Origin of the sequence: Mesorhizobium qingshengii, from assembly GCF_900103325.1 — a bacterium.
GTDB lineage: Bacteria > Pseudomonadota > Alphaproteobacteria > Rhizobiales > Rhizobiaceae > Mesorhizobium > Mesorhizobium qingshengii.
Genome location: NZ_FMXM01000003.1, coordinates 336,703 through 389,896 on the forward strand (window position 1 = coordinate 336,703; position 53,194 = coordinate 389,896).

Here is a 53,194-nt window from a genome sequence, read left to right on the forward strand (position 1 = left end):
TGCGGCGCGCCGCCATCGGCGGTGTCCGACAACGCCATCTATTTCGTGCCCTATCTGTTGCCGGGCGATGCAAAGCCGGCTTTGCAATGGTCGCCCACCGGCGGGCTGACCACTTCGGGCAATCTGACCTACATGCCGGAACCCGGCACCGACTGGAAGGATGTCGACCCGTCGAAATACGACAACATCATCGACGCCTTCCACAACGAGGCTGTCTACAAGGAGGCCGAAAAGCTGCTCGGCAAGGACATGCCAGACATGGCGACCAGCCTGCTTGTCGGCGGCGGCACGGAAAAGACCGCGTCGGGCGCCTTCTATGCCAGCGGTTGCGTGCCGCATGATTGCGGCGGCAATGACGGCTTCATGGCGGTCGACCCGGCCCAGCACAAGCTCTACTTCGCCCGCCGCGGCGACAATGGCGAGCCGAACGCCTGGCCGGCGGTGACGACATGGCCGGCCGATGTGAAGGAGGCGCTGGACAAGGCGCTGGGGTCCGCGAACTAGGGTGATGCCGGCCTGCAAACGGCGGCTTCCTGCGCTTCCGGTGCTCACGTATTTTAAGTACGCTCCGCTCTGGGTCTCGGAATCCGCCGTTTTCGACTCGGCCTGACCTGAATCTCAACATACCCTCGACCCCCATCCCTCCATCGTCGGGACAATAGCCAGTCCTGTCTGGCCTATGGTGCGACGGTGCCTTTCCTTTCAAAACGTCCTGAACAATTCTGCGAGGACCCCATGCGCAAGCTCATCTCCACCGGCTCGCCGTTCGAAAAGACCGCCGGCTATTCGCGTGCGGTGGTGCAGGGCGACTGGTGCTTCGTGTCCGGCACGACCGGCTACGACTATGCGACGATGACGATGCCGGAGACGGTCGAGGCGCAGACGCGCAATTGCCTGGCGACGATCGGCAAGGCGTTGCAGGATGGCGGCTTCGCGATGGCCGATGTGGTGCGCGCGCATTACTACATCACCGACCAGGCCTTCGTGGACATCGTCTTTCCGATCCTGGGCGAGACGTTCGGCGACATCAGGCCGGCGGCGACGATGATCGTCTGCCAGCTCAACAAGCCGGAAATGAAGATCGAAATCGAGGTGACGGCGCTGCGGCGGACAGCTTGATCGGATGAAGGTCAAGCGCATCATTGCCAACATCGCCACGCAGGACATCGCGGCGGCAAAGCGTTTCTACCACGACGTGCTCGGCCTCGACCTGCTCATGGATCATGGCTGGATCGCCACCTACGGCTCGGCCGGGACCATGGATATCCAGATCAGCTTCGCCGAACAGGGCGGCTCGGGCACGCCGGTGCCGGATCTGTCGATCGAGGTCGACGATGTCGAGGCCGCGCTTGAAGCCATGAAGACGGCTGGCTTCGCCATCGAATACGGGCCGGCCGAAGAACCCTGGGGCGTGCGGCGGTTCTATGTGCGCGATCCCTATGGCAGGCTGGTCAACATTCTCTCGCATCGGTGAAGAGCTATGCCCTCTTACGAGATGCTGGCGGGACAACATGTGAAGGATCGCGGCTCTCGTCCCCTTGCGCGCCGGGCGCTTGGCGTTTAGCAAGGCGCCGGTTCGAATTCTTTCTGGGACGGTTTCTCCATGGCAACGAAGCATCTTTTCCTGCTCCCCGGCGACGGCATCGGCCCGGAGGCCATGGCCGAGGTCAAGAAGCTGATCGCTGCCATGAACGAAAAGCTCGGCAGCGGCTTCGTCACCGAGGACGGTCTGGTCGGCGGCTGCGCCTACGACGCGCATGGCGCGGCGATTTCGGATGCCGACATGGCAAAGGCAATGGCGGCCGACGCGGTGCTGTTCGGCGCCGTCGGCGGGCCGAAATGGGATGCGGTGCCTTACGAAGTGCGCCCCGAAGCCGGCCTGCTGCGGCTGCGCAAGGACATGGAGCTGTTCGCCAATCTGCGCCCGGCCATCTGCTATCCGGCGCTGGCGGCGTCCTCCTCGCTCAAGCAGGAAGTGGTCGAAGGCCTCGACATCCTCATCGTGCGCGAGTTGACCGGCGGCGTCTATTTCGGCGAGCCCAAGCAGATCATCGATCTCGGCAACGGCCAGAAGCGCGGCATCGACACCCAGGTCTACGACACGTTCGAGATCGAGCGCATTTCGGGCGTCGCCTTCGAACTGGCGCGTACCCGCAAGAACCACGTCACCTCGATGGAAAAGCGCAATGTGATGAAGTCGGGCGTGCTGTGGAACGAGGTCGTCACCCAGACCCACAAGGCGCGCTATTCAGACGTCAAGCTCGACCACATGCTGGCCGATGCCGGCGGCATGCAGCTGGTGCGCTGGCCCAAGCAGTTCGACGTCATCGTCACCGACAATCTGTTCGGCGACATGCTGTCCGACATCGCCGCCATGCTGACCGGCTCGATCGGCATGCTGCCGTCGGCCTCGCTCGGCGCCCCGGATGCCAAGACCAAGAAGCGCAAGGCGCTCTACGAGCCGGTGCACGGTTCGGCGCCGGACATTGCCGGCAAGGGCATCGCCAACCCGATCGCCATGATCGCCTCCTTCGCCATGTGCCTGCGTTATTCCTTCGGCATGGTGGCGGAAGCCGACCGTCTCGAGGGCGCCATCGCCGCGGTGCTCGACGATGGCCTGCGCACCAAGGACATCATGTCCGAAGGCATGACCGAGGTCGGCACGGTGCGGATGGGCGACGCGATCATCGCCAAATTCCTGGGCTGAGCCGATGGCGGTCGACGTCCGCTGGGCGACGACCGAGGATGCGGCCGCACTCGCGGCCATGCTGTGCGAGATGGCGGTGCATTACCGGCAGCCGCCTCTTGCCGCCGACCGGGCCCTTGCCGCTGCGCGGAAATGGCTGGCCGAGGAAAGTCCGGCCTATCCGCATTTCGCGCTCGCCTTCGTCGAGGGAGAGGTCAGCGGCCTGGCATCGGTGGCGATCGCGCATCCCGGCATCGATCTCGAGCGGCTCTTGTTCCTCAAGGACCTGTTCGTGCGCGGCAAGGCTCGCAACGCCGGCATTGGCCGCGCGCTGATCGGCTTTCTCGCCGACCATTGCCGGCGCCACGGCATCGGCCGCATCGACCTGACCACCGAGGACTGGAACGAGGGCGCGCTGCGTTTCTACGCGCGGCTCGGCGCCGAGCGCCATGGCCAGAAGATTGTCCTCAGATTGTCGGGCGAGTCGCTGGCGGTCGCGACTAAACCCTGATCCCTGCCGGCACCGGTCCCCATTGGTTTTCCCTGGCCTGCGTCGGGATCAGGGCGAAGACTAGGATGATCAGGCCGCCGATGGAGGGGATGAGCATCACCAGGCAGAGCCAGCCCGGCAGGCCGATATCGTGCAGGCGGCGCACGATCATGCCGAGGCCGGGCAGGAACGTGCCCAGCAGGAAAACGCCGAAAAGCCCGACCGTCACCGCCGGCATCTCGGCGCTGTCGAGATTGCCCATCTCGACATCGGCAAAAATGCCGATGCCAAGGATCGCCAGCAAAGCGATCGTCCAGAACAGGCAATAGCCCCAATATTCCTTGCGGCGGGCGCGGCCGGCGAAATTGAAGTAGTTGCCTGTCAGGCCGCGCCAGAAATAACCCCACAGGTCGGTGGGCTCGGCTGGCTCGGAGGACCGGCCGAAATGCTGCGCCTGGGATGCGCGCGCTGCCGGCGTATTGCCAGCTTGAGCCGGTGCCGCGTTCGCACTGGCATCGCTGGCCAGGTCTTGGGCGGTGATCGAAAAAACGTCACGCGCCTGGCCGCCGGCCGGCTGGAATTCGACCCTCGTGCCTCGTGCCATGGCGGTTTCGCGGCGCAGGTCCTCGCGCCTGAACGTGTAACGGTTGCCGTCCGCCCCGGTGATGAAGCCGAAGCCCTGGTCCTCGTCATAATGGAGCACTTCGCCGCGCATCACCCACCCCCTTGTCGCCACGTCCCCCGGCCAAGGTGTGGCACAGGGCCGAGCCCGTCGGCAAGGCCGCGCGACATGGCTACCGTCCCCGCGGCAAATGAAGCATAAGACAGGACGTGAAACCGCCCTCGCAAAAACAGACAATGACAGCCGAGCGTTCTGATGCCAGCGTCGTGACCGAGGACGGGGAGGTCATAACGCCGCCCCCGACACTGGCCATCGATGCCACCGGCCTGATGTTGTGGCCGCCCGGCAAGGGTCTGGCTGGCATCCCGCGGGTGGAGAGCTTTCTGATCAACGCGGCGTTGGCGGATCCCGACCCTTGCGTGGACGTGGTCGCGTTCCGGTCCGGGGAAGGCCGGTTTCGACCGCTTGCTCCCTACGAACAGGAACATGTCGCGACCGGCGAGATCTCACCCCGCCGTGTCAAACGATGGCCGGGAAGAAGCATGGCGTTGTCGCAGGCTTTCGCGGCGGTGAGGCAACAGCCATGGGACAAGCGCGAGGCAGACCGTCACCTCGCCAAGACGGTGACCAACGGCCGGAAGGGGGTTGCCTATCGCGCGACGAGGCTGCTGATCCGCGCCTATCGCCTGTATCGGCGGGCGCGGATCCGTCTGGGCCCGAGCCAGGATGCTCCGCACCGGACCGCCGAGGCCGAACGCAGCCTTGTGCTGATCAGCCATCACATCCTGACCCAGGAAGACCGGTCCGCTGTCTCGGGCGCTGCCGGCAAGCTTGCCTTCCTCTGCCACGATATCATCCCGGCACTACGCCCCGATTTGCTTGGCGCGGGCACCGGCGAGCGTCGTTTCGGGTCTTATCTCGAGCAGCTCGTGCGCTCCGGCGCGCCAGCGTTCTGCGCTTCCGACGAGGTCGGCGCCACCCTCACCGATCATATGCGCAAGGCCGGCCTCGAACCGCCCGTGGTATATCGGTTTCCGATGCCTTCCATCCTGCACGAGACGGCATCGCGCATCGGCGCGACCTCTCGCATCGAGGCCGGCGAACCGTTCGTGCTCTATTGCTCGACCATCGAAGTGCGCAAGAACCACATCCTGCTGGCCCGCATCTGGCAACAGGCGCTCGAGGAAGGGGTCAAGCTGCCGAGACTTGTCTGCGCCGGGCGCTGGGGCTGGATGATCGAGCCGCTGCGCGCCTATCTCAAGGCTCACCCCGGTCTGTTGCAGTCGGTCACCTTCACCGGGCTGGTCAGCGACGAGGAGCTGATCCGCTACTATCGCAGCGCGTCCTTCGGCGTCTTTCCCTCGCATATCGAAGGCTGGGGCTACGGCGCCTCGGAATGCCTCGATTTCGGCATTCCGGTCATCGTTTCGACGACGCCGTCGCTGATCGAGGCGACCGGTGGCCTGATGCCGGCGATCGAGTCCAACGACCAGACCGGCTGGTACGCTGCCATCCGCAGGATGGCGGAGGACAATGCCTGGCGTTCCTCGCTGGCGGAGCGCATCGCCCAACAGCATCGGCCGACGCCGGCATCGGCAAGCTGGGCCGCCATCAAGGCGGGACTGCAGGCAAGCGTGGCTGGCAATGTCGCAGCCGCCGCGCCGCTGCAAACCACGCGGCTCCGTTAGGCCGGCCGCTTCTTCGCTTTCTTGTGCTTCGGCGCGCCGGTGTTTTCGAATTTCGGCTTGCCCGGCTTCTTCGCCCACGGCTTGGCTTCGAATGCGCCGGCGGGGCGTTGATCGGCCGATGCCGGGTGCTTGTCGAATTTGCGCTTCGGCGCGTTCGGGTCGAACGGCGCCTTGCCGCGATGCGGTTTCTTGTCCGGGCTTGGCGGCTGGTAGCCGGCCCGCGACAAATCGGGCGTGCCGTCGAGCCGCTTGACCGCGATGTTGCCCTGCAATTTGCGGTCGGGACCGATAGCCACGAGGAAGCGGTCGGCCCAATCGGCCGATATCTGCACGTAGGTCTCTTCGGGCTGCATCTTGATGGCGCCGATCTCGCGCTTGGTGATGCTGCCGGTGCGGCACAGCATCGGGATCAGCCAGCGCGGCTCGGCATTCTGCCGGCGCCCGATCGACAGCGAGAACCAGACGCTGGCGCCGAAATCATCGCGGCGGCTGGGCGCCTCGTCCCGGCGCGCGAAGTTATCGCCCGCCGGTCTTTCACGCGATGGCGTGAACGGCGCGATTTCCATGAGGTCCTCTGGCGCCGAGCGGCTGGCGCGGCACTGGCGCACGAAGGCGGCCGCCACCTGTTCGGCGCCATGCCTGGCGAGAAGCGCGTCGATGAAACCGCGCTCGTCATCCTTCACCGGCTCCTCGAAAGCCGGGTCGGCAAGAATGCGCTCGTCGTCGCGACGAATGACATCGTCGGCCGAGGGCGGGTTTGCCCAGGTCGCCTTGAGCCCGGCATTCTGCAAAAGCCGCTCGGTGCGCTTGCGGGCGCTGTTGGGAACGATCAGCGCGCTGACGCCCTTGCGCCCGGCGCGGCCGGTTCGACCGCTGCGGTGCAGCAGCGTTTCCGGGTTGGTCGGCAGGTCGGCGTGGATCACCAGTTCAAGGTTGGGCAGGTCGATGCCGCGCGCCGCCACATCGGTGGCGATGCAGACCTTGGCGCGGCCATCGCGCATCGCCTGCAGCGCATGGCTGCGCTCGTTCTGGCTGAGCTCGCCCGACAGCGCGACGACGGAAAAGTTGCGGTTGTTGAAGCGCGCGGTGAGATGATTGACGGCGGCGCGGGTGTTGCAGAACACCAGCGCGTTCTTGGCCTCGTAGTAGCGCAGCACGTTGATGATGGCGTTTTCGCGGTCGGCCTGGGCAACGCTCAGCGCCCGGTATTCGATGTCGAGATGCTGCTTTTCCTCACCGGCGGCCGAGATGCGCACGGCATTGCGCTGATAGCCCTGGGCCAGCGTGGCGATGGAGCGCGGCACGGTGGCCGAGAACATCAGCGTGCGACGTTCGGCCGGTGCGGCGTCGAGGATGAATTCGAGGTCTTCGCGAAAGCCGAGATCGAGCATCTCGTCGGCCTCGTCGAGCACCACGGCCTTGAGCGCCGACATGTCGAGAGAATGCCGCGTGATGTGGTCGCGCAAGCGGCCGGGCGTGCCGACGACGATATGGGCGCCGCGCTCCAGCACACGCCGCTCGGAGCGCATGTCCATGCCGCCGACGCAGGACGCCACCGTGGCGCCGGTCAGCTCATAGAGCCATTCCAGTTCGCGCGTCACCTGCAGCGCCAGCTCGCGCGTCGGCGCCACGGCCAGAGCCAGCGGCGCCGCGGCGTGGCCAAAGCGCTCCGCGTCGCCCAGAAGGGTCGGCGCCAAAGCAAGGCCGAAGGCGACGGTCTTGCCGGAGCCGGTCTGGGCGGACACCAGCGCGTCGGCCTCACCGAGTTCGGGGGCCAGAACCGCCTTTTGCACCGGGGTCAGCTCGGAATAGCCGCGTTTTTCCAGCGCCCTGGCAAGCGCTGGAACAATAGCTTCGAAGTTGGACATCTCGCTCTTTCGGAATTCAGGGTCTGCGCTCGTTATGGAGCGCGTGCCGGGGCCGGCGCCGCGCCAGCCAAACAATCTTGGCCGTTCGTACTTCCTGCTGCCTCTCTTGTACAGGGAAAGCCGCGTCGCTCAGCAATTGACTCTTGACGCAAACCGCGTAAAAGCCCGCTTCGAACGGGATCATTTTCGATGCGCGGCCTCTTGATGGCTTTTACTGCATTCGACCTCCCTGGCCACAATCATCTGGCCGGGCGTGTCGGCGCGTCCCCTCGTTCCAGCAAAACCACGGCCAAAAAAACCACCACCAAAACGGTGTGATTCCCTTGGCCTAACCACCCTCTCCCGGGTCCGGCCCGGGGGACGGAACCCGCATCGGCCGGCGGGTTTCTCCAAAAAACCAAGCGGAGAGGGACAGGAGATATCTATGAGTTTCAAGGTTGCAGTCGTCGGCGCCACGGGCAATGTGGGCCGGGAAATGCTCAACATACTGGAAGAGCGCGGCTTTCCGGTGAGCGAAGTCGTGGCGCTCGCCTCGAGGCGCAGCCAGGGCACGGAAGTGTCGTTCGGCGACCGCACGCTGAAGGTCAGGGCGCTCGACCAATATGATTTTTCCGACACCGACATCTGCATCATGTCGGCCGGCGGCAACGTCTCCAAGGAATGGTCGCCGAAGATCGGCAAGCAGGGCTGCGTCGTCATCGATAATTCGTCGGCCTTCCGCTACGACCAGGACGTGCCGCTGATCGTGCCGGAAGTGAACCCGGACGCGATCTCGCTGTTCACGCGCAAGAACATCATCGCCAACCCGAACTGCTCGACGGCGCAGCTCGTCGTGGCGCTGAAGCCGCTGCATGACTTCGCCACCATCAAGCGCGTCGTCGTCGCCACCTACCAGTCAGTGTCGGGCGCCGGCAAGGAAGGCATGGACGAGCTGTTCACGCAGACGCGCGCGGTCTTCGTCGCCGACGGCGTCGAGGTCAAGAAGTTCACCAAGCGCATCGCCTTCAACGTCATCCCGCATATCGACGTCTTCCTCGACGACGGCTCCACCAAGGAAGAGTGGAAGATGGTGGCCGAGACCAAGAAGATGCTCGATCCCAAGATCAAGCTGACGGCGACCTGCGTGCGCGTGCCGGTGTTCATCGGCCATTCGGAAGCGGTCAACATCGAGTTCGAGAAGCCGATCACCGCCGACGAGGCGCGCGATATCCTGCGCGAGGCGCCGGGCTGCCAGGTCTTGGACAAGCGCGAGGACGGCGGCTACATCACGCCGCTGGAATCGGCCGGCGAGGACGCCACCTTCATCTCGCGCATCCGCGAGGATTCGACCATCGACAACGGCCTGTCGATGTGGATCGTCTCCGACAATCTGCGCAAGGGCGCGGCCCTCAACGCGGTGCAGATCGCCGAGCTTCTAGTCGAGCGCGGCCTGATCCAGCCGAAGAAGAAGGCGGCTTAGTTTTCGCTCACGGGGCTCGGCCTTCGGCCGATTCAGTTTTCGCTCACGGGCCGTATCGCCGCTTGCGCGGCTGGCCCTCCGCGAGGGCGCCGGACGACCGGCGGTCCGCGGTCGCGGGCTCGGCCTTTGGCCGATTGGTGATCAATTGTGAGCGATAGAGCTAAAGTTGCATTGCGCCCGGCGATCGGCTTCGACGCAGGCGCCGTCGCGAAGATCATGCGGGCAGCGCTTGGCTCGTTCGACTGGATGCCGGTCGTGCATACGCCGGCCGAGGACTTTGCCTTCATCCACGATGTCGTGCTGCCACGGCAGCAGGTCACGGTCGCCGAGGCCGGCAAGGAGATTGTCGGCTTCATCGCCGTCAGCGGTGATTGGGTGGAGCAGCTCTATCTCGATCCAGCCTGGACCCGGCGAGGCATCGGCAGCCGGTTGCTGATGGACGCGACCACTGCCCTGCCGGTGGTTAAACTGCATTGCTTCCAGCCCAACACCGGCGCCCGACGCTTCTACGAGCGGCATGGGTTCGTTGCCGTGAGTTTCGGCGATGGAACCAGCAACGAGGAAGGTCTGCCGGACATCCTCTACGTCCGCGGGCGCTGATCAGCCGGCGCTGTCCCTAGCCAGCTGGCGCAGCAGCTCCATCGCTTCCTCCGCCCGCTCGGCGGGGACGAAGAGATGGTCGTGGTAGAAAGCCGAGACCGGATTGACGGCCATGCCGGCGGCGGCCAGCCGCGTGGTGATAGCGGCGAGGAAGCCGACGGCTTCCAGCGACGAATGGATGTTCAGCGTGATCATGCGGCAGCGGAACGAAGCGGCCAGCCCCGCAGCGCTGGCCGCGCCCTCGGTGACGATCAGCGTCGTTCCCTCGCGCTCGCGAAACACCATCACCGGCTCAACGCCTTCCGGCTGAGGGACGCCGGGCGGCAGCGTGACGAAGACATAGGTGCCGGCGAGCAATTCCGGCGTCATCGACGCCAACAGGGTCTTCAGATCGGTCTCGCCGGTCATTCGTCGTCTCTCGCCTGATGCGGGCTCGCTGCCCGCGTGTTCCTCAATATCCGCGACTGACGAATGCGGATAGTCCGCGCCAGTGCGCGTTGGACGGACGACATAGCGATGTCGCTGGCGGCTGGGCTTGCGGATCTGTCGTGTCGCACAATAGAGGAGCTGAGGACCAGCGCCGGTCCGCGAAAGGCCTTTGATGATCGTCCGCCCGCGCCCACGCCTTCTGCACCTGTTCTTCATCATGCGCGGCTCGGTGGTGCCGCGCATCCTGCCGCAGATTTTTGGTTTCGCCGCCTATGGCGCGCTGGTGGTGGTGGTTGTGCGGGCGCTGAAGCTCGACTTCGGCAATGCCGGCACCGCGCCCTTCGCGCTGCTCGGCGTGGCGCTGTCGATCTATCTCGGCTTCCGCAACAACGCCGCCTACGACCGCTGGTGGGAAGCGCGCAAACTGTGGGGCCAGCTTGTCTTCGACATCCGCAACCTGGCGCGCGCCTCCGCCGGGCTCGTTGACGACCGGACCGAACTGCGCGGCCTGCTGATGGAAGCGATCGCCTTCTGCCACTTCCTGCGTGGCCTGCTGAGGCGGGTCGACGCAGCGCCGCAGGCCCGCGCTTTCATCGGCGACGAAACCGAGATCGTCGCCAGGGCGGCCAACGCGCCGGACGCGATGGTGCGCGGCATGGGCCGCCGCATCGCGGCGCTGCGCAAGGCCGGCGCGATCGATACGATCGGCTACCGCATCCTCGACGAGCGCCTGTCGGAAATCGCGGCTGCGCAGGCGGGATGCGAGCGCATCATGGGAACACCCTTGCCGTTCGCCTACACCTTGCTTCTGCAGCGCACCGCCTATGTCTTCTGCCTGCTCTTGCCCTTCGGGCTGGTGTCCGGCGCCGGCTGGGCAACGCCGCTGTTCACCGCGCTGATCGCCTACACCTTCTTCGGCCTCGACGCGCTTTCGGAAGAGCTCGAGGATCCGTTCGGCACCGAGGCCAACGACCTCGCCCTCGACGGCCTGTGCCGCGTCTGCGAAATCTCGGTGTTCGAGGCGTTGGGCGAGCCGCCGCCGAAAATGCTGCCGGCGGAGAAGTTTTACTTTTCGTAGGCACTCGACGCGCCTCTCTTCGTCATCCCAGGGTTTCCGCGATGTCGCGTCACGTCGCTACGCCCTGGGATGACGAAGGGATGGTTTGCCCCCTGCGCGATCAACCTAGTGGCATTAGCGTCCCAAAAAGAATCCGCACCATGTCGGATCCTCGCCTCATGTCACGTCCTTGGTTCGACCCTGGCAAAGAGGGATCGAACATCAGGAGGGAACACCATGAGCATTTCAGAAGCCGCGCCCGTCTCGTCGGGCGCCCTGTGGACCGGCCGCGCGCTGAGCGGCATCATCGTGCTGTTCATGATCTTCGATGGCGCCATCAAGTTGCCGCCGCTCGACATCGTCACCCAGACCATGGTGCCGCTGGGCTGGCCGACCGATGCGAACGTCGCGCGGATGCTTGGCATCATCGGCCTGATCTCGACGGCGCTCTACGCATTGCCGCGCACATCGGTGCTCGGCGCCATCCTGCTCACCGCCTATATGGGCGGCGCCATCGCCACCAATGCGCGGGTAGGCAACCCGCTGTTCTCGCACACGCTGTTCGGCGTCTATCTCGGTGTCATGCTGTGGGGTGGCCTGTTCCTGCGCGACCCCGGGCTGCGCGCGCTGATCCCGTTCAGCCGATAAGCGCGAAGGAGAGAAACATGCTCGGCACCATCCTTGTCATCCTGATCGTCCTCATCGCCGTCGTGCTGATTTATGCCGCGACGCGGCCCAATGATTTCATCGTCAGCCGTTCCGTCAGCATCAAGGCGTCTGCCGACTCGATCTTTCCGCTGATCAATGATTTCAGACGCTGGCCGACATGGTCGCCCTACGAAAAGCTCGACCCGAACATGAAGCGCACGCTCTCCGGCGCCGCAAGCGGCAGGGGCGCCGCCTATGCCTGGGAAAGCAATGGCAAGGCCGGCAAGGGACGCATGGAGATCGTCAATTCGGTGCCGTCCTCGCTGGTGTCGCTCAAGCTCGAATTCGAAAAGCCGTTCAGGGCCAACAACACCGTCGACTTCTCCTTGACGCCGTCTGGCGACAGCACCACCGTCACCTGGGCGATGCGCGGCAGCCGGCCGTTCATCGCCAAGCTGATGGGCCTGTTCATGAACTTCGACACGCTGATCGGCAAGGATTTCGAGGTCGGGCTCGCCAATCTGAAGCGCGCCACCGAGGCATGACCCGCGCGGGACGTTGCTGCTTGCCCAAGCTTCCTTGAGCGGGCGGCGTCGCGATCTTCATCCTCCTCGGGATCAAATTAGCCGTCTGGGAGTTAAGCACTTGGCGGAGCGATAGCGATCCCCTGTGAGAGGAACGAAAATGAAGAAAATTATTACCATTTTGCTGTTGGCGACGGCGCTGGGCGCTTGCTCGCAAACGGAAAAAGGCGCGGCTGTGGGCGGACTGGGTGGTGCGGCAATCGGCGCGGCCGTGGCCGGAGATCCTGTCCAAGGCGCTATCGTTGGGGGCGCGGTCGGTGCCGTGGCAGGCGCCCTGATCGGTCATGCCAGCGAAAGCGGCCAGTGCCGGTACCGCGACCGCTATGGGCGGGTCTATGTCGACCGCTGCCCGAGCGGCTATTGATCGCGTAGTGCACGACACCTGAAGTCCAAACAGCAAAACGGCGGGCATAGCCCGCCGTTTTCCCGGATGCGATAAAGAATATTTATTCGGCGGTGGCGGCTTCGGCCTCGGCCGGTGCGGCGGTAGCGGCCGCGACGGCGGCCGCTGCGTCTTCCTGCGCCTTCTTCAGAAGCGCGGCGCGTTCCTGGGCCTTCTTGCCCGGCTCGGCCTTCTTCGGGTTGGAGCGAGCGTCGCGCTTGGCGATGCCGGCCTCGTCGAGGAAGCGCAGCACGCGGTCGGTCGGCTGGGCGCCGTGCGACAGCCAATGCTTGACGCGGTCGGCGTCGACCTTGACGCGCTCGCCGTCCTTGGGCAGCAGCGGGTTCCACGAGCCGAGCGACTCGATGAAACGGCCGTCGCGGGGCGAACGAGCGTCGGCGACGACGACGTGGTAGTAGGGACGCTTCTTCGAGCCCGCGCGGGCCAGTCGGATCTTCAGTGCCATTTCTTTTCTCCTAAAAGCTCTAATTCGTTAGTCGGTTGGTGGCTGAATTTTTTGTTTGTGCATGTCGTTATCCCAAAACCGCTGAGCACTTTTGGGCGACATGCACCGGTCAGCCGGCTTTCGTCACGCCGTTGGTAGCGGCGATCTGTTCATGGTGGCGGATCACTTCGCGGACGACGAAGTTGAGGAATTTTTCCGCGAAATCCGGGTCGAGATGGGCGTCCTTCGCCAGCTGGCGAAGACGGGCGATCTGCTGCTGCTCGCGCGCCGGATCGGCCGGCGGCAGCCCATGCGTCGCCTTCAGCACGCCAACCGCCTTGGTGCAGCGGAAGCGCTCGGCCAGCATGTGGATGAGTGCCGCGTCGATGTTGTCGATCGAGGCGCGATAGTCGGCCAGGACGGTGCGTGCGTCGGCCATGTCTTTTTCTTCGTTCATGGCGTCCTCACTTCTTCTTGCCAAGGCCGGGCAGGCCGCCGCCGAGACCGGGCAGGCCGGGAAGCTTCATGCCGCCGGGCAGGCCGGGCAGGCCACCGCCGCCGGGAAGACCACCGGGCAGGCCCTTCATGCCGCCGAGGCCGGCCGCCTGCGCCTGCTTCTGCAAGGCTTCGAGCTGCTTGGGGTCCATCTTCGACAGGTCGGGCATGCCGCCGCCCATCATGCCCCCGGGGCCGCCGCCTGGCATCATGCCGCCGAGGCCCATTTTCGAGGCGAGGCCGCCCATCATGCCGCGCATGAGGCCGCCGCCTTTGCCCTTGCCGCCCATCGCCTTCATCATGTCGGCCATGCCGCGATGCATCTTGAGCAGCTTGTTGATCTCGGCCGCGTCGGTGCCGGAGCCGGCGGCGATGCGCTTCTTGCGCGAATGCTTGAGGATATCGGGATTGGCGCGCTCGGCCTTGGTCATCGACGAGATGATGGCGAGCTGGCGACCGAACATCTTGTCGTCGAGGCCGGCGGCGGCCATCTGGTCCTTCATCTTGCCCATGCCGGGCATCATGCCCATGATGCCGCCCATGCCGCCCATCTTCGACATCTGTTGAAGCTGCTGGGCGAGGTCGTTGAGGTCGAATTTGCCCGACTGCATCTTCCTGGCCATCGCCGCCGCCTGCTCGGCGTCGATGTTCTCGGCGGCCTTTTCGACCAGGCTGACGATGTCGCCCATGCCGAGGATACGGTCGGCGATGCGCTTGGGATGGAATTCCTCCAGCCCGTCCATCTTCTCGCCGGTGCCGATCAGCTTGATCGGCTTGCCGGTGACGGCGCGCATGGAAAGCGCGGCGCCGCCGCGGCCGTCGCCGTCCATGCGGGTCAGCACGAGGCCGGTGATGCCGACGCGCTCGTCGAAGCTTTTCGCGAGGTTGACGGCGTCCTGGCCGGTCAGCGAATCGGCGACCAGCAGGATTTCGTGTGGGCTCGACACCTTCTTGATGTCAGCCATTTCGACCATCAGCGGCTCGTCGATGTGGGTGCGGCCGGCGGTGTCGAGGATGACCACATCGTGGCCACCGAGCTTGGCCGCCTGCACGGCGCGCCGCGCGATGTCGACCGGCGACTGGCCGTCGATGATCGGCAGCGTGGCAACCTTGACCTGCTCGCCGAGCTGGCGCAGCTGCTCCTGCGCCGCCGGCCGCCGCGTGTCGAGCGAGGCCATCAGGACCTTCTTGTTCTGACGCTCGGAAAGGCGCTTGGCGATCTTGGCCGAAGTCGTCGTCTTGCCGGAGCCCTGCAGGCCGACCATCATGATGACGACCGGAGCCGGCGCATTGAGGTCGATGGCGACGCCCTCGGCGCCCAGCATCTCGACCAGCTCGTCATGGACGATCTTGACGACCATCTGGCCGGGCTTGATCGACTTGACCACGGCGGCGCCGACGGCCTTCTCGCGCACCTTGTCGGTGAACGAGCGCACCACTTCCAGCGCCACGTCGGCTTCGAGCAGGGCACGGCGCACCTCGCGCAATGCCGCCGAGACATCAGCCTCCGACAGCGCGCCGCGGCCGGTCAGGCCGTTCAGAATGGAGCCAAGGCGCTCCTGAAGCGATTCAAACATCGATCGTCCTTCAATCTCGGTTCGGGTTCGATCCGAGAGGTAATGCGTTCGCGCCGATCATCCAAGCAAAGCCCAAAACCAAAAAGCACCCGGGGGCGCTCAGCGCTGCCGGGTGTTGGCCTCCAGGATCGATTTACAGCACTTCACCTCGAAGAGGTTTCGGCGTCCTGGTCGGCTTGCTCGGAGGGATACTCGTCGCGGAATTCGGGGCGTGTAGACAGGAAATCGGCCGCGGAGTCAAGACAAGGCCGACACAAGGCCGACCCGGCAGTGTCTCAGTTTGGAATTTGGACGTACGGCACGCCGAACATGCGGACTTTGGCGGGGCGCTTCTGGCCTTCAGGCCCGGTGGGGCGTCAGGCCGCCTTCCGCCGCAGGAGACTCGCCAGTACGGTGCGCATTCCCGAATATGACGGGCTGTCAATCTTCACTTCCCAATCGGTGTTGCGTTTGCGAGGGTGCTTTGCATTGCGCAACGCTTCGCGGAACGTGTTCGGATCGACACCCACAGTTCGGGCCATACCTTCGGCGGTTGTGTACTTGGCAATCATGACGCTTCCTATGTTTTCCACTAAACATATAGGCGCTTGCACAGCTCGGGCAAGAAATTAGGCAGTTTCGCAGGTTTCAAACCGAGACGCTACCGCCGAGCCGCGTCGCTTTGCGAGCCGCATTCAGGCCGCGCTCGTCCGGTCCGGAAGCTCGGCGGCAACCCTGAGTGGCGAGCGTGGATGCAGAAGCAACGCAATCGTCAGCAGGCTGCAGGCAATGCCGATAAAGGCGATCAGAACCGCGTCCGACGTCGTCCAGCCCGGCCCCTCGAGCGGCCTGGCGTTGAACAAGGCGAAGGAATTGTAGCTCTCCTGATGCGAGATCAGCAGAAAGCCGGTCAGATTGTTGCCAAGATGGGCGCCGAAGGTCGCGCCGAGATTGCCGGTGGCATGGACCACGAGCGTCAACAGCAGTGCGAAAGCGGCGATGGAGGCCAGGACGCAGGCATTGATGGCAACCGTCGAGCTCGGGCTCCAATGCAGCGAGGTGAACAGCAGGCCAGGCAGCAGCGCCCAGATGACCGGGCTCTTGAACCGATTGGCCAGGCCGCGCAGCAGGTAGCCGCGAAACAGCATCTCTTCCGACGACGTTTGCAACAAGGTCAGCGCAACGATCGGGACCAGGAACAGCAGCCAGGACGACAGGCTGATCGCGCCGCGCGCGATCTCGGGCTGCAGCAGGTAGAGCAGGATTTCGGACACAAGCGAGGTGATCAGCACCGCCACCAGCCCCTTGAGGAAGCCCGACCGCGACACGCGACGGCCGACGCCGAAGAGGGCCGACAGCGGCTCGCCGTGGACCCAGCGCATGGCAATCCACAGGCCGATCCAGATGCCCGCAAAAGAGGCGAGCGCGGTGAGGATGCCCATGGGCGAGGCAAGGAACCCCTGCATGCCAGAGGGTGGCGCCGCCGATGCCTGCCAGGTGAAGAAGACATAGGCGGCGGCGAACAGCACGGCCACCGTCGTTGCGGCCCAGAACAGGATGACGATCGCTGTTCCCAGGAAAAGGCGCGGCAAGGTCGTCTTGTGGTTTGGCGAACGCCGGTAGCGTTCGAAGGCGGCAGGGTCTGGTGTCACGCTGGCTCCTTTGCTGAATCCATCACCTGTTGATCTAGCTGATGGTCCCGAAAATCGGAATCGTTTTCGCAAAGGATTATGCGCCGCGGCCGCGCCGTCAGGCGAAGCAGCGTGGATCGACACCCGTGTCGCAAGCGGCCGCCGCTGTCGCGGCGGCCGCTTGAGCAGTCAGCGCACCACGTACATGATGCGCCGTGTCTGCGGATCGATCAGCGCCGGCTGACCGTTCACATAGACATAGCGGTAGTTGTAGTCTGGAATTTCGCGCAGCTCGACCGTGTCGGGCAAGGTTGCACCTGTGACGACCTCACCGTCGAGATAGACGGGGTCGGGGCGGTGGGTGTCGACATAGGTTCTGACTTCGGCCGGCGGTGGCGGGAAAACGTCCTCGACCGGCTCGCCGGCGACGATCGCTCCGGTATAGTCGTTCGAGTTTTCGCCTATGTCTTCCGGCGGTGAAACGACTGTAACGCTGGAGCCGTGCGGCCGTTGCGTCAGCACGACCCGGCTGCCGCCAAAATCAGCCGTCACATAGTCGGAATAGACCCAGCCCTGACCGCCGGCTTCGGCGATGGTGCACCATTTGCTGTTTTCAATGCAGCCATTGAGCGTCGCCGACTGGCCGGCGGCGAGCACGCCGATGACAGGATATTGCGGGCCGGGGCCGGCGCGCACGTTGAGATCGGTGACGGCGGATACGGCGGTGTCGGCAAGCGCGGCACCCGACATCACGGTGAGCATGCCGGCGACTGCGGAAGACAGTATGGATTTCATGGTTTCTCTCCGATTTTCGTGGTCCCTCGCCAGCGAAACGGGGCTGTGGCGCATGCGTTCCGGCTAAAATGCCCGAGCCAACTCACGATTTGTTCCGGTTTCTTTCGGGAGATGGGTCAGAAGTTCGTGAACGAAGGCCAGTTTCCGCGCCGTGACGTCGGAGATAATGAAGGGATAGAGGTCGGGCAGGCCCATGCAGCGGTTTATGGAGTTGGAGGCTTCCGACAGCACCAGCCAGCGGGCGAGGATCCTTTCGAACGACTCGGCCACAGCCGAAGGCTCCGATGGCGCCGCCTGCGGTTCGCCACCCGTGTCGCCCTGTGGCAGGTCGTTTGGCTCCATCGTCGCCAGCCGGCCAAGCGGGAAGTTCAGCGCTCGGACCATTTCCAGCGTGTCGGTGATGTGCAGATAATGGGCCCAGGTCTCCGCCCAGTCTTCCCACGGATGGGAGGTGGCATAGGGCGAAATGTGGCTCTGTTGCCAGTCGGGCGGCGCACCATTGGCGTAATAAGTCTGCAGCGCCTGTTCGTAGTCGGCACGATCGTCGCCGAACAGAGCGCGGAAAGCGGCGAGCCTTTCCGGAGCGTCGCGGATCAGACGATCCCAGTAATAATGGCCGAGCTCATGGCGAAAGTGGCCGAGCAAGGTGCGATAGTTCTCGCCCATCTCGACGCGGCGTTTTTCACGCTCGGCCGAATCGGCCTCGGCGACGTTGAGCGTGATCAGGCCGTTGTCGTGGCCGGTCAGGATGCGCTCGCCGCCCGGACCGCCGCCAATCGGATCGGCCAGGAAGTCGAAGGCTAGGCCTGCCTCGTCGGCAGGGTTCTGCTTGGGCGCTACCGGCAGCCCGAAGGCCAGCAGCGAATAGATGGCGCGCTTCTTCGCCGCCTCGACGCGGATCCAGCGGCGGCGATTGCCGTCGACGGAGAGATCCGGGATCAGCTTGTTCAGCACGCACGCCCGGCAAAATGCCTGTCCCGGCTCGGCCCTCCAGTTACAGGCGCATTCATCGGCATTGGTGCACTGGAAGATGCCGTCGACGCCCGACAGGGCGAAGCGTGCGTGCTCCGGATAGTAGAGCACGAGGCTGCCGCAGTTCAGGCACTGGGCGTTCTCGAAGTATAGACGATGGCCGCAATGCGGACAGTCGAAGAGTTTCATGCAGGTCTCGATCTCATCAGGCACCCGGTCGACAAAGGTCTCAAACGTGCGCCACCTGCCGGTGTTCCTCGGCGCGCTCAGGTTATTTTGCCGCTGGTTGCTGGAACAACATATCTTGCCACATTAAACACCTGATCGTAGTCAAGTTCTCACCATTCGCTGGCGGCGGCGCGCGACGAAACCACGTGACGACTTCTTGGCAGTGACAAGGGCGTGTTTCGCTGGCAAATTCGCAGCTGGGACGTGAATCAGACAACCAGGAGAACAACATGGCATTTCTTGCCAAGGGTAGGATTTTAGTGGCCGCGGTGGTGGCGGTGCTTGCGCTGGCGACGGGCGCGCAGGCGGCGGGCAGCTGTGGCAAGACCGGTGCCGGCTTCGATGCCTGGAAGCAGGATTTCGCCGCGCAGGCCAAGGCCGAAGGTGTGGGCTCGAGGGGACTGGCCGCACTGGCTGGCGCCACCTACGCAACAAGGACGATCTCAGCCGACCGCGCCATCCACAAGGCTTTCAGCGGCTCGGTGGAAGATTTCATGAAGCGTCGTGGCGGGGCCGTGATCATTTCCAAGGGCCGTTCGCTGAAGAAGTCGAACGCGGCGCTGTTCAGCCAGATCGAACGGAACTACGGGGTGTCGCCGGGTGTGTTGCTCGCCATCTGGGGTATGGAGACAGGCTTCGGCGCGTCCATGGGCAACCAGAACACGGTTTCTGCCATTTTGACGCTTGCCTATGATTGCCGCCGCCCGGACTACTTCTACCCGCATGCCATTGCAGCCCTGAAGCTGGTCGATCGCGGAGCATTGACCGCCTCGTCTGTCGGCGCCATGCATGGCGAGATTGGCCACACGCAGTTCCTGCCCGGAAATGTCTTGAAATATGCGGTCGGCAGCGGAAACCTGCGCGACAAGGCCACCGCGCTGGCTTCCACAGCCAATTTCCTCAAGGGTCATGGTTGGCGGGCTGGCGCCAGCGCGCAGTCGAATATGGGCGCAATTGCCGGCTGGAACTCCGCGAACGTCTATCAGCAGGCCATCGCCCGTATCGCCACGGCGATCGATGCCGACTGATAGAAACTTCTGCCGATAGAAAGAGCAAGAGCCCGGCTATGCGCCGGGCTTTTTGTTTATGGAGCAGGGTCAAAACCCAATCACTTGGAGCGACCAGGTTCGATCTCATCACATCACTCTCAATAATGCGCGTATCCGCCCAATGGGCATTTCTGGGAAGCGGGAACCTGGAAGGTGCCGTCAAAACCTTTGCAGGTACGGAACTTGGAGTTCCGCGGCGTTGGAGGAACCGCCTTTGGCCTGCCCTCGATCACCGTCGGGACTCCGGCAGCTTACTAGTAGCCGCCGCCCAAGGGGCATTTCTGGGAAGCGGGAACCTCGAAGGTGCCGCTGAAAACATTTGAGCAGGTACGGAACTTGGAGTTCCGCGGCGTTGGAGGAGCCGCCTTCGGCCTGCCCTCAATCACCGTCGGGACTCCGGCAGCCTGCGAGTAGCTGCCGCCCAAGGGGCATTTCTCGGAAGCGGCAACCTCGAAGGAGCCGGTGATAACATTTGAGCAGGTACGGAATTTGGAGTTCCGCGGCGCCGGCGCGGCCGTAGCAGCAGCCTCCGACTTGCCCTTGATGACCAGCCATATCTCGGTCGGTAGGTCGAGCTGCACTTTGTTCAAATCGGAGTAGCTGATCCGCCCGCTGCGTATCCCTTCGGCAATGCGCTGGCAGAACAGGGCTGGCATGCGCTCTTGCGAGACGCCCGTGAAAGAGGCGATGTCGTGTTTGAGCGTGAGGCCCCATGCGTGGACAGCGGCGACGCAGCCGACCAGATTCACCTTCGGTTCGCGTTTCGCGCTTGCCTGCGAGGGCGGGCACACCGTCAAAAGGACGGCCACGCCAAGCAGAATAGAAATACCATTTTTCACTGTCAAAACCCCTCGATCCCGTAAGACAACTAAAATAATGCTGTCAAAAGGTCAAACGGGAACCTTTTTGTGGGGTTTTGATTTTCATTACATTAGAAGTTCCAAATAAAAACCCGGCGTCTCCGCCGGGTTTCTTGGCCGGTTCAGCTCTCATGCGATCGGTGGAGCGCACCCAGGCCCGCTCCAGCCCCCGGGTGTCAGCCCTTGCGATTGCGCGCGGCAAGCGTCCTCAGCCGCAGCGCGTTGAGGCGGATGAAGCCGGCGGCGTCCTTCTGGTCGTAGGCGCCCCGGTCGTCCTCGAAGGTGACCAGCGCATCGGAATAGAGCGTCTTCCTAGACTTGCGGCCGGTAACCATGACGTTGCCCTTGTAGAGCTTCAGCCGCACCGTGCCTTCGACGTCTTCCTGGCTCTTGTCGATCATCGCCTGCAGCATCAGGCGCTCCGGCGCGAACCAGAAGCCGTTGTAGATCAGCTCGGCATAGCGCGGCATGAACTCGTCCTTGAGGTGGGCGGCTCCGCGGTCGAGCGTGATCGATTCGATGGCGCGGTGGGCCGCGATCAGGATGGTGCCGCCGGGCGTCTCATACACGCCCCGCGATTTCATGCCGACGAAACGGTTCTCGACCAGATCGAGCCGGCCGATGCCATTGTCGCGGCCGAGATCGTTGAGCGCCGCCAGCATGGTTGCCGGCGACAGCTTCTTGCCGTTGAGCGCGATCGGATCGCCCTTGAGGAATTCGATCTCGATCTCGGTGACCTTGTCGGGCGCGTCCATTGGCGAAACGGTGCGCTGATGGACGAATTCCGGCGGCTCGCTCCACGGATCCTCCAGCACTTTGCCCTCGGAGGACGAATGCAGCAGATTGGCGTCGACCGAGAATGGCGCGTCGCCCTTCTTGTCCTTCGGCACCGGAATCTGGTGCTGCTCGGCGAAGTTGATCAGGTCGGTGCGCGACTTGAACGACCAGTCGCGCCACGGCGCGATGACCTTGATGTCGGGGTTCAGCGCATAGGCGGAAAGCTCGAAACGAACCTGGTCGTTGCCCTTGCCGGTGGCGCCATGGGCGATCGCGTCGGCGCCGGTTTCCCTGGCGATCTCGACCAGGTGCTTGGAGATGAGAGGCCGCGCGATCGAGGTGCCCAGCAGGTAGGTGCCTTCATAGACGGCATTGGCGCGGAACATCGGGAAGACGAAGTCGGACACGAATTCCTCGCGCACGTCGACGACGCGGATGTCCTTGATGCCCATCATCTCGGCCTTGCGGCGCGCCGGCTCAAGTTCGCCGCCCTGGCCAAGATCGGCGGTGAAGGTCACCACTTCGGCACCGAGTTCGGTCTGCAGCCATTTCAGGATGATGGATGTGTCGAGGCCGCCGGAATAGGCGAGCACGACCTTCTTGACGTCTTTTGCTTTTGACATTTGGCGGTTCCGCGACAGGAGTTCTCGGCGGGCGAGGTATCACGCCGTTTCCGGTCACCGCAAGAGACGAACGCCGCGGATCGTGGCGAGGCGGCGACCGGACAGGCGATTCAAGGGGGCTGGATCAGCGTTTCAATCACCCAGCCGCTGGCAACCACAGGCCCTATCCTCTAAAGGCTGCGTGTCTTATCTCCCGGGGCCACCCATGTCCTTCATTCCCGACACCACCACGCTGGTCCAGTTCGCCATCGCCACCGTCATCCTGGCGATCACGCCGGGGCCGGACATGACCTTGTTCGTCTCGCGCACGCTGAGCCAAGGCCGCGCCACCGGCTTCGCCTCGATGGCCGGTGCCCTGTGCGGCACGCTGATCCACACCACGCTGGTGGTGGTCGGCGTCTCGGCGCTGATCGTTGCCTCGCCGATGGCCTTCTTCGTGCTGAAGATTTTTGGCGCCGGCTACCTGGTCTTCCTGGCCTGGCAGGCGATCACCAAGGGCTCGGCCTTTTCGCCGGAGAAGAAGACAGGCCCCCGGATTTCGCTGTTGCGCAGCTGGGTGGCGGGGCTTGGCGTCAATCTGCTCAATCCGAAGATTATCCTGTTCTTCATGACCTTCCTGCCGCAGTTCGTCTCCGCGCATGACCCGAACGCGCCGGGAAAGCTGTTTTTCCTCGGCTCGATGTTCATCGTGCTGTCGATCCCGGTGACCGTGCCGATGGTGCTGGCGGCGGAAAGATTCTCGGCGGCGATGAAGGCCAGCCCGCGCGTCACGCGGGTGGTCGACTATCTCTTCGCCGGGGTGTTCTCCGCCTTCGCGCTCAAGATCCTGACGGCGCAGGCGAAGTAGGCTTTATCGTCCTGTTTGACCGGGATCCTTCCCGAAAGCCGTTTTCCGCCTTTCGGGATCCTGGTCGGTTCCGTCCTGCCACCAGCTTCCTGCCCAGCGCCCGGCGCTGAGCCAGTAGAAGATGCCGCCGACCATGCCGCCCCCAATCACCGCCATGATGGCGCTGGTGTCCCTGACCGCGAAGGTGGCATCACCGGCATGGTCGACCAGGCCGAGGAAAACCGCCGCAACCACCGCGCCGGCCAGCGCATAGAACAGCCAGTCGCGCCGGCCGAGGATCTCGGCAAGCAGGATGACGATCGCCGACGGCATGAGGGCGAAATAGGCGACGAACAGGGCGATGAAGGGAATTGAAAAATAAAGGGAAGCCGTTGCCGTCGGTTGCGCGTGCTCCGGCGTGTAGCCGAGCGAGGCCAGGAACAGGATGTTGAGGAAGGCGCTCGCCGCCAGCGAGGCGACCGCATAGCCGAACAGGATGACGGCGAAACGGACGAGGTAAGCGACGAAACGGCTCATCCCAAATCCCAGCGTGTGAGATGACCGGACTTACGCCCAGCCAGAAGCCAGTAGACCGAACCGGCAGCAATGCCGGCCGTGGCCAGGAAACCGAGATAGCCCGGATTGAAAACAAAACTTCCGGCCGAGCGCGGGATGGAAACACCAAAAGCAGTGGAGGTGACCGCACCCGTGGCCGCAAAGTAGAACCATCCTCGAAGCGCCAGCCGTTCGGCGACCAGGATTGCCGGGCCGACGATCAACAGCGCGCCTACCATCACGGTCAACACGGCGAGCGGGAACGAGCCCAGCCAGTCGAATGCAAAAATGATGGACCAGTTCCCGTCTTCGATACCTTCCAGAAGAGCGATCAGCAGCACGGGTACCAGGATCGAGGTCAGCACGGCGGCGACATAACCGGCTGCTATGATGGCGAAGCGCTTCAGCCGGGCGACGAGGCGGCTCACGCCTCGCCGTGCCCCGCGATCATCATGGCTTCCAGCGCCAGCCGGTCGACCTTGCGCATGCGCTCCGAGTCCGACTTGAGCTGGCCGCAGGCGGCGAGGATGTCGCGGCCGCGCGGCGTGCGGATCGGCGAGGCATAGCCGGCATTGTTGATGTAGTCAGCGAACTTCTCGATCGTCTCCCAGTCCGAGCACTGGTAGTTGGTGCCCGGCCACGGGTTGAACGGGATCAGGTTGATCTTGGCCGGAATGCCCTTGAGCAGCTTGATCAGCCCCTTGGCGTCCTCGATGGAATCGTTGACGTCCTTCAGCATCACATATTCGAAGGTGATGCGCTTGGCGTTCGACAGGCCGGGATAGGCGCGGCAGGCGGCGATCAGTTCCTTGAGCGGATACTTCTTGTTGATCGGCACAAGCAAGTCGCGCAAATCGTCATTGGTGGCGTGCAGCGAGATCGCCAGCATGACGCCGATCTCCTCGCCGGTGCGGAAAATCTCGGGCACGACGCCGGAGGTCGACAAGGTGATGCGGCGCTTCGACAGCGACAGGCCATCGCCGTCGGAGGCGATCAGCAGCGCCTTCTTCACAGCCTCGAAATTGTAGAGCGGTTCGCCCATGCCCATCATGACGATGTTGGAAACTTTTCTGCCCTCGGCCGGCACGATGGCGCCGTCCGGCGTGTCGCGGTCGGGGAAGTCGCCGAGCCGGTCGCGGGCGGTGAGCAACTGGGCGAGGATCTCCTCGGCCGTCAGATTGCGGACCAGCTTCTGCGTGCCGGTGTGGCAGAAGGAGCAGGTCAGCGTGCAGCCGACCTGCGAGGAGATGCAGAGCGTGCCACGGCCTTCCTCGGGAATATAGACGGTCTCGATCTCGACCGGGCGGCCGGCACCGCGCGGCGGGAAGCGGAACAGCCACTTTCGGGTGCCGTCCGAGGAAATCTGTTCCTCGACGATCTCGGGCCTGGCGACGGTGAAATGCTTGTCCAGCTCGGCGCGCAGATCCTTGGAGATGTTGAACATGCCGGCGAAGTCGGAAACGCCGCGCACATACATCCAGTGCCAGAGCTGCTGGGCGCGCATCTTGGCCTGGCGTTCCGGCACGATGCCGGAAGCGACGAGAGCCTCGCCGAGTTCGGCGCGCGTCAGGCCGATCAGCGACGGCTTCTCGGGCTGTGCTGCGCGGGCGCGCAATGCGTCACGGGCGCCTTCGGCGGTAAGATCGAATGAAAGGGTCATGGTTGCACTGATATAAGCGGTTTGCGGCCGATTTCATCCATCGTGCCTGATATGAAGCGCGGCGCATAGCATAGGTTGAGGGCAGAGTCATGCCGGGTGCGGCAAAGCAGACCTCGCTGCCTTCTGCCGGCAGCCCCAAAAAAGCAAAAGGCCGGGCTATGCCGCCCGGCCTCTCCCTCAAACGATGATTTGCCTATTTGCACTTGGCGATCGAGGACAGCGCCGCCGAAATGCCCTTCAGCGAGAAGACGTAGGAGGTGGGGTTGCCGCGGCCCGACTTCGCCGTCACCTTCATGTCGGTGCCGGTCTTCATCGCGGCGATCAGCACCGGCTCCTCGGCGGCGTTCTCGACCCAGGCCGACTTGCCGCGCGTGAACATCGAGAAGGACTTCTTGTCGATGGTGACGGTGGCCTTGGAGCCTTCCTGGAAGTTGTAGCCGGCAATGAATTGCGGCTCATAGGACACCTGCTGGCCGGGCCGCTGGCTGACGAAGAAGAACATGTCGCCATGGTCGAGCGTCGGCGGCTGCTTGTCGGTCGGCACGGTCAGGACATAGCAGACCTTGCCGCCCGATGCCTGGTAGCTGTAGGTGCCCCAGGCATTGTGCTGGCCGATCTTGGTCGCCGACTGCGCCAGTGCCGGCGCTGCCGCGGCCACCAGGACCAGGCTCGAAACTATAGCAATCAATCCGCGCATCGTTTTTCCCGTATTCCAAATGGTGCGGCGGCAGGCCGGCTTGGCGTCCTGCCCGTCGCTTCATTTTGATTTAATCTGGGTTACCAAACGGTGAACTTCCTTTGAGAAAAGGACCCTCACCCGAGGAAACCGCCGCCATTCCCGCGCCGCCGCCCTGTCAGCGGGTGGCGCGATGTCCCTTCGGCGACTTGGAGGCCACGAAAGCGGCAAGAGTTTGACTTTTTTCCCTGGCCGCTGGGCGCTGATGTCCAGAGGGCGCGGGCTGGCGTGGAGGCGCTCAGCCCTTGTCGGCGATGGCCTCCTTGGCGGCCTGCCGGTGCGCCGGCGTGATGTGGGCGCTGACGGCGGTGATGGCGGCGGTCAGCACGGCGATATCGTCGGTGAAGCCAAGCCCGAGCACGAAATCGGGAATGACGTCCACCGGCAGGACGAAATAGCCGAGCGCGGCCAGCAATATGCCCTTAGCGCGCAGCGGCGTGTTCTTGTCCATGGCGCAGTAATAGGCGGCGACGACCTCTTCCATGAACGGAATCTGCCGCGCGGCCTTCTTCGCCGTGCGCCAGAATTTCTCGCGCACCTCGCTCTCGTTGCCGAGCTTGTCGCCCAAGCCGAAGAAATCAAAACCGGATTCTTGCGCCATCAACCTGTCCTTGCGGGGGCTATGCGCGTTCTGGTGCATGCCCGCGGGGGAAGATGTGGTGAAAACCGAACCCCGCTGCAAGTGCCGGCGCCGATTTGAGGTCCGCCATTTAATTGCAGGCACGCCCAGAAGGCATTCAGCCGCCAAAATAGCGGTTCATCTTCTTCGCCATCTCGATATCGAGCACGCTCAGGCCGCCGACATCATGGGTGTTGAGCGTCACGTCGACCGTCTTGTAGACGTTCGACCACTCAGGATGATGGTCCATCTTTTCCGCGGCAAGCGCGACACGGGTCATGAAGGCAAAGGCCTCGGAGAAGTTCTTGAAGGTGAAGGTGCGGCTGATGGAGCCCGCGTCCTTTGCCAGTGCCCAGCCGTCGAGCCCGGTCAGCGCGGCTTCAGCGGCTTCCCTGCCCAGTTTCTCTCTCGCCATGTCAGCTTCCCGTGCTATTTCGACAGTCTCTGAAGTCGACACCATAACGCCGGATCGATGCGCGCGAAGCCCATAAATTCCATTCTGTTTGTCTGCCTCGGCAATATCTGCCGGTCGCCGCTGGCCGAAGGCGTGTTTCGCGCCGTCTGGGCGGAGCGCGGATGGAGCCAAGACATCCTGCTCGATTCAGCCGCCACCAGCGGCTGGGAGGTCGGCTCTGCCCCTGATCCACGCTCTATCGCGGTTGCGGTGCGTCACGGCATCGACATTTCCGGGCAGCGGGCGCGCAAGGTCACATCAGAGGATTTTCATCGCTTCGACCTGATTTTCGGCATGGACCGGGCGAATGTCCGAGACCTGAAGGCGCTGGCGCCGGCAGCCACGCGCGACCGCATCCATCTGTTCCTGGAATTCGCCCAGGGAACGGCGCGCGACGTGCCGGATCCCTACTATGACGACGCGGAAGCGTTTGGGTCCGTCTATCGCATGATCCGCGATGCGTCGGAGGCGCTGGCTATGCGGCTGGAAGCGCGGGCGTCGGTGCCCGAGAGCGGCCAGGCCTCCTCGACGATATAGGGCCCGCCGCCGACCGAATCGCGCGACGACATCAAAACGAAGCGGCCGACGCGGAACGGCAGCGTCGAGAAATTGCCGCGCGCCGACAGGTACTGGGCGACGTCCAGAGGGGTCGAATTGCGCAGCCGGGCAAGGGTTACATGCGGCATGAACTTGCGCGGGTCGGCGGGGATGCCGAGCCGCTGGCAGATGCGCTCGATCTCGCCCTGAAGTGCCGCCAGATCAGGTGAGGCGGAAGCGCCCGCCCACACCGCGTGCGGTTTCTTCTGGCCGAAAGCACCGACACCGGACAGCGTCAGCGGGAAGGAGGGACGGTGAACGCGGTCGAGCGCGTTGGCGATCTCGTCGGCGACATGGCCCGGGACATCGCCGATGAAGCGCAGCGTCAGATGGTAGTTCTCGACGTCGATCCAGCGGGCGCCTGGCAGGCCGCCCCGCAGCAGGGACAGCGAAAGAGCGGCGTCACGCGGTATTTCGAGGGCGGTGAAAAGACGCGGCATGAAGAGCCTCCCTTCCTCGAATCGAACTGTCATCCGTAGCGAATCATCGATAGTCAAACGGAGCAAGAGGTTTGTTGGTCACAGTCCTTGTCAAAAAGCTTCCCCAACGGAAACAGGTCCCGTCCGGTCTCACGAACCTCCCGGCACCGCCGCGATGGCCTTTTCGACGGTCGGCAGGATGCGTTCGACCATCTTGTCGACGCCCTGGGCGTTCGGATGCATTCCGTCCTCGAGCTGCAGGCCAGGCTGGCCGGCGACGCCGTCGAGAAAGAACGGGTAGAGCGAAACATCGTATTTCCCGGCAAGGTGCGGAAAGATGGCGTCGAAGGCGTTCTGATAGTCGGCACCGAGATTGGGCGAGGCGCGCATGCCGGCCAAGAGCACGGCAATCTTGCGCTCCCTCAGCTTGCCCAGCATCTCGTCCAGGTTCTTTTGCGTGATGTCGGGCGAGACCCCGCGCAGCATGTCGTTGGCGCCGAGCTCGAGGATGACCAGCTGGGTGCCGTCCGGCATCGACCAGTCGAGCCGCGCCAGGCCACCGCTCGAAGTGTCGCCGGAGACGCCGGCATTGGCGACGGCCACGTCATGGCCCTTGGCGCGAAGTGCTGCCTGCAGTTTGTCGGTAAAGCCCTCGTCCGGTCCGAGGCCAAAGCCCGCCATCAGGCTGTCACCGAAGCCGACGATCTTGAACGGCTCGGCACGCGCCGACGAAATGGCGCCGCAAATGGCGAGGAAAACGATAAAGCCTGCGGCAATACTGCGTTTGAAAGACATGCGGCAGGCCCCATATGACCAAGGAATTCTTGCGGCGACGGTCTGCGACAAGCAGAGCCTTCATTCTCCCATATAGGACGCTTTCATTTTGACAGAAGCCGTCATCGAGCTGAAAGACGTATCCCTGACGCTTGGCGAAGGGGCATCGTCTGTCCATGTGCTGAAAGGCGTCAGCCTTGAGGTGGCGCGCGGCGAGGCGACCGGCATCGTCGGTCCATCCGGCTCCGGCAAGTCGACCTTGCTGATGGTCTTGGCTGGCCTGGAAAGGGTCGATTCGGGTACGGTACGAATCGCCGGCGAGCTGCTCAACGGCAAAAGCGAGGATCGAATCGCTTCGTTTCGTGGCCGAAACATTGGCATCGTGTTCCAGTCGTTCCACCTCATTCCCAACATGACAGCGCTCGAAAATGTCGCGGTGCCGCTGGAGCTGGCCGGCCATGCCGATCCGTTTTCGGTGGCGGCGCGCGAACTGGCGGCGGTAGGCCTGAGCGACCGCGTCACGCATTATCCCGGCGAATTGTCGGGGGGCGAGCAGCAGCGCGTGGCGATCGCCCGGGCGCTGGCGCCGTCACCGCGTATCCTGATCGCCGACGAGCCGACCGGCAATCTCGACCAGGCAACGGGGCGGCAGGTCGCCGACCTTTTGTTCGCCAAGGCGGCCGAGCGTGGCATGACGCTGGTTCTGGTCACCCATGACCCCGCACTCGCGGCGCGCTGCTCGCGCCAGGTTTCGATGCGCTCCGGCCGGATCGAGGCGCCAGTGCCCGTCAAGGTCACCGCCTGATGCCGCTGGCGCAGACGTTGAAGCTCGCGGTCCGCTTCTCGCTGCGCGAGATGCGCGGCGGCCTGTCCGGCTTCCTGATCTTCCTCGCCTGCATCGCGCTTGGCGTCGCGGCGATCGGCGGCGTCAATTCGGTGGCGCGGTCGATCACCGCCGGCGTCGCCAATCAGGGCCAGACGCTGCTTGGCGGCGACCTCCGCTTCCAGATCAACCAGCGCGACGCCAATGAGGCCGAACGTGGCTTCCTGGACGGGCTGGGCACGGTTGCCAGAACCACCAGCATGCGTTCGATGGCGCGTCTCGCCGACGGATCCGACCAGGCGCTGGTCGAGGCCAAGGCGGTGGACGATGCCTATCCGCTCTATGGCGCGCTGGAAACCGATCCGGCGCTGTCGAAGCAGGAACTGCTCGGCGAAGAGTTCGGCGTGTTCGGCGCCGCGGCACCGGATCTGCTGTTCGAGCGGCTGCATCTCAAGCTCGGTGACCGGCTGAAGCTCGGCACCACCACCTTCGAGCTGCGCGCCAGGCTGGTCACCGAACCGGACGCCGTGTCCGACGGGTTCGGCTTCGCGCCGCGGCTGTTGATCTCGAGCCAGGGGCTGGCGGCCACCGGGCTGATCCAGCCGGGCAGTCTGGTCGAAAATGCCTACAAGATCCGGCTGCCAGCCGATGCCGACGAGGCGCGGCTCAAGGCCATCCAGGATCAGGCGGCCAAGGACTTTCCCGAGGCCGGCTGGTCGATCCGCACGCGCAGCAATGCCGCCCCGGCGCTGTCGTCCAACATCGAACGCTTCTCGCAATTCCTGACGCTGGTCGGGCTGACGGCGCTGGTGGTCGGCGGTGTCGGCGTCGCCAATGCGGTGCGTGCCTATCTCGACGGCAAGCGCGGCGTCATTGCCACCTTCAAGAGCCTGGGCGCCTCCGGCGGCTTCGTCTTTGCCGTCTATCTGGTGCAGATTCTGATCATCGCCGCATTGGGCATTCTGCTCGGCCTGGTGCTTGGCGCGCTGATGCCGTTCGCCGCCAGTGCCGCGCTCAAATCCGTCATTCCGGTGCCGGCGGAAGGCGGCTTCTATCCCGGCGCGCTCGGCATGGCGGCGCTGTTCGGCCTGCTGGTGACGCTGGCCTTCGCGCTTCTGCCACTCGGCCGCGCCCGCGACGTGCCGGCCACCGCGCTGTTTCGCGAGATGGGGCTGGAAGGGCGGGGCTTTCCGCGCCCTGTCTATATTGCCTCAGCCATCGGCATCGCGCTGTTGCTGGCGGCGCTGGCCATCCTGTTTTCCGGCGACCGCCGCATCGCCTCGATCTTCGTCGGCGCCACCATCTTCGCCTTCCTGGTGCTGCGCCTCGTCGGCGCACTGGTGCAATGGGCGGCGCGGAAGAGCCCTCGCGTGCGCTTCGTGGCGCTGCGGCTCGCCGTAGGCAACATCCATCGGCCCGGTGCGCTGACGCCATCGGTGGTGCTGTCGCTGGGGCTCGGGCTGACGCTGCTGGTGACTCTGGCGCTAATCGACGGCAATCTGCGGCGGCAGATCTCCGGCAGCCTGCCGGAGCGGGCGCCGAATTTCTTCTTCGTCGACATCCAGAGCAGCGATGTCGCTTCCTTCTCCGCGCTAATCGGCAAGGAGGCGCCACGGGGAACACTGGCCAAGGTGCCGATGCTGCGCGGGCGGGTGATGGCGCTGAACGGCGTCGACGTCGACAAGGTCAAGGTTCCGGCCGAAGGCGCGTGGGTGCTGAAAGGCGATCGCGGCCTGACCTATGACGCCAGGCAGCCGGAAAATGCGACGCTGACCGAGGGCAGCTGGTGGCCGGACAATTATGGCGGCGAGCCGCTGGTCTCGTTTTCGGCCGTGGAAGGCAAGGAGATCGGGCTGAAGCTTGGCGACACCATCACCATCAATGTGCTCGGCCGCAACGTGACGGCCCGGATCGCCAATTTCCGCCAGGTCGAATGGGAGACGATGGGGATCAATTTCGTCATGGTGTTCTCGCCCAACACATTCGCCGGCGCCCCGCATGGCTGGATGGCGACGCTCACCGAAAAGAATGCCACGACGGCCGACGACGCCCGCGTCCTCAATGCCGTCACCCGCGCCTTCCCGGCGGTGACGACGGTGCGGGTCAAGGACGCGCTCGATGTCGTCAACCAGCTGGTCGGGCAACTGGGCACGGCGATCAGGGCCGCGGCCGGCGTGGCGCTGATCGCTTCGGTGCTGGTGCTGGCCGGCGCGCTTGCCGCCGGCAACCGGGCGCGCATCCACGATGCGGTGGTGCTGAAGACACTGGGCGCGACGCGCTCGACGCTGATTGCCGCCTTCTCGCTCGAATACATGCTGATCGGGCTCGCCACCGCGATCTTCGCCTTGGCCGCCGGCAGTGCCGCTGCCTGGTTCGTCGTCGCACGCATCATGACGTTGCCGTCGCATTTCATGCCCGAGGTGGCGGTGGCGACGATCGTCTTTGCGCTGGTGATCACGGTCGGTATCGGTCTCGTCGGCACCTGGCGGGTGCTTGGCCACAAGGCCGCGCCGGTGCTGCGCAACCTCTGAGTCGCGTGAGTTCCAGGTGCTGGCGATGTTCTGGCGGCCGGCATTTGGTTAAATCGGAGTAATGTTTCGCCATCAAAGGCCGAAAAACCGGGCCATGCGTGCCTCACGAAGCATTACACCCCGTTACGGTCTTGTTCTTGACGCGAATAACCATCATATTTCGCCACAGGCATGCTGGAGCCCTGCCAGCGGCGCCTGGGTCCGGGTGGACCTGACACCGGACGGGGCAGAAGCAATAGAGGACTACAATGGCTGATCCCATTCGCAACTACCAGACGCGCGCCGTGCCCGGCGTCGGCGTCGGTGCTGATATCGATCAAGGCCTGCGCGCCTACATGATCAAGGTCTACAATCTGATGGGGCTTGGCCTCCTCATCACGGGCCTTGCTGCGATCGGCACGATCATGCTGGCCACCACCACCGATCCGGCCTCGGCTGTCGCGACGCTGCCAAGCGGCGAGATGCTGACCTCCTTCGGCTATGCGATCTTCGGCTCGCCGCTGCGCTGGGTGGTGATCTTCGCCCCGCTGGCCGCGGTGATGTTCCTGTCGTTCCGTGTCCAGTCGATGAGCGTTGCGGCGGCGCAGACGACGTTCTGGGTCTATGCCGGCCTCGTCGGCCTGTCGCTGTCGTCGATCTTTCTGGTCTACACGACGGCCAGCATTTCGCAGACCTTCTTCGCCACCGCAGCGGCCTTCGGCGCGCTGTCGCTCTATGGTTACACGACCAAGCGCGACCTGACCGCGATGGGCTCGTTCCTGATCATGGGCGTGTTCGGCCTGATCATCGCAATGGTGATCAACATCTTCCTGCAGTCGTCGGCCCTGTCCTTCGCCGTTTCGGCGATCGGCGTGCTGATCTTCTCGGGCCTCACCGCCTATGACACGCAGAAGATCAAGGAGATGTATTTCGACGGCGACGCTTCGGATGTCGCCGGCCGCAAGGCGATCATGGGTGCCCTGAGGCTCTATCTCGACTTCATCAACCTGTTCATGTTCCTGCTGCAGTTCATGGGTGATCGCCGCTAAGGCTTTATCTGGACCAGCGAGTTTGGAAGGGGCGGCCCAACGGCCGCCCTTTTCTTTTGTGTCGGCCTTTGCTTTATGGGAGGCACATGAACGACTTGCATAAATTATGAGCAGCATCACCATTCGGGCCGCCGGATCGGCCGACCTCGACCGAATCGCGGAAATCTACGCCGATGCGGTGACGCACGGTACCGCCAGCTACGAGTTGGAGCCGCCCAGCCGCGCCGAGATGGGCGCCCGCTTCGACGGTCTGATGGCCGGCGGCTTTCCCTACCTGGTGGCGGAGAAGGACGGCGCCGTGCTTGGCTATGCCTATGCCGGGGCGTTCCGGCCGCGCCCGGCCTACCGCTTCATCGTCGAGGATTCCGTCTATGTCGCGCCCGAGGCCAAGGGCCAGGGGGTTGGCCTGTTGCTGATGCGGCGGCTGATCGAGGCATGCCGCGCGGCAGGCTTTCGTCAGATCGTCGCGGTGATCGGCGATGGACGGCCGGACAGCGCTTCGGTGCGGCTGCACGAAAAGCTCGGCTTTCGCCATTCCGGCCGCCTTGAAGGCTCCGGCTACAAGCATGGGCGCTGGCTGGATACGGTCTTCATGCAGCTGTCGTTGAACGGCGGGGCCTCGGCGCCGCCTGATCCGGATTCGCTGCCGGAGCGGAAATTCCGCAACAAAAATAACTAATTGATTTTTTAGGCAATTCCGGACGGAAACCGCTACGCACTTTTCCTGGAATTCAAGCCTCGACCAGTTTCAGCTTGCCGTCGAACACGCCAAGCACGCGGCCAAGCTCCTGGCCACGCTTGAGGATGCGGCCGCCAGCGGCAATGACGGCAAAAGCACCCTGCTTGCGGGCCAGCTTCGGGTCCTTGACGATCTGGAACAGCGGCACTTCGCTGGTGCGGCGGAAGACGGAAAACACGGCGCGGTCAGTAAGGTGGTCGATGGCGTAGTCGCGCCATTCATTGGCGGCAACCATGCGCCCGTAGATCCTGAGGATCTGGTCCAGTTCACGCCGGTCGAACCGCACCGGCTGATCGAGGCGCTCGCGTCTTGCCTCGTGCAGCGGGATCAATATTGCGGATGCGTCGCCATCCCCCGTCCCGCCGCCGTCATCGGTCATGCCTCGATCCTTCAAAATGAATCTTTGCCAACCAAAGTTGGCGCGTTCGCGAAGGAATTGCAAGACCCGCAAAGCGAGCCCCGCGCTGCGCTGTTTCCGCAACGTCCAGTCACTTTTATGAAACGCCGTGTTGGAATTGGTGATGCTTCGCCACATTCCTGCCATTTTTTATCCGCGCTCATGCCCCAATGTCCGACGAATTTACCGGCGTTGCCTGAGACGGTTCGGTCCGGCACCGGCTCGTAAACCCCAAGCCCCCCGCCCACGGGTCTGCGTCGGATCGAACCAACCTCGGTTTTTCCTCGGAAAAAACGGGTGCGACGATCCCAAAACCTAAATAACCGACGTCAGAAGCAAGCTGACGTCGGTTTTTTCATGCCTGGTTGATCCCTAGTTAATCGTGGCTGAACACCTTCGACAGGTGCGCGGGTTCGTTGCTCCATCCGCTAACGCTGGCGATCCTTCGCGCCCCCTCTGTCCTGCCGGGCATCGCCCCCACAGGAGGGAGATTGGCCCTCATCCCCGCTTTTGCCAATCTGTGTTTGAAAGTCTTGGCATGAGCCCTCTGTGTCGTCGCGTCGTCCCTGCTCTGCCTCAGGATGACGAAATGAGGATCGTCTCGCCATCGGCGAGATAGCGGCGCTCAATCAGGATCGGAAGGTTCTAAGGCTTGTGAATGAAGGCTGCGCCCAGAATGGGGCCGGGCAGGCCATCCTTGCCGACCGACTGCAGCAGCACCGCGCAGCCGCCCTTCTTGGAAATCTCGCTCATCGGCAATTCGTAGCGCTGCGCCTTGCCGTGCCACATGCCGGCGGTCTGGATACCCGTAACAGCGTTCCAGTAGGTCATCTTGCGGCCGCTGTTCTCACCCTGGCCGATCTTGATCGTCTGCGGCGGGTCGAAATAGACGATGACGACATGGGCATCGCTGGGCCCGGCGCCGGCATCACCGGCGTCGATCATCACGCGGTCGCTGGTTCGGCTGACCTTGATGGCGACCCGCATGCCTTCGCCGGTCTTAGCCAAACGGGCGAGCGCGCCATCGACCTCGCCACGGCTGGCGCCGTTGACATGGACGCGGCCGTTGATGACGGCCTGCGGCGTGTAGACGGAGCGGCTGCCGAAGGCGCGCATGTAATCATATTGCCGCTCGGTGTTCTCCTTGCGGCTCAACGTGTCCTGCCAGCCAAGATAATCCCAGTAGTCGACGTGATAGGCGAGCGCGACGATATCTTCCTTGGCGGCAAGTTCGGCAAACAACGCATCGGCCGGCGGACAGGAATTGCAGCCCTGGCTGGTGAACAGCTCGACGACGCCCAAGGGTCTGTCGGTCTGCGGCTTGCCGGCCTGAATCTGGTCGGACCCGCCGGCATGACCAGCGCCGGCAAACGCCGAGAAGGCCAGCGCAAGGGCTGCCAGCCACAATGATTTTCGCGAGGCCATGGCCATTCCGATTCCCGCCGGTGGTGCCGGCTTTATTGTGATTGCTGAAATATGTGGCAGAACCGGAAGTCAACAGGAAGTCACGTTGCGGTGAAATTTTTGCCATTGCAACCGACCGCAACGGCGCAATAGGACCAAGGCCTGCACTTCAGGGTGGAAACCGATTCGGGCGGCAATCACGATGTGGCAAACACTTTTGGCGCCAGTCGATCTCTACTGTGAGCGAACCGGGCCGGGACTCTGGGCCGAGCCGGTCAATGCCCTGTCAAATCTCGCCTTCATCGCCGCCGGCCTGTGGGGCGTGCGCGAGGTGCGAAGGCAGGGCACCGGCACCTTTGCCGAGGTGCTGGCCTGGTGGGTGGTGGCGATCGGCATCGGCTCGACGATATTCCATACCTTCGCCACCAAGGGCACCATCTGGACCGACGTGCTGCCGATCGCCGGCTTCACGCTGGCCTACACGCTGTTCAACCTGCGCCGGTTCCTCGGCATGCGATGGGGCAAGGCCATTGCCATCTTCGTTGCCTTCTACGCGGTTGCCGGGCTGGTGACGCTGGCCGTGCCGGATTGGCTGCGCCAGGCATCGAACGGCACGACCGGGTATCTGCCGCCGTTCCTCGCGCTCGCCTTCTTCGGCATCCTGGTGGCGGCGGGCGGCAATCGCGCCGGCTGGTACAATCTGGTGGGGTCGGCGATCTTCGTCGTCTCGGTCATCTGCCGGATGATCGATCCGCTGGTCTGCGCCAGCTTTCCGCTCGGCACGCATTTCCTCTGGCACCTCCTCAACGGGCTGATGCTCGGCGTGCTTCTGGCGGCGGCGGCGCGGTTTGGGGCGCCGAGGGTAGGCAGTAGGCAGTAGGCAGTAGGCAGTAGGTGTCCTATTCCCTACTGCCTAAGCCCTATTCCCTTGCTGCTACGCAGCAAGATCGCGCAGCACGTATTGCAGGATGCCGCCGTTCTTGAAGTAGTCGAGCTCGTCCAACGTATCGATGCGGCAGATGATCGGCACATTCTTCACCGTGCCGTCGCCATAGGTGATCCTGGCGGTCATCGTCTGGCGCGGCTTGATAGCGCTCAGTCCGTCGATCTCGACCAGCTCGTCGCCCTTTAGGTTGAGCGAGGCCCACGAGGTGCCGTCCTCGAAGACGAAGGGAATGACGCCCATGCCGACCAGGTTCGAGCGATGGATGCGCTCGAAGGACTGGGCGATGACAGCGCGGACACCAAGGAGATTCGTTCCCTTGGCCGCCCAGTCGCGCGACGAGCCATTGCCGTATTCGACACCGGCGAAGATGACCAGCGGCACGCCTTCCTTCTTGTACTCCATCGCCGCGTCGTAGATCGATTCCTCTTCCTTCGACGGGTAGTGGATGGTGTAGCCGCCTTCCCTGCCATTCTCGCCCAGCATGTGGTTGCGGATGCGGATGTTGGCGAAGGTGCCGCGCATCATCACCTCGTGATTGCCGCGCCGCGTGCCGTACTGGTTGAAGTCGGCGACGCCGACGCCGTGATCGGTGAGGTATTTGCCGGCCGGCGAGGCCGCCTTGATCGAGCCCGCCGGCGAGATGTGGTCGGTGGTGATCTTGTCGCCGAACAGGCCAAGGACGCGGGCGCCCTTGATGTCGCCGATCTTGCCGAACCCGGCGGTCATGCCTGCGAAATAGGGCGGGTTCTGCACATAGGTCGAGTTGTCGTCCCAGGCATAGGTCTGGCCTTCCGGCGCCTGGACCTTCTGCCAGTGTTCGTCGCCCTTGAAGACGTCGGCGTATTTGCGGGCGAACAGCTCGCGGGTGACGTTCTTCTCGATGAACTCCTGGATTTCGGCCGAGCTCGGCCAGATATCCTTGAGGTAGACCGGATTGCCGTTCTTGTCCTCGCCGAGCGGCTCGGTGGTGAGGTCCTTGGTGACGGTTCCAGCCAGCGCATGGGCGACGACCAGCGGCGGCGAGGCGAGATAATTCGCCTGCACGTCGGGCGAGACGCGGCCTTCGAAATTGCGGTTGCCGGACAAGACCGCGGCAGCAATCAGGCCCTTGTCATTGATGGTTTTCGAGATCGGCGCCGGCAGCGGACCGGAATTGCCGATGCAGGTGGTGCAGCCGAAGCCGACCAGGTTGAAGCCGATCTGGTCGAGCTCCTTCTGCAGGCCGGATTTCTCCAGATATTCGGCGACCACCTGGCTGCCGGGGGCCAGCGAGGTCTTCACCCACGGCTTCTGCTTGAGGCCGAGCCGGTTGGCGTTGCGCGCCAGGAGGCCGGCGCCAATCAGCACGCTCGGGTTCGAGGTGTTGGTGCAGGAGGTGATGGCGGCGATGACGACATCGCCATGACCGAGATCGTACGAGGTGCCTTCGACGGCATAGCGCTTGGAGATCTCGGCCGCCTTCTTGTACTCGGTCTCCATCGCCTTGGCGAAGCCGGCCGGAATGCCTTCGAGCGCGACGCGGCCCTCGGGCCGCTTGGGGCCGGCCATCGACGGCACGACGCTGCCAAGCTCGAGCTCGAGCAGGTCGGTGAACACCGGATCGGCCGAGCCGGTGTCGCGCCACAGGCCTTGCGCCTTGGAATAGGCCTCGACCAGCGCGATGCGGTCCTCGCTGCGGCCGGACATTGTGAGGTAGCGGATGGTTTCGCTGTCGACCGGGAAAAAGCCGCAGGTGGCGCCATATTCCGGCGCCATGTTGCCGATGGTGGCGCGGTCGGCCAGCGTCATGTTGGAAAGGCCGGGGCCAAAGAACTCGACGAACTTGCCGACGACGCCCTTCTTGCGCAGCATCTGGGTGACGGTGAGCACGAGATCGGTGGCGGTGACGCCTTCCTTGAGCCTGCCGGTGAGGCGGAAGCCGATGACCTCGGGCAAAAGCATGGAGACGGGCTGGCCGAGCATGGCCGCCTCGGCCTCGATGCCGCCGACACCCCAGCCGAGCACGCCAAGGCCGTTGATCATCGTGGTGTGCGAATCGGTGCCGACGCAGGTGTCGGGGTAGGCGGTGGTTTCGCCGTCCTCGGTGTTGGTCCAGACGACCTGGCCGAGATATTCGAGGTTGACCTGGTGGCAGATGCCGGTGCCTGGCGGCACGACGCGGAAGTTGCGGAAGGCCTGCTGGCCCCATTTCAGGAACTTGTAGCGTTCCTCGTTGCGCTCGTATTCGAGCTCGACATTGCGGGCGAAGGCCATCGGCGTGCCGAATTCATCGACGATGACGGAGTGATCGATGACGAGGTCGACAGGCACCAGCGGGTTGATCTTCTGCGGGTCGCCGCCGAGCGAGGCCATGGCGTCGCGCATGGCGGCGAGATCGACCACAGCCGGAACGCCGGTGAAATCCTGCATCAGCACGCGGGCCGGGCGATAGGCGATCTCGACGCCGGCGGTGCCCTTGTCGGTCAGCCAGCCGGCCACCGCCTGGATGCTCTCCTTGGTGACGGAGCGGCCGTCCTCGTTGCGCAGCAGGTTCTCGAGCAGAACCTTCATCGAATAGGGCAGCTGGGCGATGCCGGTAAGGCCGTTCTTCTCGGCCTCGATGAGGTCGAAATAGACATACTCAGTGCCGCTTGCGGTCAGCGTGCGGCGGCAATTGAAACTGTCGAGGGATTTTGACACGTGCGATCCGTCCTTGTCTGTTCAGCCTGAAAGGGAACGGACGCCGATGGCATGCAATCACGCGCAAAGGTGCGGGTACGGCCATTTCCGCTGTCCGTTCCCAAGCAACCCGAGCCGTTCAAGGCGGCGCGTGCGCTGGTTCGGCGCTAATTCGCTTCCCGTGCCGACCGCTGGCACGGATGCACCGCATATAGAGAATTTTCTGGAATAGTTCTAGACAGTCCAAAGGCTATTTTGTGCGATGCGATAGCAGCCGCGACACATTGTTTTGGGGACGGGTGAGGGATGCGGCTTATCGCCGAAAATCTGGGCGGCGAACGCGGCGGCGACACGGTGTTTTCCGACATCGGCTTTGCCCTGCAGGACGGTCAGGCGCTGGTCGTCACCGGGCCGAACGGATCAGGAAAATCGACCTTGCTGCGGGTCATCGCCGGGCTGCTTCCGGTGGCGGAAGGCAGCGTGCGGATCGAAGGTGGTGGCGAGGCGTTTCCGTCGATCGCTTCGGCCTGTCATTATCTTGGCCACCACAACGCGATGAAGACGGCGCTCAGCGTGGCGGAAAACCTGCGCTTCTGGCGCGACTTCAACGGCACCGGCCATGTTGGCGTCGAAGCGGCGCTGGACATGGTCGGGCTGGGCAGCATCGGTCATCTGCCATTCGGCTATCTCTCGACCGGGCAGAGGCGGCGCGCGGCGATCGCGAAACTGCTGGTCAGCCATCGACCGCTGTGGCTGCTCGACGAGCCGACGGCGGGGCTGGACAAGGCTTCGGAAGGGCGCTTCGCCGCGCTGATGACGAGGCATTGCGGGGCTGGCGGGATGATTGTCGCGGCGACGCATCTGCCGCTCGGGTTGGATGGGGCGAAAGAATTGAGGATGGGAGGATGAGATGCTAGCGCTCTTCCTCCGCGACATCCGCCTCAATATCCGTGCCGGCGGCGGCGCGTTGACCGGCGTGATCTTCTTCCTTGCCGTCATTGCCACCATCCCGTTCGGGGTTGGGCCGGACCTGAGGCTGCTCGCCCGTATCGGCCCGGCGATCCTGTGGATCGGCGCGCTGCTGTCTTGCCTGCTCGGGCTCGACCGGCTGTTCCAGGCCGACCGCGAGGACGGTTCGCTCGATCTGCTGGTGCTCGGCAACGACCGGCACATGCTGGCTTTGACCGTGCTGACGAAATGCCTGGCGCATTGGGCGGGCAGCGTGCTGCCGCTGGTCATTGCCGCTCCCTTGCTCGGCCTGTTCATGAACATGGAGCCACTCGCCATCGGCGCCACGGCGCTGACACTGCTGGTCGGCACGCCGGCGATCACCTTTATCGGCGCGGCCGGTGCGGCGGTAGCGGTGGCGCTGCCGCGTGGCGGGTTGCTGATCTCGGTGCTGGTGCTGCCGCTGACCATCCCGGTGCTGATCTTCGGCGTTTCGGCGAGCTACGGCGCGACGGCCAATCCCGATCCGTTTCTGCAGCCCTTCCTCATTCTTGCCGCGCTGACCCTGTTTCTTGCCGTACTGGGCCCGGTTTCGGCGGCGCTGGCGCTGCGCCACGGAACGGATTGAGTGACGTCGGTCAGGGTTTGCGTGACATCAAGGCCGCGGCGCGGCGACCGCCTATGTTAGGAGGCTGCGGCGCGACGGCCGATTGCGAAGCCGCCGGCACGCCGTTAAGGAAAAGCATGATCGAGCGAGGCGGAAGGATCCGGTTGGAGAGAAGGATGTCGTCGAGGGAGCGGCAGGCATGAGCGCGCATGCACTCTACGTCACCGCTGCCTACGCGATCACCGCGCTTGCGCTGGCCGGGCTGATCGGCTGGATCCTCGTCGACCAGCGGGCCCGCAAGCGTGAACTCGCCGAACTGGAAGCGTCCGGCGTGCGGCGGCGCTCCGACAAGGCCATCAAGTCATGAGCATGGAAACCGAAACGCCCGCGCCGCCCCGTCGCCGCCTGTTCGTGCTTTTGCCGCTTCTGATTTTCCTCGGCCTGGCGGGGTTGTTCCTGTCGCAGCTTTTGTCGGGGCGCGATGTTTCGGAGGTGCCATCGGCGCTGATCGGCCAGCCGGCACCACGGACAAACCTGCCGGCGCTCGAGGGCAGCAACCTGCCGGGCCTCGATTCGAAGCTGTTCGCCGGCAAGGTCACGCTGGTCAATGTGTTCGCGTCATGGTGCGCGCCGTGCCGGGAGGAACATCCGGTGCTGCTGGCGCTGGCGCAGGACAAGCGCTTCGTCATGGCGGCGCTGAACTACAAGGACCAGCCGGAGAACGCCCGCCGTTTCCTCGGCGATCTCGGCAACCCGTTCCAGGCGATCGGCGTCGACGAAGCCGGACGCACGGCGATCGACTGGGGTGTCTACGGCGTGCCGGAAACCTTCGTCATCGGCAAGGACGGCAAGATCGCCTACAAGCATGTCGGCCCGCTGACGCCCGAGACGGCGCAGACGCTGCTGTTGCCGCAGATCGACAAGGCGCTGGCGGCACATTGATATTCAGCCGGCCTGCAAACGGCGGCTTCCTGCGCTTCCGGTGCTCACGTACCCAAAGTACGCTCCGCTCCGGTTCTCGGAAACCACCGTTTTCGTCTCGGCCTGACCTGAATCTCAACGCGCCTGTGTGGCGCGGACTTAAGGTCAGCCGTAGATCTGCTTGTGGACCTGGTAGAGCATTTCCGAGCGGTCGGCGCGCATGTCGGCCAGATCGCGGCTGGAAAAGCTGTCGATTTCGGCGACGAGGCGGTTGTAGTGCTTGCGCTTGGCAATGCTGTTGCGAGCGCGGTTCATGAGATCGTTGAAGATCATAGCAAGGTTCCTTCTGTGCCGCATTGCTGGCGGCCGGTTCTTCCTCCCTTGATCAGTACGAAGCATGACATAGGATTGGTGCGTTGCAAAAAGAAGATGTTGCAATGCACCATTGCACCCAGCGCATAGCCGGTTAAGGGCCCTTAACCGGGGTTAAGCGGGCTTAACCCGAGTAAAGCGTCCCTGAGGCGGCATTGGTGCGCTCATCACGTCTGCAGGAGGTTGCGGACGATTTGATGATCGATCTTGCCTTATTGATCGCCGGCTGGCTTGATCGCTGACGGTGCCGCGTCGATTGACCTGGGAGGGAAGCCATGGCCGCCGAAGACTACGAAATTCTCGATCCGCGCTTCGCGCGCCTGATCGGCACGAATGCCCGTGTGAACAAGCTCTTCACCGGCTGCCAATGGGCGGAAGGGCCAGCCTGGTTCGCCGCCGGCCGCTATGTGGTCTGGTCGGATATCCCGAACAACCGCATGCTGCGCTTCGACGAGACCGATGGTCATGTCAGCGTGTTCCGTCAGCCATCCGGCAATTCCAATGGCAACACCGTCGACCGGCAGGGCCGGCTGGTCACCTGCGAGCATTCGGGCCGTCGCGTCAGCCGCACCGAGCATGACGGCTCGATCACCGCCATTGCCGCGAAATGGCGTGGCAAGCGGCTGAATTCGCCCAACGACGCGGTGGTCAAGTCGGATGGATCGATCTGGTTCACCGATCCGAGCTACGGCATCGACAATGATTACGAGGGCGACAAGGCGGAGAGCGAGATCGGTGCCTGCCATGTCTACCGGGTCGATCCCGGCACGGGTGAGGTCGAAGCCGTGATCACCGACATGGTCAGGCCCAACGGCCTCGCCTTCTCGCTCGACGAGAGCAAGCTCTATGTCGCCGATACCGGCCGCACGCATGGCGCGCATGATCCTGCTCATATCCGCGTGTTCAATGTCGGCAAGGGCGGCAAGAAGGTTTCCGGCGGAAAAGTCTTCGCCGACTGCACGGCCGGCCTGTTCGATGGCTTCAGGCTCGATGAGGGCGGCCGCATCTGGACCAGTGCGGGCGACGGCATCCACTGCTACGATCCGGACGGGACGCTGATCGGCAAGGTCAAGGTACCGGAGGTCACCGCCAATTGCGTGTTCGGCGGCAACAAGCTGAACTGTCTCTACATCGCCGGCACCACTTCGCTCTACATGGTCCGGCTCATGGTCAACGGCGCCAAAACGTACTGAGCTGCCGTCAACAAGATCGAAGGGGAGAAAATCATGCCATTCGTCAACATCCGCCTTGTCAAGGAAGTGATCGCGGCCGACCCCGCCGGCAAGAAGGCGGACATCGCCAAAAAGGTCACGGCGGCCATCATGGAGGCCACCGGACTGGGGAACGACGATGTGTGGGTGGTCTTCGAGGAGGTCAACGCCCGCGACTGGTATGTCGGCAAGACCGATGTCGAGACGCTGCGGAGCAAGAAGTAGCCTCCAGCAACGTCACCGCTGCGGCGCAGAAGATGACAGGGGGGCGTGAAGGAACGCCAGCGCTCCGCTTCGCGTTCGCTCCGCCCCGGGAACGACGGCACGGTGGCGTCGCTCAACGCGTCCGGATGAAATCCGCGAAGGCTGAAAGCGCATTGCGCATCGCCAGCACATTTGCCGGTTCTGCCAAGATGCTCTCCACCTCCAGCGGCTTCTTGCCCAGGAGCGCAATCTCGAGCGATCCGCCGTCATAAAGCGCAAACGACATGGTGCGCATGATCTCGGCCAATGCAGCGCGGGCAAACAGCGAACGCGGCGAGGCGTGCACCAGCATGGCCGGCTTGTCGACGGCGGCGTCGCGCGACACCAGCCAGTCGAGCCCGTTCTTCAGCCCGCCCGGAACGCCATGGGCATATTCCGGACAGGAGACGATGACGCCGTCGGCATGGGTGACAGCGTCGATCAGCGCGGAGGCTTCTTGCGGCGTCCGCTCGCCTTCCTCATCGGGATTGAAGATCGGCAGACGGCCAAGCCCGTCATAGATGGTGACGCGACAGCCGGGTGGTGCATTCCGCGCAAGTGCCGCGACCAGGGCCGAATTGGTGGAGGCCGCCCGCAGGCTGCCGGAGATGGCAAGGAGGTTCAGCAAGGGTAAACTCGGACGAATCGTGTCCGCGAAGATTACCACATCGTCTGCCTGTAGCTTTCGTCCAGCCAGCGGTCGGTCGCCTCGACCGAATCGGCCAGCACCAGCTGGTCGCGCAGGATCTGGCCGAGTGTCGGCAGCGTCGAGCGGTCGTACCAGGTCTCCGGCTTCCACAGGTCGGAGCGCATGAAGGCCTTGGCGCAATGCATGTAGGCGGCCTTGACGGTGACCACGACGACACTTTGCGGTTCCTTGCCGTCGACGGCTAGGCGCTCGCGCAAACCCGCATCGATGGTGATGCGAGCGTCGCCGTTGACGCGCAGCGTCTCGTTCATGCCGGGGATGAGGAAGAGCAGCCCGACCGACGGGTTGAGGAGGATGTTCTCCAGCGTGTCGAGCCGGTTGTTGCCGGGCCGGTCGGGGATGGCGATGGTCTGGTCGTCGAGCACGGCGGCGAAGCCCGGCCTGTCACCCTTCGGCGTCACGTCGGCGTTGCCGGCGCCGTCGGACGAGCCGATCAGCACGAACGGGCTCTTGCCGATGAAGGAACGGCAATGGCCGTCGAGCGCCTTCAATTCCTTGCGGATCGAGCCGTCGGTCGGGCGTGGCGTCTTGTAGATCGTCCTCAGCTCGTCGCGCGTGGTGACGAATTCCATGGCCCTCTCCCTATTTACCGGCCTTCTCTTCCTTTGCTGCCTTTTCCTCGAGCGAATGGCGCAGGATCAGCGGCATCTGGCTGAAAGTGAAGACGAGAGTGATGGGAATCGTGCCCCAGACCTTGAAATAAAGCCAGGTTTCCTCCGAAAAGTTCCGCCACATCACTTCGTTCAGCGCAGCCAGGAAAAGAAAGAACAGTCCCCAGCGGAAGGTGAGCTTGCGCCAACCTTCAGCGTCGAGGCTGAAGGCCGAATCAAAGACATAACCGAGCAGCGATCTGCCGAATGCCAGTCCGCCGAGCAGCGTCAGGCCGAACAGGGAATTGATGATCGTCGGCTTCATGTAGGCAAAGGTCTTGTCCTGCAGCCACAGCGCCAAGGCACCAAACCCGAAAACGATGATGCCCGATACCAGCGGCATGATAGGCAAGCTGCGCATCACCAGCCACGAAACAGCAAGCGACAGCGCCGTGGCCACCATGAAAAAGGCGGTAGCGATCAGCAGCGGTTCGCCCAGATGCGTTAGGATGGGAAATTTCTGGGCAAGCCACTCACCGCGAATGGTCGTGAAAAAGAAAACCAGGCCCGGTCCGAGTTCGAGAGCGAATTTCAGGGCGGGATTCAGCGTCTTGCGACGAGGATCGGAAAGGTCGCGCTCGAGAATAGGTGGGTTCATGGGTCAAGCCACTCCAGCGATCGCCCTGGCGAATTCGCTTGCCGAAAAAGGTTCGAGGTCGTCGACCTGTTCGCCGACGCCGATGAAATAGACCGGCAGTTTGTGCTTTGCCGCGATCGCCACCAGAATACCGCCACGCGCCGTGCCGTCCAGCTTGGTCATCACCAGACCGTTGACGCCGGCGACATTGCGGAAGATCTCGACCTGGTTGAGCGCGTTCTGGCCGGTGGTGGCATCGACCGTCTGCAGCACCGTGTGCGGCGCTTCCGGATCGAGCTTGCCCAGCACACGGACGATCTTTTCGAGCTCGGCCATCAGTTCGGTCTTGTTCTGCAGGCGCCCGGCGGTGTCGATGATCAGCACGTCGGAGCCGGCCTCCTTCGCCTTCTCGAAGGCGTCGTAGGCGAGGCCGGCGGCATCGGCGCCGATCTTGGAGGCGATGACCGGCGATTTCGTCCGCTCGCCCCAGATCTTCAGCTGTTCGATCGCAGCGGCGCGGAAGGTATCGCCGGCGGCGAGCATCACCGACAGGCCGCCATCGGTCAGCTTGGCGGCGAGCTTGCCGATGGTGGTGGTCTTGCCGGTGCCGTTGACGCCGACCACAAGAATGACATGCGGCTTGTGGGAAAGGTCGAGCTCAAGCGGCATGGCGACGTGGGTCAGCACCTTTTCCACCTCGGTGGCCATGATGGCGCGCACTTCCGCTTCGGAGACGTCCTTGCCATAGCGGCTGGAGGCCAAGGCATCGGTGACGCGTAGCGCGGTCTCCATGCCGAGATCGGCGCGGATCAGCACGTCCTCCAGGTCCTGCAGCGTCTCTTCGTCGAGCTTGCGCTTGGTGAAGACGCCGGCGATGTTGCCGGTCAGTTCTTTCGAGGAGCGGGCGAGCCCGTCCTTCATGCGCTGGAACCAGGAGCGTCTCGGCGCCGGCTCCGGCGCCTTCCGCGGTTCGGCCTTCTGCTCGACCTTCTTGGTGACGGTCACCTTGCCGGGCGCGGGCCTTGGTTCCGGCAGGGGTTGTGGGGCCGGTTGCAGGACGGGCTGCGGTTCGGGTGCGACCTCAGCGATGACGGGCTGCGTCTCGACTGGCGCGGGCTGGCGAATGGGAGGCTGGATTTCTGCTGGTGGGGCCGAAGGCACGGCAGTCGCTGGCGTAGCTTCCGCAGGGGATGCCAAATCTCTCGCAGGCTCGCGCTGCCCCTCACCCTTACCCTCTCCCCGCAAGAGGCGGGGAGAGGGGGGCGTCAGCGTTGGAGCTTTACCCTTCTCCCCGTCACTAAACGGGGAGAAGGTGCCGGCAGGCGGATGAGGGGCGGTGCCGACCTCTGACGAGGGAGGCCTCGCGGACGGGATCGTTGATGGAACCTCGACCGGCGCCGGCACTTCGACAGGCGCAGGCCCAGGCTGTTGCTCCGGTTCGGCCGGCAAGATCTCCGGCAGTTCCGGTGCCGGGACTGGAATCTCTTGCGGCGCCGGTTCGGGAACGTGCTCCGGCACGGCCGGCACATCAGGCTTTTCCGGTGGCGTCGGCTCTTCGGCCGGTATTTCCGGGCCCGGCGGCTCAGGTGCCTGCGGTTCCTCGATCGGTGTAGGCTCTGGCTGAATTTCCGGCTCGGACGGGACGATCGGTGCCGGCGCGGGCGTTGGCTCCTCGACAGGTGCCGGCCCTGGCGGTACCTCCGGCTCGGCCGGCGGTGTCGGCACGACCTCCGCCTCGGGCCGCGGCTCGTCGCGCTTCAGGAATTCCGGAACGACCTGCTCGGCCGCCGGCTTCAGCGCATCGAGCGCTTCCCATTTGATCGGCGGCAGCGGAGCGGTCTCGTCGATGCGCTCCTCGACCACCTCTTTCTTGCCGAACGAAAATATCTTCTTGAAAAAACCAGCCATGCTTTGCGTTTCTCAGGCGGCGCGGGCGGCAAGCGGCGCCGCGATCAGCCGGGCGCCGTCATGGCCGGTGATGTCAGCCTGGACGATTTCGCCCGGCGAGCCGGTGGCAAGTGCCGCCAGCGTGAACCCTTCGGTGCGGCCAAGGCCGTCGCGCTCGATCAGGATCGACTGACGCGTTCCGGCCAGCGACGACAGATGGCTGCGATACGCGGCTTCACCGGCGGCGCGCAACCGGGCGGCGCGCTGCTTGACCACCTCGCGACGAACCTGCGGCATGCGCGCCGCGGGCGTGCCCTCGCGGGGGCTGAACGGGAAGACGTGAAGATGGGTCAGTCCGCATTCCTCGACGATCTTTTCCGAGTTCTCGAACATTTCGTCGGTCTCGGTCGGAAAGCCGGCGATGATGTCGGCGCCGAAGACGATGCCTGGGCGCAGCTTGCGCACATCCTCGCAGAAGCGGATCGACTGATCGCGCAGATGCCGGCGCTTCATGCGCTTGAGGATCATGTCGTCGCCCGACTGCAGCGACAGATGCAGATGCGGCATCAGCCGCGGCTCGGTGGCGATGGCGTCGAGCAAATCGTCATCGGCCTCGATCGAATCGATCGACGACAGCCGCAGGCGCTTCACGTCCGGCACCTGCTTGAGGATCGTCTTCACCAGCTTGCCGAGTTTTGGCGCGCCCGGCAGGTCAGCGCCGAAGCTGGTCATGTCGACGCCGGTCAGCACGATCTCGGCATAGCCGTTGGTGCTGAGCCGCCTGACCTGCTCTACCACGGCGCCCATCGGCACCGAGCGCGAATTGCCGCGACCATAGGGAATGATGCAGAAGGTGCAGCGGTGGTCGCAGCCGTTCTGCACCTGGACGAAGGCGCGCGCCCGGCCCTCGATGGCGTCGACCATGTGGCTGGCGGTCTCACGCACCGAAAAGATGTCGTTGACGCGCGCCTTCTCGGTGTCGTTGACGCCGAAATCCGGCAGCGCGCGATAGGAATGCGCCTTCAGCTTCTCCTCATTGCCGAGGACGAGATCGACCTCGTCCATGGCGGCGAAACTCTGCGGCTCGGTCTGCGCGGCGCAGCCGGTGACGATGATGCGCGCCCGCGGGTTGTCGCGGCGCGCCTTGCGGATCGCCTGCCTGGCCTGGCGCACCGCCTCGCCGGTGACGGCGCAGGTGTTGAAGATCACCGCGCCGCCTTCCAGCGCGCCGAGGCCAGCGGTTTCAGCCTCGCGCCGCATCACCTCGGATTCATAGGTGTTCAGCCGGCAGCCGAAGGTCACCACGTCAATTGCCTTGGAGATGGGGCCCTCGGAGATCGGGCCCTTGGACAGAGCGGACATCAGGCCGCGCTCTCGGTGTCGCGGGCCCAGATGCCGGTCGACGGATCGAAGCTGCCCGAAAATTCCCATTCGGCGGCACCCGTGAGGATGACGTGGTCGTCGTCGCGCCATTCGACATGCAGCGTGCCACCGCCGGGGGTCAACAGGCTGACGCTTCGACCGGTCCGCTTGGTACGGGCCGCGGCAACCACCGATGCGCAGGCGGCCGAGCCGCAGGCCTTGGTCAGGCCGGCGCCGCGCTCCCAGGTGCGGATGACCATGGTTTGCGGTGAAGTAACCTGTGCGATGGTGATGTTGGCGCGCTCGGGAAACATCGGGTGGTTCTCGAGCAGCGGGCCGAAGCGGTCGAGTTCATAGGACCAGACATCGCGGTCGACCCAGAAGATGGCGTGCGGATTGCCCATCGAGACGACCGAGGGCGAATGCAGCACCGGCGCGTCGATCGGGCCGATCTGCAGCTCGATCATGCGGGTGTCGCGGAATTCCTCGGCCAGCGGGATGTCCTGCCAGCCAAAACGCGGCGTGCCCATGTCCACCGAGATCGAGCCGTCGGCATGTTCACGTGCATTGAGGATGCCGGCCACGGTCTCGAAGGTGAAGGTCTTTTGGCCGGTCTCGGCGGCCAGCGCCCGGACGACGCAGCGCATGCCGTTGCCGCAGGCCTGCGCTCCGGAACCGTCGGAATTCAGGATGTCGATGAAAAAGGCGGTGCCCGGTGTCCTGGCGTCGTGGATCGCCATGATCTGGTCGAACCTGGTCGCGGCGTCGGCGTTCAGCGCGATGGCCGCAGCCGGCGTCACCCGATCGGCACGGCCACGCATATCGGCAACGATGATCTCGTTGCCGATGCCGTTCATCTTGGCGAAGGGGGCCGTGCTTGCCATTGCTCCGAAAATTCCGTGTCCGTTTGGCGCTATATGGCGGAAACGGGCAGGAATTACCAGTGCGGAGCAGCTTTACGTCACCGCGAAGATGCCAAGCACCACCAGCAGGAAGATGATGAGAACGATGCCGATGAGGATGCGCGCGCCGGTGGCGGCGGCTCCGGCCAATGCCGGCATGCCGAGCAGGCTCGCCGCCGCGGCGACGATCAGGAGAATGATGATCCATTTGATCATGGGAATGCCTTGTAAGCCGACAGATTTTGAAACTGCAAGAAAACGCGGCTGCCGCGCTTGGGTTCCCGCTGGCTGCGAGGCGTATGTGGGGGTAAAACTAGCCGGCGATCTCGATATCGGTGGTGAAGGGCGCCGTCTTGTTCGAATTCTGGTCATGCATGAGGAAGTCGCACCGGTATTTGCCGGGCGGCAGGCCATCGAGGGAAAGATCGAGTTTGAAGAACAGTTCGCGGTTATGCGAGCGAGAAGCGACCTGAACGCTGCCAATCTTCTCGAAGGTGCCCAGAGGTTCGCCCGATTCTGAAAGCACGGTGAGGTCGACGGCAAGGGCGATCTGGCTATTGCCAAGGCCATCCGAGCCATAGCCATATCCAACCGGTTCCATATAGAGCACGACCTTCTCGCCAGGCTTGTAGATGTGATTGGCACGCTCGCTATAGATGCCAAAGCCGCCGGCTGTGTCGACCTGTTTGACGTTCTGCACGCCAAGCGGCATCGCTTGCCATAGCGCTTCCTCGGCGCTGCGGAATTTTTCCAGCGCGCCGGCGCCGTCACCCGCCTGCAGCGCCTTTTCCGCTTCCACGGCGCGGTCGCTGATTTCACCCGCGAAAGCGGTCGGCGTCGAGATCGCCAGCGCCATCAGAACTGCCATGATCGATTTCATCCGAATTCCCTTTGCCTGCCCGGGCGGACCATCGGCGAAAATGGTCGCGCCGTAAATGGCCAATGCAGACTTCAGCCATGCTTTATCTCGGGTACGTCCCAGACTTCCCCCGGCCGCAAGGCGCGAAAGTTCTCCTGCGGGATACCTTGATCGTCAAGCGCCTGAGCCAGCTTTCGGACCGGCTCGTCGATTGGTTCGTCCGTGAGCTGGAAGGTGCCCCAGTGGCAGCCGGCGGCATAGGCGGCGTTGCACAGCTTCATGCCTTGCACGGCTTCCTCCGGGTTCTGGTGCTGCGGCGCCATGAACCAGCGTGGCTCGTAGGCGCCGATCGGCAGGATGGCGAAGCGGAAGCCGCCATGTTTCTCGGCCATCAGCCGGTAATTGGCGCCATCGTGGAAGCCGGTGTCGCCGGCGAAGTAGATCTTGCCGCCCGGCGCGTCGATGACGAAGCCGGCCCACAGCGCCATGCACCGGTCGCGGGTGCCGCGTGCCGACCAGTGATGCACCGGCTCGACATAGATGGCGACGCCATCATGGGTGTCGACCCTGTCGCCCCAGTCATGCGGCGACAGCCGCATGCCGGGCACGGCGCCGTCGATGAGGACGTCGTTGCCGAGGGGCATCAGTACCAGCGGATCGTGCTTTGCCTTGAGCCGCTTCAGCGTTGGGAGGTCGAGATGGTCGTAATGATTATGGCTGACCAGCACGAGGTCGATCGGCGGCAGGCGGACGAAGGCGATGCCCGGCGGACTGACGCGTTTTGGCCCGAGGAAGGAAAATGGCGACGTGCGTTGCGACCAGACCGGATCGGTGAGGATGTTCAGGCCGGCGGTCTGGATGAGCAGCGAGGAATGGCCGACCATCGTCACCCTCAGAGCGGAGCCTTCGACCCTTTCCACGGGATCTGCCTGCTGAAACGTACTCGGATCGGCCGCCGGCCATTTCGAGCGCCCGCCGCTCAACTGCCATTTCAGCAGGTCGGCGAAGCGCCCTGGCGGCCGGCCGTCGGGGTTGAAGAACAAGGTGCCGTCGAAATGATCGCTTGGCGGGCCGCTGTAGTAGCGATTGGCGGCTGTCTTTTTCGCGGCCAAGGTTGCGGCTCCGGCGGGTTTGCGTTTGCTAGACATAGGCCCTGCGCCGGCTGGCGCAAGCATTTGGCTCTGGAATGCCAAGGGCCGGGAGGCCGGCTCGGCTAGGATCGCCAGGGACCGGGGAACGGCAGGACGACGCCATGGCGATGAAACGGACGAAGACCCCGTGGATGAAGGCCGAGGATTTCGGCCGCTCGCTGCCGCGCGGCATCGGCGTCAACCTGCTGGTGCGCGACATGGTGGCCATGGAAGCCTTCTGCCGCGACGTACTTGGCGCGCGGGTGATCTACGCCGATGAGGATTTCGCGGCGATCGAGTTGCTGGGATCGGTGTTCATGCTGCATGCCGACCATTCCTATCTCGACAACCCGATGACCGGGGTGATCGTCGGCAGCGAAACACGTGGGGCCGGGATAGAGTTGCGCCTCTACGGCGCCGATCCCGATGCGATCGAGACGGCGGCAAGGGATCACGGCCACATCGTGCTGGCTGGCGCGCTCGACAAGCCGCATGGCTTGCGCGAAAGCTATATCGTCGGACCTGACGGATATGTGTTCGTGCCGAGCGCGCCATTGGCCGGGTGATTGCGATAAATTTGCAACAAATGTTGCCGCAAACCGTATTTTAACCATATCGGGTTGAAATTTCGCCACCTTCTCCATCTTGGTGGAGGTGAGATTGCGCGGACGGCGTCCCCCCAAGCCGGATCCGACGGAGGTTGGAATGACTTTTTCGAAAATCGGCCTGGTGGCCGTATCGCTGGCGGCGCTCGTTGCGAGCGGCTGCTCGACCTCGCGGTTCTCGTCGATGGATGACCAGCAGCCCGCGCCGCTGCAGCCGGCCCCGGCCGGCCAAGTGACGGCGAATCAGCTGCCGCCGCCGGTCTCACCCGGCACCACCGATCCGTCGCAGTTCCCGACCGCGCCGGCGAATACGCAGGTTGCGTCCTTGCCGCCGGACGGCTCGGCCCCCGCCGGAGCCCCGGATCTGACTGCGGCCAGCGTCGCCGGCGTCTGGAACGCCAGCGTTTCGGGCCAGACCTGCAAGGTGGCGACGCCGCAGACCAAATTCGGCGCCGGCTTCCGCGCCGGACCGTTGCATTGCCCGGCGCCAATCGACGGCATCAAGTCGTGGAACGTCGCCGGCAAGCAGTTGACGCTCTATGACGAGAATGGCGGCACGCTGGCTCGGCTCTATTCCTCTGGCGGTTCGAAATTCGACGGCCAGACTTCCAACGGTCAGCCGATTTCGCTTACGAGATAAGTCTGATCCGCCTCTTATTTGTTTTTACGCAATTCCGGATGGAAAACCGCTTACCACTTTTCCTGGATTGCTCGACAACGACGTGACCTATGCATCTGCGCGACGGCCTCCAGACCCATGCGACCGTCAGGCAGCGCTATGACCATCTGGTCGAGACGGGCGCGATCGAACGCGACCGGGCGCAGGAACGGATCGCCGCCGCGCTCGACCGGCTGATCGACGAGATCTCGGCAAAGCGGCTGGCGCACAAATCCAGTGCGTTGGGCTGGCTGTTTGCCCGCAAGCGCGAGACGCGCGAGATCGTCAAGGGCCTCTACATCCATGGCGGCGTCGGCCGCGGCAAGACCATGCTGATGGACATGTTCTTCGAGCTCTTGCCGGTGCGCCGCAAGCGCCGTGTCCACTTCAACGACTTCATGGCCGATGTGCAGGACCGTATCCAGAAGCACCGGCAGGCGCGC

Annotated in this window: 62 protein-coding genes (2 of these 62 running past the window's edge); 29 read left to right on the forward strand and 33 right to left on the reverse strand. The window is 64.0% G+C overall.

Annotated elements, in window-relative coordinates; translation table 11 throughout:
- The 5 genes from BLS48_RS05350 to BLS48_RS05370 form a co-directional block, all read left to right on the forward strand.
- On the forward strand, window positions 1–504 hold the 3' portion of the coding sequence (locus BLS48_RS05350) for a hypothetical protein (protein ID WP_091575954.1). Its footprint begins 420 nt before the window's first position; the window shows 504 of its 924 coding nt (coding positions 421–924); its start codon lies off the left edge, out of view; its stop codon occupies window positions 502–504.
- A 231-nt stretch (window positions 505–735) separates the two neighbouring features.
- Complete coding sequence (locus BLS48_RS05355) at window positions 736–1,119, forward strand: RidA family protein (RefSeq protein WP_091575955.1); 384 nt, start codon at window positions 736–738, stop codon at window positions 1,117–1,119.
- 4 nt (window positions 1,120–1,123) lie between these two features.
- Entirely contained in the window at window positions 1,124–1,474 is a 351-nt protein-coding gene (locus BLS48_RS05360; RefSeq protein ID WP_091575956.1) for a VOC family protein, read from the forward strand.
- A 129-nt stretch (window positions 1,475–1,603) separates the two neighbouring features.
- Window positions 1,604–2,707 carry a 3-isopropylmalate dehydrogenase gene (gene leuB, locus BLS48_RS05365; RefSeq protein ID WP_091575957.1) on the forward strand — a complete coding sequence of 368 codons (1,104 nt, stop codon included), beginning with the start codon at window positions 1,604–1,606 and terminating at the stop codon, window positions 2,705–2,707.
- A 4-nt stretch (window positions 2,708–2,711) separates the two neighbouring features.
- Window positions 2,712–3,197: a GNAT family N-acetyltransferase gene (locus BLS48_RS05370; protein ID WP_091575958.1), complete on the forward strand. Its 486-nt coding sequence runs from the start codon at window positions 2,712–2,714 to the stop codon at window positions 3,195–3,197.
- Here BLS48_RS05370 and BLS48_RS05375 read toward each other — a convergent pair.
- Window positions 3,187–3,891 (reverse strand): DUF805 domain-containing protein, encoded by a 705-nt coding sequence (locus tag BLS48_RS05375; protein ID WP_091575959.1) that lies wholly within the window; start codon window positions 3,889–3,891, stop codon window positions 3,187–3,189. The genes BLS48_RS05370 and BLS48_RS05375 overlap by 11 nt on opposite strands.
- A 143-nt stretch (window positions 3,892–4,034) precedes the next feature.
- Between BLS48_RS05375 and BLS48_RS05380 the strand changes: the two genes are divergently transcribed.
- Window positions 4,035–5,486, forward strand: coding sequence for a glycosyltransferase (locus BLS48_RS05380; RefSeq protein ID WP_091575960.1), 1,452 nt, complete (start codon window positions 4,035–4,037; stop codon window positions 5,484–5,486).
- On the opposite strand, the gene BLS48_RS05385 is transcribed toward BLS48_RS05380, so the two are convergent.
- Window positions 5,483–7,354, reverse strand: coding sequence for a DEAD/DEAH box helicase (locus tag BLS48_RS05385; protein ID WP_091575961.1), 1,872 nt, complete (start codon window positions 7,352–7,354; stop codon window positions 5,483–5,485). The two genes, BLS48_RS05380 and BLS48_RS05385, sit on opposite strands and share 4 nt — an antisense overlap.
- 424 nt (window positions 7,355–7,778) lie before the next feature.
- On the opposite strand from BLS48_RS05385, the gene BLS48_RS05390 reads away from it, so the two are divergent.
- Window positions 7,779–8,813, forward strand: coding sequence for an aspartate-semialdehyde dehydrogenase (locus tag BLS48_RS05390; RefSeq protein WP_091575962.1), 1,035 nt, complete (start codon window positions 7,779–7,781; stop codon window positions 8,811–8,813).
- A gap of 147 nt (window positions 8,814–8,960) precedes the next feature.
- The gene (locus BLS48_RS05395; protein WP_244529517.1) at window positions 8,961–9,413 is read left to right on the forward strand and encodes a GNAT family N-acetyltransferase; all 453 of its coding nucleotides are present in this window, start codon (window positions 8,961–8,963) and stop codon (window positions 9,411–9,413) included.
- On the opposite strand, the gene BLS48_RS05400 is transcribed toward BLS48_RS05395, so the two are convergent.
- Window positions 9,414–9,821, reverse strand: a complete 408-nt coding sequence (locus BLS48_RS05400) for an ACT domain-containing protein (protein ID WP_091575963.1) — start codon at window positions 9,819–9,821, stop codon at window positions 9,414–9,416.
- A gap of 193 nt (window positions 9,822–10,014) precedes the next feature.
- On the opposite strand from BLS48_RS05400, the gene BLS48_RS05405 reads away from it, so the two are divergent.
- The 4 genes from BLS48_RS05405 (at window position 10,015) to BLS48_RS05420 (ending at window position 12,495) form a co-directional block, all read left to right on the forward strand.
- Window positions 10,015–10,920: a bestrophin family protein gene (locus BLS48_RS05405; protein ID WP_091575964.1), complete on the forward strand. Its 906-nt coding sequence runs from the start codon at window positions 10,015–10,017 to the stop codon at window positions 10,918–10,920.
- Between the two features lie 216 nt (window positions 10,921–11,136).
- Window positions 11,137–11,547 (forward strand): DoxX family protein, encoded by a 411-nt coding sequence (locus BLS48_RS05410; protein ID WP_091575965.1) that lies wholly within the window; start codon window positions 11,137–11,139, stop codon window positions 11,545–11,547.
- Between the two features lie 17 nt (window positions 11,548–11,564).
- Entirely contained in the window at window positions 11,565–12,092 is a 528-nt protein-coding gene (locus BLS48_RS05415; RefSeq protein ID WP_091575966.1) for an SRPBCC family protein, read from the forward strand.
- A 139-nt stretch (window positions 12,093–12,231) separates the two neighbouring features.
- Window positions 12,232–12,495, forward strand: coding sequence for a YMGG-like glycine zipper-containing protein (locus tag BLS48_RS05420; RefSeq protein ID WP_091575967.1), 264 nt, complete (start codon window positions 12,232–12,234; stop codon window positions 12,493–12,495).
- A gap of 82 nt (window positions 12,496–12,577) precedes the next feature.
- Here the strand turns inward: BLS48_RS05420 and rpsP are convergent, their stop codons facing one another.
- From rpsP to BLS48_RS05455, 7 genes are all read right to left on the reverse strand, one after another.
- The gene (rpsP, locus tag BLS48_RS05425; RefSeq protein ID WP_091575968.1) at window positions 12,578–12,979 is read right to left on the reverse strand and encodes a 30S ribosomal protein S16; all 402 of its coding nucleotides are present in this window, start codon (window positions 12,977–12,979) and stop codon (window positions 12,578–12,580) included.
- A 109-nt stretch (window positions 12,980–13,088) separates the two neighbouring features.
- Window positions 13,089–13,415 (reverse strand): chorismate mutase, encoded by a 327-nt coding sequence (locus tag BLS48_RS05430; protein ID WP_091575969.1) that lies wholly within the window; start codon window positions 13,413–13,415, stop codon window positions 13,089–13,091.
- Window positions 13,416–13,422: 7 nt separating this feature from the next.
- Window positions 13,423–15,030: a signal recognition particle protein gene (gene ffh, locus BLS48_RS05435; RefSeq protein WP_091575970.1), complete on the reverse strand. Its 1,608-nt coding sequence runs from the start codon at window positions 15,028–15,030 to the stop codon at window positions 13,423–13,425.
- A 356-nt stretch (window positions 15,031–15,386) separates the two neighbouring features.
- Window positions 15,387–15,581: a hypothetical protein gene (locus tag BLS48_RS05440; RefSeq protein WP_143019393.1), complete on the reverse strand. Its 195-nt coding sequence runs from the start codon at window positions 15,579–15,581 to the stop codon at window positions 15,387–15,389.
- Window positions 15,582–15,704: 123 nt separating this feature from the next.
- Window positions 15,705–16,661: a CPBP family intramembrane glutamic endopeptidase gene (locus BLS48_RS05445; protein ID WP_091575972.1), complete on the reverse strand. Its 957-nt coding sequence runs from the start codon at window positions 16,659–16,661 to the stop codon at window positions 15,705–15,707.
- Window positions 16,662–16,829: 168 nt separating this feature from the next.
- Window positions 16,830–17,435: a DUF1236 domain-containing protein gene (locus BLS48_RS05450; protein WP_091575973.1), complete on the reverse strand. Its 606-nt coding sequence runs from the start codon at window positions 17,433–17,435 to the stop codon at window positions 16,830–16,832.
- Window positions 17,436–17,498: 63 nt separating this feature from the next.
- Entirely contained in the window at window positions 17,499–18,596 is a 1,098-nt protein-coding gene (locus BLS48_RS05455; RefSeq protein ID WP_091575974.1) for a zinc-binding metallopeptidase family protein, read from the reverse strand.
- Window positions 18,597–18,865: 269 nt separating this feature from the next.
- Between BLS48_RS05455 and BLS48_RS05460 the strand changes: the two genes are divergently transcribed.
- On the forward strand, window positions 18,866–19,663 hold the full coding sequence (locus BLS48_RS05460; protein ID WP_091575975.1) for a lytic murein transglycosylase: 798 nt from the start codon (window positions 18,866–18,868) through the stop codon (window positions 19,661–19,663).
- Between the two features lie 275 nt (window positions 19,664–19,938).
- Here the strand turns inward: BLS48_RS05460 and BLS48_RS05465 are convergent, their stop codons facing one another.
- Together BLS48_RS05465 and BLS48_RS05470 are read right to left on the reverse strand one after the other, a co-directional pair.
- Entirely contained in the window at window positions 19,939–20,523 is a 585-nt protein-coding gene (locus BLS48_RS05465) for a hypothetical protein (protein ID WP_208604585.1), read from the reverse strand.
- 197 nt (window positions 20,524–20,720) lie between these two features.
- Window positions 20,721–21,944, reverse strand: coding sequence for an argininosuccinate synthase (locus BLS48_RS05470; RefSeq protein WP_091575976.1), 1,224 nt, complete (start codon window positions 21,942–21,944; stop codon window positions 20,721–20,723).
- Between the two features lie 205 nt (window positions 21,945–22,149).
- Between BLS48_RS05470 and BLS48_RS05475 the strand changes: the two genes are divergently transcribed.
- Window positions 22,150–22,791: a LysE family translocator gene (locus tag BLS48_RS05475; protein WP_091575977.1), complete on the forward strand. Its 642-nt coding sequence runs from the start codon at window positions 22,150–22,152 to the stop codon at window positions 22,789–22,791.
- A 3-nt stretch (window positions 22,792–22,794) separates the two neighbouring features.
- On the opposite strand, the gene BLS48_RS05480 is transcribed toward BLS48_RS05475, so the two are convergent.
- The 6 genes from BLS48_RS05480 to BLS48_RS05505 form a co-directional block, all read right to left on the reverse strand.
- On the reverse strand, window positions 22,795–23,307 hold the full coding sequence (locus BLS48_RS05480; protein WP_244529518.1) for a hypothetical protein: 513 nt from the start codon (window positions 23,305–23,307) through the stop codon (window positions 22,795–22,797).
- Window positions 23,304–23,753 carry a hypothetical protein gene (locus BLS48_RS05485; RefSeq protein WP_091575978.1) on the reverse strand — a complete coding sequence of 150 codons (450 nt, stop codon included), beginning with the start codon at window positions 23,751–23,753 and terminating at the stop codon, window positions 23,304–23,306. Before BLS48_RS05485 ends, BLS48_RS05480 begins: the two co-directional genes overlap by 4 nt.
- The gene (rlmN, locus tag BLS48_RS05490) at window positions 23,750–24,985 is read right to left on the reverse strand and encodes a dual-specificity RNA methyltransferase RlmN (RefSeq protein ID WP_091575979.1); all 1,236 of its coding nucleotides are present in this window, start codon (window positions 24,983–24,985) and stop codon (window positions 23,750–23,752) included. Before rlmN ends, BLS48_RS05485 begins: the two co-directional genes overlap by 4 nt.
- A gap of 193 nt (window positions 24,986–25,178) precedes the next feature.
- Entirely contained in the window at window positions 25,179–25,682 is a 504-nt protein-coding gene (locus BLS48_RS05495; RefSeq protein ID WP_091575980.1) for an invasion associated locus B family protein, read from the reverse strand.
- Window positions 25,683–25,959: 277 nt separating this feature from the next.
- The gene (locus tag BLS48_RS05500) at window positions 25,960–26,322 is read right to left on the reverse strand and encodes a YkvA family protein (protein WP_091576225.1); all 363 of its coding nucleotides are present in this window, start codon (window positions 26,320–26,322) and stop codon (window positions 25,960–25,962) included.
- A gap of 136 nt (window positions 26,323–26,458) precedes the next feature.
- Window positions 26,459–26,755, reverse strand: coding sequence for a 4a-hydroxytetrahydrobiopterin dehydratase (locus tag BLS48_RS05505; protein ID WP_091575981.1), 297 nt, complete (start codon window positions 26,753–26,755; stop codon window positions 26,459–26,461).
- A 57-nt stretch (window positions 26,756–26,812) separates the two neighbouring features.
- Between BLS48_RS05505 and BLS48_RS05510 the strand changes: the two genes are divergently transcribed.
- Window positions 26,813–27,331 (forward strand): low molecular weight protein-tyrosine-phosphatase, encoded by a 519-nt coding sequence (locus tag BLS48_RS05510; RefSeq protein ID WP_091575982.1) that lies wholly within the window; start codon window positions 26,813–26,815, stop codon window positions 27,329–27,331.
- Here BLS48_RS05510 and thpR read toward each other — a convergent pair.
- Together thpR and BLS48_RS05520 are read right to left on the reverse strand one after the other, a co-directional pair.
- Entirely contained in the window at window positions 27,235–27,831 is a 597-nt protein-coding gene (gene thpR, locus BLS48_RS05515; protein ID WP_091575983.1) for an RNA 2',3'-cyclic phosphodiesterase, read from the reverse strand. The genes BLS48_RS05510 and thpR overlap by 97 nt on opposite strands.
- A 129-nt stretch (window positions 27,832–27,960) precedes the next feature.
- Window positions 27,961–28,605 (reverse strand): arylesterase, encoded by a 645-nt coding sequence (locus BLS48_RS05520; RefSeq protein WP_091575984.1) that lies wholly within the window; start codon window positions 28,603–28,605, stop codon window positions 27,961–27,963.
- An 88-nt stretch (window positions 28,606–28,693) separates the two neighbouring features.
- Here BLS48_RS05520 and BLS48_RS05525 point away from each other — a divergent pair, with 88 nt between their 5' ends.
- From BLS48_RS05525 to BLS48_RS05540, 4 genes are all read left to right on the forward strand, one after another.
- Window positions 28,694–29,389, forward strand: coding sequence for an ABC transporter ATP-binding protein (locus tag BLS48_RS05525; protein WP_091575985.1), 696 nt, complete (start codon window positions 28,694–28,696; stop codon window positions 29,387–29,389).
- Entirely contained in the window at window positions 29,389–31,938 is a 2,550-nt protein-coding gene (locus tag BLS48_RS05530; protein ID WP_091575986.1) for an ABC transporter permease, read from the forward strand. Before BLS48_RS05525 ends, BLS48_RS05530 begins: the two co-directional genes overlap by 1 nt.
- Window positions 31,939–32,186: 248 nt before the next feature.
- Complete coding sequence (locus BLS48_RS05535; RefSeq protein ID WP_091575987.1) at window positions 32,187–32,966, forward strand: Bax inhibitor-1/YccA family protein; 780 nt, start codon at window positions 32,187–32,189, stop codon at window positions 32,964–32,966.
- 106 nt (window positions 32,967–33,072) lie between these two features.
- The gene (locus BLS48_RS05540; protein ID WP_091575988.1) at window positions 33,073–33,645 is read left to right on the forward strand and encodes a GNAT family N-acetyltransferase; all 573 of its coding nucleotides are present in this window, start codon (window positions 33,073–33,075) and stop codon (window positions 33,643–33,645) included.
- Between the two features lie 52 nt (window positions 33,646–33,697).
- On the opposite strand, the gene BLS48_RS05545 is transcribed toward BLS48_RS05540, so the two are convergent.
- Both BLS48_RS05545 and BLS48_RS05550 read right to left on the reverse strand, forming a co-directional pair.
- The gene (locus BLS48_RS05545) at window positions 33,698–34,084 is read right to left on the reverse strand and encodes a DUF2794 domain-containing protein (RefSeq protein WP_091576226.1); all 387 of its coding nucleotides are present in this window, start codon (window positions 34,082–34,084) and stop codon (window positions 33,698–33,700) included.
- Between the two features lie 663 nt (window positions 34,085–34,747).
- Window positions 34,748–35,533: a DUF1223 domain-containing protein gene (locus BLS48_RS05550; RefSeq protein WP_091575989.1), complete on the reverse strand. Its 786-nt coding sequence runs from the start codon at window positions 35,531–35,533 to the stop codon at window positions 34,748–34,750.
- Window positions 35,534–35,708: 175 nt separating this feature from the next.
- On the opposite strand from BLS48_RS05550, the gene BLS48_RS05555 reads away from it, so the two are divergent.
- On the forward strand, window positions 35,709–36,386 hold the full coding sequence (locus BLS48_RS05555) for a ceramidase domain-containing protein (RefSeq protein WP_091575990.1): 678 nt from the start codon (window positions 35,709–35,711) through the stop codon (window positions 36,384–36,386).
- 54 nt (window positions 36,387–36,440) lie between these two features.
- Here the strand turns inward: BLS48_RS05555 and acnA are convergent, their stop codons facing one another.
- Complete coding sequence (gene acnA, locus BLS48_RS05560; protein WP_091575991.1) at window positions 36,441–39,131, reverse strand: aconitate hydratase AcnA; 2,691 nt, start codon at window positions 39,129–39,131, stop codon at window positions 36,441–36,443.
- A 285-nt stretch (window positions 39,132–39,416) separates the two neighbouring features.
- Between acnA and ccmA the strand changes: the two genes are divergently transcribed.
- The 4 genes from ccmA to BLS48_RS05580 all read left to right on the forward strand — a co-directional run bounded on the left by ccmA (window position 39,417) and on the right by BLS48_RS05580 (window position 41,607).
- Window positions 39,417–40,019, forward strand: coding sequence for a heme ABC exporter ATP-binding protein CcmA (ccmA, locus tag BLS48_RS05565; RefSeq protein WP_091575992.1), 603 nt, complete (start codon window positions 39,417–39,419; stop codon window positions 40,017–40,019).
- A gap of 1 nt (window position 40,020) precedes the next feature.
- Window positions 40,021–40,686, forward strand: coding sequence for a heme exporter protein CcmB (gene ccmB / locus BLS48_RS05570; RefSeq protein ID WP_091575993.1), 666 nt, complete (start codon window positions 40,021–40,023; stop codon window positions 40,684–40,686).
- 178 nt (window positions 40,687–40,864) lie between these two features.
- Window positions 40,865–41,032 (forward strand): heme exporter protein CcmD, encoded by a 168-nt coding sequence (gene ccmD / locus BLS48_RS05575; RefSeq protein WP_091575994.1) that lies wholly within the window; start codon window positions 40,865–40,867, stop codon window positions 41,030–41,032.
- On the forward strand, window positions 41,029–41,607 hold the full coding sequence (locus BLS48_RS05580; protein ID WP_091575995.1) for a DsbE family thiol:disulfide interchange protein: 579 nt from the start codon (window positions 41,029–41,031) through the stop codon (window positions 41,605–41,607). The genes ccmD and BLS48_RS05580 overlap by 4 nt, the downstream gene beginning before the upstream one ends.
- 144 nt (window positions 41,608–41,751) lie before the next feature.
- Here the strand turns inward: BLS48_RS05580 and BLS48_RS05585 are convergent, their stop codons facing one another.
- The gene (locus BLS48_RS05585; RefSeq protein WP_091575996.1) at window positions 41,752–41,919 is read right to left on the reverse strand and encodes a hypothetical protein; all 168 of its coding nucleotides are present in this window, start codon (window positions 41,917–41,919) and stop codon (window positions 41,752–41,754) included.
- A 314-nt stretch (window positions 41,920–42,233) separates the two neighbouring features.
- Between BLS48_RS05585 and BLS48_RS05590 the strand changes: the two genes are divergently transcribed.
- Together BLS48_RS05590 and BLS48_RS05595 are read left to right on the forward strand one after the other, a co-directional pair.
- Window positions 42,234–43,151, forward strand: a complete 918-nt coding sequence (locus tag BLS48_RS05590; RefSeq protein WP_091575997.1) for an SMP-30/gluconolactonase/LRE family protein — start codon at window positions 42,234–42,236, stop codon at window positions 43,149–43,151.
- 33 nt (window positions 43,152–43,184) lie between these two features.
- Window positions 43,185–43,394: a tautomerase family protein gene (locus BLS48_RS05595; RefSeq protein ID WP_091575998.1), complete on the forward strand. Its 210-nt coding sequence runs from the start codon at window positions 43,185–43,187 to the stop codon at window positions 43,392–43,394.
- A 112-nt stretch (window positions 43,395–43,506) separates the two neighbouring features.
- Here BLS48_RS05595 and BLS48_RS05600 read toward each other — a convergent pair whose 3' ends face one another.
- From BLS48_RS05600 to BLS48_RS05640, 9 genes are all read right to left on the reverse strand, one after another.
- A complete protein-coding gene (locus tag BLS48_RS05600) occupies window positions 43,507–44,040 on the reverse strand; it encodes an NADPH-dependent FMN reductase (RefSeq protein WP_091575999.1) in 534 nt (177 codons plus the stop codon).
- Window positions 44,041–44,072: 32 nt separating this feature from the next.
- Entirely contained in the window at window positions 44,073–44,693 is a 621-nt protein-coding gene (locus tag BLS48_RS05605; RefSeq protein WP_091576000.1) for a pyridoxamine 5'-phosphate oxidase family protein, read from the reverse strand.
- A 10-nt stretch (window positions 44,694–44,703) separates the two neighbouring features.
- Window positions 44,704–45,369: a septation protein A gene (locus BLS48_RS05610; protein ID WP_091576001.1), complete on the reverse strand. Its 666-nt coding sequence runs from the start codon at window positions 45,367–45,369 to the stop codon at window positions 44,704–44,706.
- A 3-nt stretch (window positions 45,370–45,372) separates the two neighbouring features.
- Window positions 45,373–47,256, reverse strand: a complete 1,884-nt coding sequence (gene ftsY / locus BLS48_RS05615; RefSeq protein WP_091576002.1) for a signal recognition particle-docking protein FtsY — start codon at window positions 47,254–47,256, stop codon at window positions 45,373–45,375.
- Between the two features lie 12 nt (window positions 47,257–47,268).
- Entirely contained in the window at window positions 47,269–48,597 is a 1,329-nt protein-coding gene (gene mtaB / locus BLS48_RS05620) for a tRNA (N(6)-L-threonylcarbamoyladenosine(37)-C(2))-methylthiotransferase MtaB (RefSeq protein WP_091576003.1), read from the reverse strand.
- Window positions 48,597–49,481, reverse strand: a complete 885-nt coding sequence (dapF, locus tag BLS48_RS05625; protein ID WP_091576004.1) for a diaminopimelate epimerase — start codon at window positions 49,479–49,481, stop codon at window positions 48,597–48,599. The genes mtaB and dapF overlap by 1 nt, the downstream gene beginning before the upstream one ends.
- A gap of 72 nt (window positions 49,482–49,553) precedes the next feature.
- On the reverse strand, window positions 49,554–49,715 hold the full coding sequence (locus BLS48_RS05630; protein WP_091576005.1) for a DUF1328 family protein: 162 nt from the start codon (window positions 49,713–49,715) through the stop codon (window positions 49,554–49,556).
- A 97-nt stretch (window positions 49,716–49,812) separates the two neighbouring features.
- Window positions 49,813–50,367, reverse strand: a complete 555-nt coding sequence (locus BLS48_RS05635; RefSeq protein ID WP_244529519.1) for a hypothetical protein — start codon at window positions 50,365–50,367, stop codon at window positions 49,813–49,815.
- Window positions 50,368–50,450: 83 nt separating this feature from the next.
- A complete protein-coding gene (locus BLS48_RS05640; protein ID WP_091576007.1) occupies window positions 50,451–51,470 on the reverse strand; it encodes an MBL fold metallo-hydrolase in 1,020 nt (339 codons plus the stop codon).
- A 140-nt stretch (window positions 51,471–51,610) separates the two neighbouring features.
- Between BLS48_RS05640 and BLS48_RS05645 the strand changes: the two genes are divergently transcribed.
- The 3 genes from BLS48_RS05645 to zapE all read left to right on the forward strand — a co-directional run.
- Window positions 51,611–52,054, forward strand: coding sequence for a VOC family protein (locus BLS48_RS05645; protein WP_091576008.1), 444 nt, complete (start codon window positions 51,611–51,613; stop codon window positions 52,052–52,054).
- Between the two features lie 139 nt (window positions 52,055–52,193).
- The gene (locus tag BLS48_RS05650; protein WP_091576009.1) at window positions 52,194–52,733 is read left to right on the forward strand and encodes a protease inhibitor Inh/omp19 family protein; all 540 of its coding nucleotides are present in this window, start codon (window positions 52,194–52,196) and stop codon (window positions 52,731–52,733) included.
- An 89-nt stretch (window positions 52,734–52,822) separates the two neighbouring features.
- On the forward strand, window positions 52,823–53,194 hold the 5' end (the start) of the coding sequence (gene zapE, locus BLS48_RS05655) for a cell division protein ZapE (protein ID WP_091576010.1). 828 nt of this gene lie beyond the right edge of the window; 372 of the gene's 1,200 nt are visible here — the first part of the coding sequence; the start codon lies at window positions 52,823–52,825; its stop codon lies beyond the right edge, outside the window.

What these genes read in the sequence shown, in the direction of transcription:
- BLS48_RS05355 (WP_091575955.1), top strand. Translation starts at nt 736, where the DNA reads ATGCGCAAGCTCATCTCCACCGGCTCGCCGTTCGAAAAGACCGCCGGC.
- BLS48_RS05360 (WP_091575956.1), top strand. Translation starts at nt 1,124, where the DNA reads ATGAAGGTCAAGCGCATCATTGCCAACATCGCCACGCAGGACATCGCG.
- leuB (WP_091575957.1), top strand. Translation starts at nt 1,604, where the DNA reads ATGGCAACGAAGCATCTTTTCCTGCTCCCCGGCGACGGCATCGGCCCG.
- BLS48_RS05370 (WP_091575958.1), top strand. Translation starts at nt 2,712, where the DNA reads ATGGCGGTCGACGTCCGCTGGGCGACGACCGAGGATGCGGCCGCACTC.
- BLS48_RS05375 (WP_091575959.1), bottom strand. Translation starts at nt 3,891, where the DNA reads ATGCGCGGCGAAGTGCTCCATTATGACGAGGACCAGGGCTTCGGCTTC.
- BLS48_RS05380 (WP_091575960.1), top strand. Translation starts at nt 4,035, where the DNA reads ATGACAGCCGAGCGTTCTGATGCCAGCGTCGTGACCGAGGACGGGGAG.
- BLS48_RS05385 (WP_091575961.1), bottom strand. Translation starts at nt 7,354, where the DNA reads ATGTCCAACTTCGAAGCTATTGTTCCAGCGCTTGCCAGGGCGCTGGAA.
- BLS48_RS05390 (WP_091575962.1), top strand. Translation starts at nt 7,779, where the DNA reads ATGAGTTTCAAGGTTGCAGTCGTCGGCGCCACGGGCAATGTGGGCCGG.
- BLS48_RS05400 (WP_091575963.1), bottom strand. Translation starts at nt 9,821, where the DNA reads ATGACCGGCGAGACCGATCTGAAGACCCTGTTGGCGTCGATGACGCCG.
- BLS48_RS05405 (WP_091575964.1), top strand. Translation starts at nt 10,015, where the DNA reads ATGATCGTCCGCCCGCGCCCACGCCTTCTGCACCTGTTCTTCATCATG.
- BLS48_RS05410 (WP_091575965.1), top strand. Translation starts at nt 11,137, where the DNA reads ATGAGCATTTCAGAAGCCGCGCCCGTCTCGTCGGGCGCCCTGTGGACC.
- BLS48_RS05415 (WP_091575966.1), top strand. Translation starts at nt 11,565, where the DNA reads ATGCTCGGCACCATCCTTGTCATCCTGATCGTCCTCATCGCCGTCGTG.
- BLS48_RS05420 (WP_091575967.1), top strand. Translation starts at nt 12,232, where the DNA reads ATGAAGAAAATTATTACCATTTTGCTGTTGGCGACGGCGCTGGGCGCT.
- rpsP (WP_091575968.1), bottom strand. Translation starts at nt 12,979, where the DNA reads ATGGCACTGAAGATCCGACTGGCCCGCGCGGGCTCGAAGAAGCGTCCC.
- BLS48_RS05430 (WP_091575969.1), bottom strand. Translation starts at nt 13,415, where the DNA reads ATGAACGAAGAAAAAGACATGGCCGACGCACGCACCGTCCTGGCCGAC.
- ffh (WP_091575970.1), bottom strand. Translation starts at nt 15,030, where the DNA reads ATGTTTGAATCGCTTCAGGAGCGCCTTGGCTCCATTCTGAACGGCCTG.
- BLS48_RS05440 (WP_143019393.1), bottom strand. Translation starts at nt 15,581, where the DNA reads ATGATTGCCAAGTACACAACCGCCGAAGGTATGGCCCGAACTGTGGGT.
- BLS48_RS05450 (WP_091575973.1), bottom strand. Translation starts at nt 17,435, where the DNA reads ATGAAATCCATACTGTCTTCCGCAGTCGCCGGCATGCTCACCGTGATG.
- BLS48_RS05455 (WP_091575974.1), bottom strand. Translation starts at nt 18,596, where the DNA reads ATGAAACTCTTCGACTGTCCGCATTGCGGCCATCGTCTATACTTCGAG.
- BLS48_RS05460 (WP_091575975.1), top strand. Translation starts at nt 18,866, where the DNA reads ATGGCATTTCTTGCCAAGGGTAGGATTTTAGTGGCCGCGGTGGTGGCG.
- BLS48_RS05470 (WP_091575976.1), bottom strand. Translation starts at nt 21,944, where the DNA reads ATGTCAAAAGCAAAAGACGTCAAGAAGGTCGTGCTCGCCTATTCCGGC.
- BLS48_RS05475 (WP_091575977.1), top strand. Translation starts at nt 22,150, where the DNA reads ATGTCCTTCATTCCCGACACCACCACGCTGGTCCAGTTCGCCATCGCC.
- BLS48_RS05480 (WP_244529518.1), bottom strand. Translation starts at nt 23,307, where the DNA reads ATGAGCCGTTTCGTCGCTTACCTCGTCCGTTTCGCCGTCATCCTGTTC.
- rlmN (WP_091575979.1), bottom strand. Translation starts at nt 24,985, where the DNA reads ATGACCCTTTCATTCGATCTTACCGCCGAAGGCGCCCGTGACGCATTG.
- BLS48_RS05495 (WP_091575980.1), bottom strand. Translation starts at nt 25,682, where the DNA reads ATGCGCGGATTGATTGCTATAGTTTCGAGCCTGGTCCTGGTGGCCGCG.
- BLS48_RS05500 (WP_091576225.1), bottom strand. Translation starts at nt 26,322, where the DNA reads ATGGCGCAAGAATCCGGTTTTGATTTCTTCGGCTTGGGCGACAAGCTC.
- BLS48_RS05505 (WP_091575981.1), bottom strand. Translation starts at nt 26,755, where the DNA reads ATGGCGAGAGAGAAACTGGGCAGGGAAGCCGCTGAAGCCGCGCTGACC.
- BLS48_RS05510 (WP_091575982.1), top strand. Translation starts at nt 26,813, where the DNA reads ATGCGCGCGAAGCCCATAAATTCCATTCTGTTTGTCTGCCTCGGCAAT.
- thpR (WP_091575983.1), bottom strand. Translation starts at nt 27,831, where the DNA reads ATGCCGCGTCTTTTCACCGCCCTCGAAATACCGCGTGACGCCGCTCTT.
- BLS48_RS05520 (WP_091575984.1), bottom strand. Translation starts at nt 28,605, where the DNA reads ATGTCTTTCAAACGCAGTATTGCCGCAGGCTTTATCGTTTTCCTCGCC.
- BLS48_RS05530 (WP_091575986.1), top strand. Translation starts at nt 29,389, where the DNA reads ATGCCGCTGGCGCAGACGTTGAAGCTCGCGGTCCGCTTCTCGCTGCGC.
- BLS48_RS05535 (WP_091575987.1), top strand. Translation starts at nt 32,187, where the DNA reads ATGGCTGATCCCATTCGCAACTACCAGACGCGCGCCGTGCCCGGCGTC.
- BLS48_RS05540 (WP_091575988.1), top strand. Translation starts at nt 33,073, where the DNA reads ATGAGCAGCATCACCATTCGGGCCGCCGGATCGGCCGACCTCGACCGA.
- BLS48_RS05545 (WP_091576226.1), bottom strand. Translation starts at nt 34,084, where the DNA reads ATGACCGATGACGGCGGCGGGACGGGGGATGGCGACGCATCCGCAATA.
- BLS48_RS05550 (WP_091575989.1), bottom strand. Translation starts at nt 35,533, where the DNA reads ATGGCCATGGCCTCGCGAAAATCATTGTGGCTGGCAGCCCTTGCGCTG.
- BLS48_RS05555 (WP_091575990.1), top strand. Translation starts at nt 35,709, where the DNA reads ATGTGGCAAACACTTTTGGCGCCAGTCGATCTCTACTGTGAGCGAACC.
- ccmA (WP_091575992.1), top strand. Translation starts at nt 39,417, where the DNA reads ATGCGGCTTATCGCCGAAAATCTGGGCGGCGAACGCGGCGGCGACACG.
- ccmB (WP_091575993.1), top strand. Translation starts at nt 40,021, where the DNA reads ATGCTAGCGCTCTTCCTCCGCGACATCCGCCTCAATATCCGTGCCGGC.
- ccmD (WP_091575994.1), top strand. Translation starts at nt 40,865, where the DNA reads ATGAGCGCGCATGCACTCTACGTCACCGCTGCCTACGCGATCACCGCG.
- BLS48_RS05580 (WP_091575995.1), top strand. Translation starts at nt 41,029, where the DNA reads ATGAGCATGGAAACCGAAACGCCCGCGCCGCCCCGTCGCCGCCTGTTC.
- BLS48_RS05585 (WP_091575996.1), bottom strand. Translation starts at nt 41,919, where the DNA reads ATGATCTTCAACGATCTCATGAACCGCGCTCGCAACAGCATTGCCAAG.
- BLS48_RS05590 (WP_091575997.1), top strand. Translation starts at nt 42,234, where the DNA reads ATGGCCGCCGAAGACTACGAAATTCTCGATCCGCGCTTCGCGCGCCTG.
- BLS48_RS05595 (WP_091575998.1), top strand. Translation starts at nt 43,185, where the DNA reads ATGCCATTCGTCAACATCCGCCTTGTCAAGGAAGTGATCGCGGCCGAC.
- BLS48_RS05605 (WP_091576000.1), bottom strand. Translation starts at nt 44,693, where the DNA reads ATGGAATTCGTCACCACGCGCGACGAGCTGAGGACGATCTACAAGACG.
- BLS48_RS05610 (WP_091576001.1), bottom strand. Translation starts at nt 45,369, where the DNA reads ATGAACCCACCTATTCTCGAGCGCGACCTTTCCGATCCTCGTCGCAAG.
- ftsY (WP_091576002.1), bottom strand. Translation starts at nt 47,256, where the DNA reads ATGGCTGGTTTTTTCAAGAAGATATTTTCGTTCGGCAAGAAAGAGGTG.
- mtaB (WP_091576003.1), bottom strand. Translation starts at nt 48,597, where the DNA reads ATGTCCGCTCTGTCCAAGGGCCCGATCTCCGAGGGCCCCATCTCCAAG.
- dapF (WP_091576004.1), bottom strand. Translation starts at nt 49,481, where the DNA reads ATGGCAAGCACGGCCCCCTTCGCCAAGATGAACGGCATCGGCAACGAG.
- BLS48_RS05630 (WP_091576005.1), bottom strand. Translation starts at nt 49,715, where the DNA reads ATGATCAAATGGATCATCATTCTCCTGATCGTCGCCGCGGCGGCGAGC.
- BLS48_RS05635 (WP_244529519.1), bottom strand. Translation starts at nt 50,367, where the DNA reads ATGGCAGTTCTGATGGCGCTGGCGATCTCGACGCCGACCGCTTTCGCG.
- BLS48_RS05645 (WP_091576008.1), top strand. Translation starts at nt 51,611, where the DNA reads ATGGCGATGAAACGGACGAAGACCCCGTGGATGAAGGCCGAGGATTTC.
- BLS48_RS05650 (WP_091576009.1), top strand. Translation starts at nt 52,194, where the DNA reads ATGACTTTTTCGAAAATCGGCCTGGTGGCCGTATCGCTGGCGGCGCTC.